The sequence below is a fragment of the Gemmatimonadaceae bacterium genome (assembly GCA_036496605.1).
Lineage (GTDB): Bacteria > Gemmatimonadota > Gemmatimonadetes > Gemmatimonadales > Gemmatimonadaceae > AG2.
This window is the reverse complement of record DASXKV010000011.1, coordinates 1-57,671: the sequence shown is the minus strand read 5'-3', so window position 1 is coordinate 57,671 and position 57,671 is coordinate 1. Positions and strand designations below refer to the sequence as shown.

Genomic DNA, 57,671 nt, shown 5'->3' with positions numbered 1-57,671 from the left:
CGCTGTCGCGCCAGAGCGCTCCGCCGGCGCGGAGGACTTCGGGCGCGTGATAGCGGCGCTCCGTCTCGTTAGTCGATCGACGCAACTCGATTGCGGCGCTTGTATCGCCGGCCAGAGATCGCGTTGCCAGCTGTTGCATCCGTTGTCCGTCCACCAGAGCACGCGGAGGCGAATACATGGGTGCAAACGCCAAACTCCAGCGCAGGCTGTCGGTAAGTACCGATGGCGCCACACCGGGCATCGTCGCGTACCGCGTCGTCGTCCGAATGGCGCGTGCCCGCCAAGGTGGAAAGAGCACGATGACGACGGCGAGGGCAAGGACACCCAAGACGCCGAGACGCTCTACTCGGCTCGCGGACCACCGCACTTCAGGAGCGTTTGACCTGCGTTGCGCCCGAGCCTTTGTCGTCAAAGCACAGAGGTCGTGTTTCGTTTTCCGGCGAGCGCGCTGTGGCGGGAAGGGACGGCGGAGGCTTACCAACCCAGACGACGCAATGACGCGCCGGCAGGCGATCGTGCGTCGCGATTCCCCACCAGCTGCGCGGATCGGGCGTGTACAGCGTCACATGGACGCCAGGCGGAAGATGAATCGTTGGCAATGCGCGGAGCGAGGCAACGTATCGCGTCGAATCGTAAAAGAATCCTTCCTGCGCCGTGACGATGTGATCGAGCGAGCTCGCAAGGAGGGACTCGTACCGCCGACGCCGACCCCCGCTCTCATAACGCGCGATCGAAATGACGACGATCACACAGACGAGCGCGGCCCCGGTGATCACGCCGTTGCGCCGCGTGAGGAGTGACTTCAGCGACACTTGCCGCTTCGGCGTCGGCGCCGGTGCGCCGCCCGCGGGACTCCCCGTCATAGCTCGTTAGGCTTTGTCCGACCGATACAGCGGCGTCTCGCGATCATCACGCGGAATGAGGTCTCCACGAGGGACGAGTCGTGTCCGTTGCTGATCGCCCACGACCGGAATGGAACTGTCGAGGACGACGCGCTCGACCGAACGATTCGGAGAGGAACGGAGCCGGTCGGTGAACCTACGGTCGGCGAATCGCATCCGCGCCTGTGAGGTGAGAAACGCGATCGCGAACACGCCGACGCCGCAGAGCAGGCTGTTCGGCGCGGAGCGGCCGGCGTCCGGGGTGAAGGCAATCGCCATCGAGTACAGCCACACGAAGACGCACATCGCGAGCAAACCATGACCCGCCGAGAGCAGCACACGTTCGCGCATTGGAAAGGCTCCTGAGAATCGATCGTCCTGCTCGGAGTTGCCGGAGAAGACCCGACCGCGCATGGTGAGTGCGATGCGCCAAATCGTTCGCGCGCAGAGGCCAATCGCGATCGCGAAGAACACGTCCGCAACATTGAAATTCGTCGTTAGGCCGCGCACGCTCGTAAATGCGATGAAGTCCACCACTCCGTGCGGCGGGAGAAGCGCGTCGGCGAGATTCGCCGCGCCCGCACCGAGGAGCAAACCGAGTGTAATCGGCGCGCTTGGGTCGACCGCTTCCAGTTGCCGGCAGACCGTCACCACGAGAGCGGCCACGGCAATCGTGAGGAACGCGGTGAGCGGCAGCTCGAAGCCGCCGCTATCGAGTCCACCGGCCAGATGCGTGTTACGGACTATTGTGAGATGCCAGCCCGCGCCGAGCACTTGGTCGCCGGTGCCAAGCCCGCGAATCGCCCATTGCTTGGTCGCGAAATCGGCGATGAAGACGAGACCCGCGGTTGCCACGAGCCGATCGATGGGATCCCTGCGCACGATCGATAATCGACTCGTTAGGACTTCGTGGTGCCTGATGCCGGCGGCGGCGCCGCGGGCTTTCCGCGAACATTCGTACGAATGACGAGCTCCGGTCGGGATCGGCCCGCGGCGCGGGCTGTCACGCTCAACGCGCCGGTATCGGCTGCTGCCTGCCAGACTACGTGGGCAACGCCAGTGCTATCCGTCGACGCCTCGACAGGCGTAACGCTTCCCTTGCCCTCGACGTCGAACCGCACCGTTACGCCGCGCTGAGGTGTTCCGCGCGAATCGGAGACCTTCACCGACAGGCTGCCAAACGATCCCGGACTGACGACTGAATCAGGAACGGCGACTGCCGCGAGCGTGGGCCTCGTGAACTGCGGAATGGCGATCAACAACAGGATCGCGATGATCACGAAAATGGCGACGGTCTCGAATATCGAGAATCCGTTGCGCACGGCACGGCTCACGAACGGCCTCCTTGGCTGCTGGCACTCGCCCGCATCAAAAGTGCACGGGTAGTGCCGAAACGCCGCCTATTATAAGCGGAAGTCGTTATGAGAGCTATGAAAATGAATCGGGCGCGCGCGACGGCGCTTCCGGGTCGTGTGCGCTACGCGGACTCGCGCCGAAGGGCCTCGGTTCGCTCGCCGTCGACGTCGCCGGAGCGTCCGGGACGGAAGCTCACCTTCACACCGCCAAATCGAAGCTCGGCAGCTCCCTGAATGATCGCTTCGCCATCGATGCGCCTGCCATCGACGAAGGTGCCGTTTGTCGAGGCAAGATCGATGAGGTGCCAGACTGAGCCCCGGCGCAGCAGTGTCGCGTGCGCCCCCGAGACGCTGTCGTCAGCGATGCGAACGTCGTTCTCGGCGCTCCGGCCGATGTGAATGACGGGCCGCTCGACGGGGAATCTCGCGCCTTTCAGAGGACCATCGCTCAGGATTTCGATCGTAGCGAGGGCTCGGCGATCGGCTTCCGTCGGCCCCGGCATCGACACAGGCGCCAGGATCTCGAATCGAAATTCGTGATCTCCAATTCGGATCACGTCACCCTGACCAAGCTGTTGTGAACCGCGGACTTTTGTCCCATTCACGAGCACGCCGTTCGTGCTCCGGTCGGTGACGATGTAACCATGCAATGAGGGAGCAATGAGGGCGTGCTGGCGTGATACTGAGGTAGAAGGAAGCACGACCTGACAGACAGGGTCGCGACCGATATGCAATCCACTCGGCGGCACGCCGTGCACAGATCCTTTGCTCAGGTCGATGATTCTCGCTCCGAAGTCATCCGTCGCGGGCTCGGGCAGGACTGGCGGGATGGCTGGCCGTGGTTCGTCTTCGACTTCGATTCCGACGACCGAGGAGGTGCTTTCGACTAGAGACAACTCGCCGTAACGAATCCGGCAATCGCGCACTTCGATGCGGGCTCCATGTGACAGTTGCCTCGGCTCCGACCCGAGAATGAACCCCTCGACGCGAACCGGCATCGAACCCGCCGCACGAATCGAGGCCGGCGTACCAGGGATGACCGTGATGATCGCGAACACGGGCAAGGCATTGAGCGCGGGTGCGTTCACCGCTCCCGCAGCCCGCCCTCCGAGCATGTTCTCGCCAATTCGAAGCGGATAGCGCTCCCGCGCGATAACCAGAAACGACATGGAGTTCCAAATGGTGGCACGGCGCTGACATACGGGCGCGCCGGGAGACACCGCCACACGGTATCCCGATGTGAGACGAACCGATACCGATTTCGTGACGGCCTCTACCAGGGGACCGTCTTTAACCGGCGAGGTTCGCGGCGCCGCGAAAGCCTCCGACGCACAACATGATCACTCCCACCGTTCCCACTCCCGCCGTCACGGGCCCGACCCGCATCGCTCCGGTTGCACCTTCGGAGCGGCGGCCTGCCGCCCGGCCAGCGCGCGCCCGTCCGCGGTTGATCGCCGGCGACACCGCTTGGGGTGCCGCAATGTCGGCGATTCTGGTACTCGTTGCCGGTGCGCTTGCACTCGCGACGTCTCAGCCGTGGCTCTTCGCCGCGCTGGGGCCGAGCATCGTTGTCATCGTGACCTTACCTGGGCAACCAACCTCACGGTTTCATAGCGTTGTCATCGGTCATCTCTCGGCGCTCCTCTGCGCCTGGCTTATTGTGGTTCTCGTTGGCGCGTCGGGCTCCAGCCTGGGAGACGGCAACATCACTGTCGCGCGCGTGTGGGCAAGCGCAATGGCGGTTGCAATGACCGCGTTGCTTCAACCAACGCTCCGGGCAAATCATCCGCCCTCCGCGGCGACCGCGCTGCTCGTCACGCTCGGCGCGTACCACCTCACGTGGAAAAATTCGATGAGCATGATGGGCGGCGTGGTCGTGATCGCGCTCATGGGTGAGTGGTTCCAGCGCATCAGGCTGAAAGACGAGCCGGTGCGGCGATGACCAATCGACATCAGGGAAAGGCGCGCCGAAAGCTGGAGGTCACCGACCTCGATCTCGTGCGCTCGGGACTCGACGACGAATACGAGATTCTCGAGGAGCTCGGCCGCGGCGGAATGGGGATCGTCTATCGCGCGCGTGAGCGACAGCTCGAGCGCGAGGTCGCGATCAAGGTGCTTCCTTTCACGCTCGCCTTTGACCGCGAACTGGTCGAGCGGTTCCTGCGCGAGGCACGCACGGCAGCGGCGCTCGAGCACACGAACATCGTGCCGATTTATCGCGTTGGCCGCCGTGGCGACGTGATCTTCTTCGTAATGAAGTTGCTGCGGGGCCAATCCGTGTCCGATCGCTTGCGCGCGCGGGGGCGGATTTCGGCGGCGGATGCGCGACAGATCATCATCGAAACGGCGGCGGCCCTTGGGTACGCGCATCGCCGCGGTGTCGTGCATCGCGACGTGAAGCCGGACAACCTGCGCCACGACGAGGATGGCCGCGTCGTCGTGACGGACTTCGGGATCGCGCGGTCCGCGGGGGCGACACGCCTGACGACGACGGGCATGTCCGTCGGTACGCCGAAGTACATGAGCCCCGAGCAGGCGCGGGCGAAGGACGTCGACGGGCGCAGCGATATTTACAGCCTTGGCATCGTGGGTTACGAGTGCATAACGGGCAATCCGCCGTTCGATGCCGGTGACGCGCTCGGCACGCTCATGAAGCACATTCAGGCGCCGCTACCGGTGCCTACTCTCGACACCGCCGACGATCGCGCGCTCTTCACCGTGATCGAGCGGATGCTCGCCAAACATCCCGAGGATCGCTACCGGGACGCCGACGAGTTGATCGCGGCGCTGGGGGGCCGCGAGATCAGTGTCGGAACGGGCGAACATCGGCGATGGGTGCCGACTCCGGCACCGCTGTCCGTTGCCGACCCGACGGCCAGGACGGCACCGATGTCCCGCATCGAGGGCTTCGACGGAGCACAGTCGCACTCGACACCGGCGCTCGACGCGGCGTTCGATGCGAGCGTTCAGATGCTCAAGCGGCACCGACCCAAACTGCGAGAACTGCTAGCGAGCATGCGAGGCGGGATTCGCGGCATGCGTCCCGTGTTCGCTGCGATGCGCCGAGCGGCGTCGGGGCTGCAACCGACAGCGCGTGCTGCCGCAAGACTCCTCGGCCGTTATGGGCGCCGCGTCTCGGAATGGGCGAGACGGATTCTGACGTCTCGCGGTTCGACCGTTTCGATTGCGAGCGCCTTCATTATTGCCGTGGCCGTTCTGACCTTCTCGGCGTTTCGCATGACCGCCGGCGCGCCACGCAGCCAGTCGCGCTGTCCGCCGGGCGTCGCGATGGATGGTAGGCGACCGTTCGGCATACTCGTCGACTCGGTTGGCAGCGCGCCCCAAGGCAAGGACGTGAAGGTGAGCTATGACGTCTGCGGTTTGGACGATGGCACAGCATTCAAGGTGCGGATGTCGGTCGTCCGCGAAGGCACTCGCCATGCCGCGGATCGCATGATGGCGAGCTTCGACGATGCGGCCGTCGGAGCAGGAACGCGGCGTCAGCATTCGCTTGCCGTCGCGCCGCTGCCTGCCGGTAATTACCGCCTAACGGTGGTCGTCACCGACGATAAAGGCCGAAAGCGCGATCGCGATCTGCCACTGCGCATCGTGAGCCAAGATTAAGGCAAGAGAATCTCCCTAAAACGGAAGCCACCAGAAGCGTTTGTGCTTGCGCGGCGTCGCTCGAACGCGAGCGCGACTCCGCGCCGCGGTGGGACGTGCGCCGGCGTAGTACACGTGGTACGTCCGCGTCGTCTTCCCCGGAATGGGCGGCAACAACAATCGCGCCGAGCCCTGGCTCGAGCGAAGGAGTGCCGCCGTCGCCATGCCCAACGGGCGCGACGAGGGGAAATCAACGCGAACGACCGCACCGCCAACGAGACGCTCGCCGCGATTGCGGACGGTGACATCGAAACCGTCGGCACGTGATGATACGCGTGCATCGAGCTGAGCGCGGACGCGCCACCAATCGGCGATCTCACCGGTGGTCGCGAGCCAGACCACCGTGTCGGCCGCGAGCGTGCGCGCAACACGCGCGAGCGCCGGGACGAGATTGGGTCCGGCGAGCAACTGGGAGTGATAGCTGAGCGCATAGAGACCGCCGAGAGCACGGTACCGCGCATACTCGTCGAGCAGCAATCTCGCGGTCGCGGTCGCATCGTTATGCGCGGCCGCCGCGGCAGCAAAGTCGTCGCTACCCACCCGGCCAATCAGCACGAGCGTATCACGTCCGACCGGAAGCAACTCCGGCGAGACCGAGCGCGAATCGTTGGCGCCGAAGAGATATCGGCCGCCGAGGGCGAGCCATGCGCTCATGGTCGCGACGTCGAACTGTTCCTGCGGTGGGCGCAAGCCGTCGACGGGCAGCCCAAGGAGCCGCGCGAGATCGTGCTCCGACGTTTCGAGGCGAGCCTGCTGGTTCGCGAGCGGCAGCCCGCCTAACAAGCGATGATTTTCGGTGTGACTTCCAACTTCGCCAGCGTTGGCAAGGTCGCGCGACAGTCTGGGATAGCTACGCGCGAGATCCGACGTGAGAAAGAACGTCGAGCGGACATGGGCCGCCTCGAGTGAATCGAGTGCGTACTGCGCATTGGGAAAGCCGGCCTCGACGTCCTGAGCGATTGCGGCGGCGGCGATTCGCCCCTTCGGCCAGGGCTCGATGCTGCCGAGCGGCAGGCCAGCCACCCACGCGACGCTGTTGCGGACGAGGAGTGCACTCAGCGCGCGGTCCCAGGGCAAATGCACGACGTCGCGCAGCTCGAAGCCCCAGTAGACGAGCCGCCCTTTACCTAACGGTGCGTGCGTGATGGCGACGTCGAGCAGCGGCAGGTTGCCTGCGGGTTGCGGCTGTAGGGCGTAGTCCGAGAAGAATGCGTCGCGCTGCGGCAGGCGCAGCGCGACCTGTCGACCCGGGTTGAGATCGATTCGGGAGCCGGGCGGAATGTCGACCGTGAGCGGGCTGCCAGCGGGGATCGTTACGTACGCCATCGGGCGCGAGTCGAGCGTGTCGGCGCGGGCGGCGCCGGTCGAGCCAACGATCAGTCCATATCCGATCGGCCGACAGCCGGCGTCGTAGACGCCGGTGAGGCCCGTGATGATGACGCCCGCGCCTCGAGCAGCAAAGCCATCGATCGCCTCATGAGCCTGCACCGTTAGGCATGGTGAGGAGGGGATGACGAGAACCCGAGCGGTGCGATCGGTACTCGCCTCGCCGGCGGTCACGATGCGTGCTTCAGCACCTGCGGCCGAGAGCGCGGCTCGCCAAGTGCCGGTAATCGAATCGAGGGCTCCAGCTGCGCTATAAAAAGACGCTGCGGACTCGTCACGCAGCACGTCAACGACTACCCGGGACGGCAGACGGGAGTCGGCGAGGAGCGATGGCATTCGCTGTACGACGCGGGAACCGGAAAAGCGCGCTGGCTCCGGGCGTGTCGCGGCGTCTCCCCGGCGCAGCGTCAGCATGACCGACACGACGACGACGAGCGCCGCCGCGAGCGAGAAGCCAAGGGACGTCGGGCGCGGGCGATTCATTTCTCGTCGGCGACGATGCGTTCGAAGTACGCTGATTCGCCGTCTGCAGCAGGAAGCTCGAGCCGTGGGCGTCGCGCTTCACGCAACTTATAGGCGACGTAACTGCCGACGGCCATCACGATCGTGACGAGAAACGACACGAGAATGATCGTGGAGAGCAAGATATTAATAGACACTCAACATCCAGTCTCGGGTGACAACCAACTCACAAGCGGCCTGCACGTTCGAGTTTCCCCCATGTCATGCGTACGCGAGCAACTTCTTCCGCCGTCGCGAGGAGCTTCGCGACGTCGATCATCGTTATGAAAAAGAATCGATAGCCAACGGCGTACGGGATCAGCCGCAAATCCTCTCCTTCCATGCCGACCGCGTAGAGTGCCGCGGCGACGTCGAGCATGGTGAGCAACGCCCACCAGTAGAGCACGCCCGACGCCGCGCCGGCAGAGAGCGCTGCCACCGTGAAGAGCAGGTTGCCGACCACGTTCATCGTCGGCCAGACGACTGCCTCGAAGAGCATAACGAGCAGTGAAAGCCAGAGCGCCACGCCTCGTTGTGGAGCACGGAGCCATGATGCGCGCTTGCGCAACGCCTGCAGGATACCGCGCGTCCAGCGGTAGCGCTGCTGCACGAGATCGAGGAAGTGCTCCGGCGCTTCCGTGTACGCGATGGCGCGCTCCTCGTAGGCGACGTGCCAGCCGGCCGTGAGCAGCTTGAGCGTAAGATCGGCGTCCTCGGCGAATGTGTCGGTGTCGTATCCGCCGGCGCGCAACAGCGCGTCGCGACGAAACACGCCGATCGGCCCGGGAATGATGTTCACGACGCGCAGGAAGCCCTGAGCGCGCCGAGCCGTATTGAGCCCTTCGACGTACTCGAGCGCCTGCAGCTTCGTCCAGAGGTTCTGGCGATTGACCACCTTCACGTTTCCCGCAACCGCGCCGACGCGCGGGTCGATGAAGTGCCGCATCGCAAAGCGCAGCGTGTCCGGATGGAGGCGAGAGTCGCCGTCCATGCACAGAACGAACTCTGTGGTCGCGAGCGTCATGCCGGTGTTCAGCGCGGCGGCCTTGCCACCGTTGTTCTTGCGAACGACTCGAATCGTCGATTCACCGTACTGGCCGGCGACTGCCGACGCGCGCTCGAAGGTGCGATCGCTCGAGCCGTCGTCGATGACGATGACGTGAAAAACCGGATACCGAAGCTCGAGAAGACTGCGCAGCGCAGGCGCAATCACCGCCTCTTCGTTGAACACGGGGACGAGGATCGTCACGGGTGGTTGGTGCGTGCACTCCGCGTCACGACCGCGATTCTCGATATGTTGCAAATAGCTCAACCACAACAGCAGCACGTAGCGGACGATGAGGACGACAAGAAACGTCAACACAAACGCGATCGCTATTTGGAGCGCGGTCGTCTGCATGTCAGCTCCCCATCCGAACAGTGATCGACGCGCCGAAGCGCTGATAATCGCCGGCGCGCCCGCGACCGTAGCTTACCGCCCCCGCTGCTTCCCAGCCGTGGACTCGGTAGCCCGCCTCGGCAGAGGCGGCGATCTGCTTGGCCGTGTGCCGGCTGAGGGGGCCGCGCGTGATCGAACCGTCCGGCGACGGTATGATGGCGGACTCGTCGCTCCAGGCGTAACTCGGCAACACGCGCGCCGAGAAGGACAACCCGCGCGCCTGCCTAACGGCGTATTCGAGCCCGGCGCCTTGAGCCGAATACTGCTCGGGATCCCAGTACAACACGCTGCGATCGGCGAAGGCAACGCCATTCCCCGAATACACCGCGAACAGATTCCCACCGAGTGGATAGCGCGCGTAGCCATCGATCGTTAGGCGACGATTACCGTCGCTGACGATGGAGCGTTCCCATCGCAGGCCGACGTCGAGCGGACCGATTGGTCCGCCCAGCGTGACCGCGGCATCGCGCTCGGTGAGTGGCGGCCCGCCGGCTGCGGGGAGGAGCGCATCGATCGAAAAGAGCGACGGGTACGCCGGCATGGTCGCGAGCTCCAGCGTCGATTGCCAGGCGAAAAGCCACGCTGAGAGCGCCGCTCTTCCCTCGCCCAACGTGCCGACACTCGGATGCTGCACCCCGCCGCCCTCGACCTCGAGGCGCCCGAGCACCGGGCCATAGCCAGCTTCCTGCCATGCGCCGATCGTTCCGCCGAAGCCGCTCGCGTCGACCCGATGCGCCGTCGTGTGCTGGGACAACTCGCGCCAGTCGCCGCCTAACGTCACCCGCGTCGCCTCGGTGAGCGGGATGGTGCGTGCGAGGCGAAGGACGGAGTAGGCGACACCGAGGTTGTCGGCGGCGGCGTCCTCGGACAGCCGCCAGCCCGGATCGTCGCCGATCGACGGTGCGAGCATCGCCGGCCGCTCTTCGCGGTCGAGCTGCGCGAGAGCCTCGGCCACGGCCGTACGCTGATCGCGCGAAGCACCCTGGCGCGCGGCGGCGTACATCGAGCGCGCACCGCGGTAGTCGCCACGCTCGCGGAGCAGGTCACCAAGCAAGCGATACGCATCGGCGGTCGGCTGCAGCTTCGCCGATGCCCAGAGATCGGAATCGGCACCGGCGCGATCGCCTAACGCGAGACGAAGACGCGCCCGCTCGAGCAGCAGCGGGCCGGTGGGTGCCTCAACGAGCAGCGTGTCGTACTGTGCGCGGGCATCCGCGTTGCGCCGCGCGTCGGCGAGCATCGATGCAATCGTGTGACGCAGCGCCGTATCCGTGGGAGCAAGCGCCAACGCGGCGCGCAGTTTGTCCACGCCACCGAGCCGATCACCTGCGACGACGTACGCGTCCGCCATCTCACGCAGGAGCGCGCCGCGGTCGGGAATGTGGTCCGTCGTTGGACGCGCGAGCAGCGTGTCGTAATGCGCGATCGCCAAGCGAGACATTCCCTCGCGCGCGAGGGCACGCGCGAGAGCGAGTCGATAGGGCGCGTACCACGGATCGCTTGCGACCCACTGCGCCGCATCGACGGCGCGCGGATCGTACGCATCGCGGACGGCGCGCAAGAGTGAGTCGAGCCCGGGAGTAGCCGGACGCTTTGCGAGGAGCTGCACGAGCTCGGGTTCGGCCTCGTGCGGATGATTTCCCCACGCGAGGGCGTGCGCGAGACCAAGCCGATATTCGAAACTCGATGGGTCGCGCGACAGCAACTGCCGGAACTCACGGGCGGCCTCGTCATAGCGCCCAGATTGGAGCAGGACCGTCGCGAGCTCGGCGCGAACCGTCGCACTACCCTGACTCGACGGCGCGCGTCGACCGCGATTCGTCCGCTGCGCGTGTACCGGCGACGCGGCGACACAGAGTCCGAGGCCGATCAACGCGGCGCGAACGGCAAGGCGCATCGGCTAGTTGACGTGCTGTTGAAGAGCGAGAATCTCGCGATAGCGGACGACCGCGTCATTGGTGCGGCCGACCTCATTCAGCAATCGCGCGAGAGACAGCAAGGACTCGCGATCCCGCGGATGGCCACGAACCCACCGCTCGAGCTCCCTGATCGCACCGTCGCGATCGCCATGTCGGGTAAGCATGAAGACGGAGTCCTGCATCGATTCGCGCGGCGTCCGCCTGCCATTACCGCGGGCGCGCAGCTCGGCAATGGAATACTGCCGCGCGTACTTCTCACGCCACGCGCGATCGCCTTCCGCATAACGAGCGTAGTCCGCAGCGGTCGGCGAGATGGGCGTCGCGATTTCTCGTGTCGGCACGGTGTCGGCGACAAGCTGCCCGCTCGGCGCGGACGCCGACGCGAGCGACACGGCGCTGATGTGGGCGAAGGTGGCGATCGCTCCGGCCGTGAGGCAAACGGCAGCGAGAAGAAACGCGAGCGCGTAGCGCATGATGTCAACGAACCTTCAACGGCTCAACGAGCTGCCGCACGGCAGCACCATCGCTTGGAAAATATGCGGAGGTAACACGGAGTGGCGGCGCACCCGGAGGGCGCCGTCCACGCAGTCGATCGACAAATGCCGGCACGTCACGGCGGCCTGCGCCGTGGAGATATACGGCGATGCTCTCGTCGACGAGGGCAGCCAGATCACCGCTGGAAACGCGCATCGATCCAAGGGCGAGAACGCCGAGTGCCCGAAGTGCGGTCGTGTCGCCACTAATCGTTAGGCGCGCGACGGCGAACGGTACAGCGTCGTCGTGTGCCGCGCGCTCGCGCAAGGCCGCCGAGAAACGCTCGGCGTCGAGTAGCTCCCCCGGCGCGGCGAAGCTCGCCTGCGTGAGCCCTTCGTCTTCGTGCACGGCAACCGGCGGACGTTCGAGGTGGCCACGACGCAGCGCTGCGGCAAGGCGCTGCAGCAGCTCCGGAGCGCCCATATCGCCGGCGAGCACCTCGTCCGCACCGTCGCGGAGAAGCCGCGCACGGTCGAGCGAGCGAAGATTGAAGCGCGTGACGACCACGATCGGCGTCCGCCTCTCGTGCAGGCTCGACCGCAGCAGTTCGCGAGCGCGATCGAGCGTAGCATGATCCGTCTCGATGATCAGCGTCGCCCCAGCCACGGCCGTGGGGCTCGACACATCTCGATACACCTCGACTTCGTGCTGGAGGCGGAGCGTCGTCAACAGCTCCTCGGTCGGCGCTTCGACGACATGGACGAGATGCAGCGGCCTCGTGGGCGACGTCACCGATTCGTTAGGCAGCGAAGTCGCCTCTAGCAGCACGCCCGTTGCCACCGCCGGCTGACGGAGCGACACGATCTCGAGTGTGCGGAGCGGCCCATGCTCGCGCGCAATGCGAAAGACGCCCGCGGCAGCGTGCAACAGCGGCTCGAGCCGACGATCGTAGCTTGCGCCGAGATCCTCTGAATAGGTCAGCAGAGCTGTCGCCTGGCTGAGCTCGAGCAATTCCGCGAGCGCTGAGGCGGGGACAGGCGAAGCAGAGCCGTCCTCGAGGAGCGGCGCGAACGGATCGATTGCAATGCGGCGTGGGCGCAGCTCACCGATGACCCGCCGCAGGTCGGCGAACGCGCCCTCGCTCGTGCCGGCGCGCGCAAGGCGCCTGGCAAAGTCCGGCCGGTAGCGCATGACGACTGCACGATTCTCACGAAGCGCGTCGTGTAGCTGAACGCCGAGATGGTCGGCTTGCGACAGAACGTCCGTGCGATCGGCATGCGTGAGCATCAGTACCTTCTCACCAGAGCGCAGCCCCTGATTGAGGAACTGGAGGGCGTACATCGTCTTGCCCGCGCCGGCACCTCCAGTGAGCAGGTACGGTCGGCGGGGCCGGAAGCCATCACACAGCTGATCTATGGCTACGATTCCGCTTCGAATCATTCAGCGAGGTTGTGCGAACGCCCTGAAAAGGCAGTCAATTCACGTGCCGACCACGACATGGCTGGCTTTGCCCTGTTCGCGATACCGCGTGCGTGGTGACGAGGAGCACACTTCGCGCCCAAGCCCATTGGCTGCCGAGCGCTTACGACCCCAAGCAGGTCCGATCGTGCCCGACGAATTCGCTGTGGAATCGAGTTTGCTTCAGCTCGGATGTATGGCAAGCAGGAACTTCGCGGACGCATCCGGAATGCACTGGCACGTGTGGAACACTGTTCCGATCAGCGGCGCCGTGATCAATCCTGGCTTCGAGAAAGGATGGCTCACCTTCGAGTCCGAATCCGGAGCGCTGAGACGGCTCGCACCCGTTCCGGCCGAGTGGGAAGATCTTCCCGCGGAACGCCTGTTTCATTTATTGGAAAAGTCCACGGTCGTCCCGCGCCACACGGGGCCGATGAGACGCGTCACGCCGCCAACCGGCGTCGATTCCGACTCCTCGGATCATACGTAAGGCGTGAAGAGAAGGTACATTCCTACTTTCCTTTCCACGGGCATGTCAGAGGCAATCGAGGGGCGAGAACTGGCTGCTCGCGTTCGCGAGCTGGTCGATCGATTTGACAGAGGCGATGTCGCGACTGCCGCGCGGCGAATCGGCACTCGCGAAGCGGACCTGCGAGTGATACTCGCCGGCCAGACCAGCCGCCCGAGTCTCGCTGCGCTATCGGCGATCGTACGCGGCTATGACGTGGATACCTGGTGGCTCATCTGCGGCGAGGACGACCATGGAGTCGGTCTTCCGGCCGATCGCCGAGTCGGAACACTGAATCTTCTCTCCGACCTCGGTACGACACTGACGCTGCAGCGCCGGTTGCACAGCGTTCTCGGAAAGAACGACGGCGCGAAGCCTAACGATCCTCGCGCGGCTTCTTACTCGCGGGACTAGTTTGCTTGTCCAGCTCGGCGGCTCGAGCCTGGATCATCTCCTGAAGCTCGCTGCCATGGGCACGCAGCTGTTCCTGCACGATCTGCATGAGCGCCACCTGAAGCTCGGCCTGATGCGCCGTGAACGCCTGTCCTGCCGGTGACTGTTGGAAGGCAATCGCGGTACGGAGCTGATCCTCGGTAAGAGCTTGCGCGTAGATGCGGGCGAGGCGGGGCTTGAGATCGCTCCAGACAAGATACTTCGCGGCGAACGCTTCCATCGTCGGGCGATATGGCGTCATCAGCGGATTCTGCTGCACCTGCGCATCGAAGTACATCCGAATTCCGTCGCGTAGACCTTTTTCGGTCTGCGCGACCTCGAGAAACTGCTCTGCAGCGGCGAAGTGACTTCCACTGATCACGGTGTCCGCCGCCGGTCTCGCGGCGGGCGATTGCGCCGCCACCGTGGAACCGGCGAGCAGGCTGATGAGTAGAGTAGCGGCCGTTTTCACGCGTACCTCGATGCGATGGACTGGTGAAAACTCTCTGACGAAGATTGAGTAGACCAGTGCGCAATAGGTCGTATCGCGGGGAGGCCATGCTCGTCAGTGTCTCTGTGAAAGCGGATCAAGCTCGAACTGTGATGTAGTGCGGGGACGCCGAGTCGAACGTCGATTATGATTTCAGCATGAGTTTCCACCCGAACGACGTCGCGCGCCGCGGCCGGCAGGCGAGCGTGCTGCTGTTGATCGTGATCGGCTTCCTGCTCAGCGCATTCTTCCGCACGCAAATCCTTCGCAATCAGCAATGGGTTCTGCAGTCGGAGGAAAATCGACTGCGTGAAGTGCCGCTGCCGGCGGCACGGGGAATCATCTACGACCGCGCTGGCCGCATCATCGCCGAAAATGCCGTGGGGTACTCGGTCTCGCTGTTGCCAAAATCGGAGGACTCACTCCGCGCGACGCTGGTGAGACTGAAGGGAACGATCGAGCTCACGCCAAACCAAATCGACGCCGCCATTCGGCGATATCGTCGCGATCGTGCGCGTCCCGCGGTGATCATACCTGACGCGTCATTCGACGTCGTGTCGGTGCTCGAGGAGCATCGCATCGATTTTCCAAGTTTGATCATTCAATCCGCACCGAAGCGGTACTATCCGGATTCTGGCGCGGTTGCGGCATTCGTCGGGTATACGGGCGAAATCAACGAGAGCGAGCTCGCATCACCGCAATATCAGGGCTACAAGGCGGGACAACAGATCGGTAAGCAGGGTCTCGAGAAGCAATACGAGACGGAGCTACGGGGCCGCGAGGGCAGCCGATTCGTCGAGGTCGATGCACGCAACTCCGTGCTGCGCGAGGTGACGGACCGACAGCTGGACCCGGTCGGCGCGCCGCCACTGTACACGAATATCGATCTGGATCTGCAGCGGTTCGTCGCGAAGCTGTTCGCTGATTCACTGCAAGGCGGCGTCGTGGCGATGGTTCCGCAGAGTGGCGAAGTGCTCGCGCTGTACAGCGCGCCAAGCTTCGATCCGAATCGCTTCATCGGTGGCGTCTCGTCGGAATACTACGACTCGCTGCGCACCGATCCGCGAAAGCCGCTCTACAACAAGGCACTGCAGGGAACGTATCCGCCCGGCTCGACTTGGAAGCTCGCAACGGCCGTAATCGCCCTTCAGAACAATGCCGTCAACTTCAACGAGCACATGCCGGAGCCGTGCAAAGGCTACTACTACTTCGGCAACCGCGCCTGGCGCTGTTGGGACAAGAATGGCCACGGCAGTTTGAATCTGAGTGGCGCGATCGCGAAGTCGTGCGATGTCTACTTCTATCAGCTCGGATTGAGACTCCAGGTGTCACGGCTCGTCGCCGGCGGCGTGAACCTCGGCTTCGGGCAGAAATCGGGAATTGACCTTCCCGAGGAGCGTCGGCCGAGCTTCCCGCCGACGGTGCAGTACTACAACGAGAAATATCCTGGCGGCTGGACGCAGGCAGTGTCGCTGAACCTCGCGATCGGTCAGGGTGAGAACTCACAGACGGTCGTGAACATGGCGCATTTCTACTCGGCCCTGGCGACTGACGGCTACGCCGCCAAGCCGCACGTGGCGCGCGAGAAGGAAGAGCGTACGAAGGTACTAAACCTGAGCGTCGACCAGATGAATCAGCTGCGTACGGCGTTGGCCAACGTCGCGCAGGCTGGTGGAACCGCGGCGGTCGCGGGTGAGGCGCTCAAGGGCCTTCTGGCGGGAAAGACAGGGACGGCGCAGAGCGGAACGCGGAAGAACGGCGTCGAACTGAATCATGCGTGGTTCGTGGGCTTCGCCCCAGCCGACAATCCAAAGATTGTCGTCGCGGTGATGTTGGAGTTCGGCGGCCACGGAACGCGCGCGGCGAACATCGCCTCGGCGATCATCGCGCACTATCTGCACTCGAATATCACGAGCACGCTGCAAACCGAGGGATGAGTGAGAGGCTAGGGGCTGGAGGTTAGGCGATGGGGCTCGGCGCAATTCATCGCGCCGAGCCTTTTTGTTTGGTAACGGGTTGCGCGGACCGGGCGTCATGAGAGCGACAGATGTCCGCGCCACGTTTGGAGAAACCGGACGCCCCTCGGCGAGATCAACTGCTTCGAGCCGCTCCGCTCGGCGGCTTCGCCGCGCTCTGCGCAGTGCTTGGCCTCGTGCCGCTCGCGAATCTGCTGACGGACGGCCGCGCAATCGGGTGGTGGGGCGGTGCGGTGCGCGAATGGATGATTCGTGGCGGCATCGTGGTCGCAATCGCGTTAGGCGCTGCGATCGTGGGTGGACGGCGTGTGGATGGTCTCCTCGGGCGCGCGCGCCAACTGTTGCTGGGACCATCCGCGCGGGCATTCGCGGTCGGTGTCTCGGCGTTTGCTTTTGTGCTCAGCGCCGTGCTGGCCCAGTACTGCTTCGCCGGCCAGCCATTCACGAGCGACGAAATGGCGCAGCTGTGGCACGCCCGAATTCTGCTCTCGGGCCGGCTGATGCTCGCCGCCGAAGCGCATCGAGAGTTCTTCAATACCGCGCCGGTCATCGATCAGGCAGGACACTGGTTCTCGCAATATCCGATCGGCGGTCCAGCGTTCGTGGCGGTGGGTCTGGCGGCGGGCGCAGCCTGGCTGGTGAATCCACTGCTGCTTGGTTTCGCTACGTGGCAGATGTACCGCTTCGCGACCGATGTCGTCGACGAGCTCTCGGCGCGTTCGACAACGCTGCTCTTCGCGTTGAGTCCAATGGTGTTGATCATGGGCGCGAGCCAGATGGACCACGTGCCAGCGCTCGCGTTCTCGATGCTGGCACTGGCGTCGCTGACGCGTTGGGATCGAGCGACCACATTGCGCAAGCGATGGATGTGCGCCGGCATGATCGGGGTCGCGTTAGGCATCGTCGCGACCGTGCGTCCACTGGACGCCGCGCTGGTCGGCCTCGTGATAGGTGGCTTTCAGCTGTGGCGCCTCACGAGTGCATCCGAGCGTTGGCGCGACATCGGCATTCAGATTGCGACGGCTGCCGTGCCGGTCGTGTTGCTCCTCTGGGCAAATGCGCGGACGACAGGTGATCCATTCCTCTTCGGCTACGACGCGCTGAACGGGGCCGCGCACCGCATTGGCTTTCACCTCGCACCGAATGGCGAGTTGCACACGCCGTTGCACGGCGTGATTCTCGCATCGGGCTATCTGATGCGCCTCGACCGGTTCCTCTTCGAGTGGCCGATTCCGGCGCTCGTCATCGTTCTCGTTGGGGTGCTCGGGCTTGTCGCGACGAAAATTTCATCCCGATGGGACGTGCTACTCGCGGCACTCGCGACGTCATTTCTCGCGGGATACGGCGCGTACTGGTTCGATGGCTTCTTCGCCGGGCCGCGCTTTCTCTTCACCGCGTTGCCCGCATTCGTCTATTTCGCGGCGCAGGCGCCAGCCATTGCGTCGTACGCGTGGCGTGAGATACCGGTGGCTCGACGCGTGACTCTCCTCGTGCTTCCACTCTGCGTTGTCGTGTCGTGGCTTGGACCGTTAGGCATCTCGAGCGCGGGCGCTCGCGTCCTGCTCTATCGCGAACAGCGCACGAAGCTCAAAACGGACGTCGACGAGCAGATTCGTCAGGCGGGACTGCATCACGCCCTGGTGTTCGTCAACGAATCCTGGCGCGGCCGGCTGCTGGCGCGACTGCGCGTGCTCGGGGTGCAGCAGTTCGAGGCGGATCACGTCGCCAGTACGCTCGATGCCTGCGCGTTACAGACCGCTCTGGATGCTGAAGACAGTCTGCCCGCTCGCACTGCCGGCGAGCGCCAGAGCCGTGTGCTGACGCGTGCGCGCCGTTTCGGCAAGGCTCAACTGGTACCGGGGCTCGCAGCTGATCAGACGATCGCGCTCGTGCGAGGCTCGTCGCCGACACCCGCGTGTCTTCGCGAAGTCGAGCAAGACGCATTCGGGAGCATGCCGTACGCGCTCTTTCTCGCCAATCAGCGTATCGGTCCTGACGGACGCATTGGAGGAGACGTCGTGTTCGCGCGCGACCTTGGCCCGAGAGACGAGCTGCTGCGCGAGCGTTTCGGCGACCGGGCGTGGTATCGCTATCGTCCTCCCGCGTCGCTCACGGACACGTCGATCGCGTTCGTGCCCTATTCGACGTCGCTCGCAACCTCCGCAGCCATCTCGACACGCTGACGGCGGAGCTCGTTATGCATCATTGACCTGATGGCAGACGGAAGATACTGAGCTGCGGATGCACCGCGGCGGGCAAGGCGGCGCCGCCGGGGCCGGCGAACTGAATCGTCACGGTTGCGGCGCTCGTCGGCGTATCGAGCCGGAAGTAGGATCCAGTGCCTGGATCCATGATTGCGGTCGACGTATCGCCGGTGATCGCGAACAGCTGAACTGGATAGGGGAGCGGGACGTCCGAACTTCCTCCCGACGTGACATACAAACGATTCCAGAGCTGCCGAACGTTGCGCGTCACGAACCGATCCGCCGCCGGTGCGAGTGTGCGTGGCTGTCCAGGAAGGCTGTCCGTCACGAGCGACAAGCCGAAGTTAGCGAAGAGTGACGGAAAGGATTGGCCACTCACATTCACGATGTTGGCGACACCCGTGAGCGTATTCTCGTCGAGCCGCTTGAAGATACCCGGACCCATCTGGTCGCCCAGCCAGCGCATGAGCAGCCAGTCACCACCGCGCCAGGAAAATCCATCATCCGCGTCGCTGTGCAGCGTAACGCTCGCGGTGTCAGGGAGCAGTGCATACTGATACGAGTCGTACAGGAAGTCGGAGATGAAGCCCTGAGACGAATCGGGGAAGAGCTGACTCGGATCGGTGCGACAGGCCGTGCCCGGACACTTGTTCTCGTAGTACAGCGAACCCAATTCCTCGGCGACGATGCTCAGTCCTTCATCGAGCCAGCCGTATTCGGGGTCACCACCGTGGATGAGGACGTGCTGCGAGAAGGAGATGAGATGTTGCAGCTCGTGCATGAACACCGCCGGCACACTGGAGCCCACGTCATCGACGGAATGCGTACAGCTCTTCGTGTGGTTTGGGTCGGGCACGATCGAGTAGAATATCTCGCCGTTGTTCGAGGTGGGGTCGTTCGGTCCGCCGCCAAGATCTTCCTCGTCGAAGAAACCCGCGACGTAGCCCGACGCGCAGTCGGCCGTTGACGTGAGCCCATTGACAACCGGAGTCATCAACATGATCACGTGCCCGTTCTGATCGATGTCGGATGGCGGACCGAAGGCCGCGATGTCGATCGGATAGAGCGTTTGGTCGAACAGTTGACCGAACGCCTGGAGCTGAGCGGAGGTGAACCCATTGGCGGGAGCGAGCGTGTCGACGTAGATCAACACGTCGGTGCCCGAGTAGGCGAGACGCGCCGATACCGTCGACGTCGCTGTGCCCGTAGCGTTCGAGAGGACCTGAAAATTACGGACGCTCCCGAGCGCCGGGACGCTCGTCGCGCTGATCGATGCTTGCGCTTTGCTGGCCGTGACCGCGCGCGACAGGGAAAGCGAGGGCTTCCAACGGCCACTCTCGAGCTGCTGTCGCGCGCGGCCGCGGAGCATTCGATCGAAGGCGAGCTGTTTCGCGCGCGGTCGCATTATCGCGAGTTGCGCGGCGGCCGAGCTCAGGGAGTTGTTCGCACGGGCGGCGAATGGGCTCGTCTTGGGGAGACCAAGGGACGCGGAGATCGCCGTTCCCGAGCTCACGTGATACTGGACGAAGTTGTCCGGTACGAGATCGACAGGAAACTGAGCGACCACAAGGTAGCTCGCCCCATTGCCGGCGACGGTGAGGGTCGTGCCGCCATTGGTACAATCGGCGACGGCCGTCTGCGCGACGCTCAGCTGCAGCGTCCCACTAATCGAGCAGGGATTGTTCGCAAATGACGTGGTATTGGGCCCCGTCGTGGAGTCGTGACTCGAGCAACCGGCGGCTGCAATAATGGCAATCGCCAGCGAATAGAGCGGATTTCTGTGCATGGAATTGAGAACTGATGGATCGAGAACGGATATCAGGATGGTTTGACGTTCCAGATTCAGACACGTGAAGGTGCGTCTACCCCTCATCGACGGGCGCGATTCGTTTGCGATTCGTCAACTTCCAGGCCCTGACTGGCGTTGAAGCGCACTCGGCCGGCATATTGGGCCGCGATTCCCTCCGCCCTCGCAACGCCACCCTTTACCCGTATCATCATGCGGTCACTCCGTCGTATCCTCGGGATCGGCGCGGCGTTCCTGCTCGCCAGCATCCCCGCTGCCGCACGCGGCCAACAGCCTGACGCCATCAAAGGAAAGAAGCCCGATTTACCGTTGAGCGTCGCGCGACACGTGAACTTCACGACAACGAAGGGGTCCTGGATCTCGCTGGACGTGAGTTCGGATGGCCGTACGATCGTGTTCGACCTGCTCGGCGACCTCTATACGCTGCCCATCACGGGCGGGACGGCGACGCGCCTAACGAGCGGCCTCGCGATGGACGTCCAGCCCCGTTTCAGTCCCGATGGCAAGAAGATTGTTTTTGTATCGGACCGCAGCGGCGGCGATAACATCTGGACGCTGTCGCTCGACAAACGGGATACCGTCCAGCTCACGAAGGGAAACGACAACCTGTACACGTCGCCGGAGTTCACGCCGGACGGGAAGTACATCGTCGCGGCGAAGTCGGGCGGCCTTGGCGGCGCGGCGAAGCTCTGGATCTATCACGTCGACGGCGGATCGGGTGCGGCGTTGGTGCGCGAGCCGGCGGCGCTCAAGGTCACGGGCCCGACGGTGAGCCACAACGGACGTTACGTCTGGTACGCGCGGCGGCAGGGCGATTGGCAATACAACGCCATCTTCCCGCAGTACCAGCTCGCAGTCTATGACCGTGAAACGGGAACGAACACGGTCATGTCATCCCGTTACGGCTCGGCCTTCCGGCCGCAACTGTCGCACGACGGCAAGTGGCTGGTGTACGGCACGCGTTTCGAGACGAACACGGGTTTGCGCATCCGCAACGTTGAAAGTGGTGTCGAGGATTGGCTGATCTATCCCATCCAGCGCGACGATCAGGAGTCGCGCGCTCCGCTCGACGTGCTGCCGGGTTATGCGTTCACACCGGACGACAAGGCCGTGGTCATTTCCTACGGCGGTGAGATCTGGCGCGTGCCCGTCGACAAGTCGAAGCCGGAGAAGATCTCGTTCACGGCGGACGTGTCGGTCGACGTGGGTCCGGAAGTGCGCTTCGCCTACAAGGTCGACGATGCGGGGAGCTTCACGGCGCATCAGATTCGCGATATCGCGCCCTCGCCGGATGGCAAGCGACTCGCGTTCGTGACATTGAATCGGCTCTATCTTGCGGATTTGCCTAACGGTGCGCCGCGACGCGTCACGACCGAGGATGTCGGCGAGTTCGATCCAACCTGGTCTCCCGATGGCAAGTCGATCGCGTTCGTAACCTGGAACGACAAGGCCGGCGGCCAGATCTACAGGGTCGCCGCGGACGGCAAGAGTGCGCCGCAGCAGTTGACGAGGGCGCCTGCCCTCTACTCCCAGATCGCCTGGTCGCCAGACGCGAAGCGGATCGTCGCGGTGAAAGCAGCCGCGCGCGATATGCAGGAAGCGTTAGGCTTCTTCGGCGGTGGATTGGGGACGGAGTTCGTATGGGTGCCGGCGAGTGGCGGCGACATGGTCGTCATCGGGCCGAGTGGGAACCGCACGCATCCCCACTTCACGAGCGATTCGACGCGGATCTTCGCGTACAGTCAGGAGGAAGGCCTCGTCTCCATGCGGTGGGACGGCACCGATGTAAAGTCGCTCATCAAGGTCACGGGTCCGCTGCCGCCAGCGGGCACGCTCGACGACGATCATACGACGAGCGTCGACATGCCGATGCCGACGCACTATGAGCTGGAGCAGAACCCAACACCCCCGCCCGCGGCGGCCGTTGTCATGGCTCCTCACGGCGACCGAGCGCTGGCGCAGGTCGGCAACGACATCTACGTCGTGACCGTTCCGTACCTCGGCGGCCCAACGCCCACGGTCTCCGTCGCGAATCCGGCTGCGGCTTCATTCCCCGTGCGCCGCCTGACCGACATCGGCGGCGAGTTTCCGGCGTGGAGCGCGGATAGTAAGAGCGTGCACTGGGCGATCGGGAACGCTTTCGTATCCTTCGACCTGGATCGTGCAAAGGTCGTCGACGACAGTCTCAAGGTCGTTGCACGTGCGAAAGGTGACAGCGCATCCGTCACGCCCGCGGCAAAGCCGGACAGCACGAAGCCAGATTCGACGAAGAAGGCTCCGGCGCCGACGGGATACAAGCCCGTGGAGCGCCGCATAACGATTGGCGTGAGTCGCGACATTCCGCAAAGCAACGCGGTGCTGCGCGGCGCCCGCGTGATTACGATGAAGGGAAGCGAAGTCATCGATGATGCGGACATCGTCGTCCACGAGAATCGCATCGTCGCCGTCGGTAAGCGGGGCAGCGTCACCGTGCCGGCAGGGGCGCAGGTGATCGACGTCGCCGGAAAGACGATCGTGCCGGGCTTCGTCGACATTCACTATCACCCACAGTGGCTCATTCCGCGCATTCACACGGCGCAGGTGTGGCAGTACCTCGCGCAGCTGGCATACGGCGTCACGACGACGCGCGATCCGCAGACTGCGACGACGGATGTGCTCACGTACGAGGACGAGGTCGAGGCCGGCCACATGATCGGCCCTCGCATCTACTCGACGGGCCCGGGCGTGTTCAGTGGCGAGAACCTCAAGGACTTCGAGCAGACGCGCAACGTGCTGAAGCGGTACGCGACGTACTATGATACGAAAACGCTCAAGATGTACATGACAGGCAACCGCCAACAGCGCGAGTGGGTGATCATGGCGGCGAAAGACCTCGGCCTGATGCCGACAACCGAGGGCGGCCTCGACTTCAAGCTCAACCTCACGCACGCCATAGACGGATATTCTGGCATCGAGCACGCGCTACCGATCGCGCCGCTGTACGACGACGTCGTCCAGCTGTTCAAGCAGACGGGCGTGACGAACACGCCGACGCTCATCGTGTCGTACGGCGGGCCATTTGGTGAGAATTACTGGTACACTCACACCGACGTGCACGGCGACGCGAAGCTCCGTCGCTTCACACCGGAAGCAGAGCTCGACGCGAAGACACGTCGTCGAGGACTCGGCTCAGGCGGCAGCCCGGGACCAGGCGGCTGGTTCATGGACGAAGAGTACGCGTTCCCGTTACACGCGCAGTTCGCGAAGAAGGTCGTCGAGGCTGGGGGCCGAATCGGTATCGGTAGCCACGGGCAACTCCAGGGTCTCGGCTACCAGTGGGAGATGTGGATGATGGCCTCTGGCGGTATGTCGAACCACGACGTACTGCGCACCGCCACGATCCTCGGCGCCGAGGGCATCGGTATGGGCGCCGACCTCGGCTCGATCGAGAATGGCAAGCTCGCCGATCTCGTCGTGCTCGACAAGAATCCGCTCGATGACATCAGGAACACGAATGCGATTCGATTCGTGATGAAGAACGGGCGGATGTACGACGGCAACACGCTCGACGAGGTGTACCCGACGAAGAAGGCGCTGCAGCACTTCGTGTGGCAGGACGGCGCGCCGGGCGCGGTGAGTACGGGGACGCCCTGAAGAGGGTTGAGCGTTGAGGGCAGAGGGTTGCGGGCAGAGGGTTGAGAGTGAAACCCTCTGCCGCAGCTCTCAACCCTCAGCCCTCTTCACCCTCTACTCTAGAACGTCACCCCAACCGTAATCGGAAAGAAACTCTGACTCGGGTTGCTACCGATGTACGTGTAGCGGCCTTCGAAGATCACGCTGAACCCGGTGAGCGGGAGATAGTAGCCGAGCCCCGCGTTGAAGCCGAAATTCCAGTCACGATTCGTGTCACCGAAAAAGGTGTTCACGTCGTTTGTGCCGTACGTCCCGACACCGCCCGTGAGATAGAGTCCCCCATTCGTCGACGGCGTGCCGACGTTAAAGAGACCGTCGAGCGCGAGTCCGAAGATGCGATGTTTTGCGCCGGACTCGCCTGTGTTGTCGCTCCATGGCATCTCGGTGAAGCTGCCCTCGACGCGCAGGCTAAAGGGCGTGAGCGCCTGATGCATTCCCAGTGCGACCGAGACGTTGTAGCCCGAGTTCACTGTGTTCGAGAGGTCACCTGTTGGCACCGCGAGGCCGGCGGCGGCGGTGAACGAATAGCTCGTGGAGCCCGGAAGCTGGGCTTGCACGTTCTTGGGACACGTGATGTCGGCCGCGAGAATACAGCCACTGATGGAAAGCAATGTTCGTAACGTGAGGTGACGGGGACGTGCGGTCATTGCCAGATCTCCGAGGGTCGAATTGAAGAACGGGGCGCGATCAGGTGCGCCGACGTTGTCGGCGCATCGTTCTCGCACTCCCCGTTCCAGTTCGGTCCTGTTGTGCTCGCCTTCGTGAACTTATTCGCGACCGTTTAGCGTGACGGTCATCTGCCGGCGACGACGAAGCAAATCGAGGCGCGCGGGCTGACGCGATTCCAACGCGGCCCGCAGACGATCGGCGCTCACCGGCGCGCCATCGATGCTGAGGAGCACGTCGCCGTTCCGAATTGGCGACCACGAGGCATCCGCCTGTAGCACGAGCAAGCCACGCTCGCTGCCATCGCCGAAGTAATCGGCGAGGTCGTCGCTCACCGGGCTTAGCGTGAGCCCGGGAACGTCGACGTTGCCAGCACGGCGCGTCGATGAGCGATCACCGACGTCGTCGTTGCGACGACGCATCTCCTGCGCGGCACGAAGCCGCCGCTGAATCGCGGCGAGATCGCGCGCCGACTGTGCGAGCGAGTCGCCGAGCGGCGACATGCCTTCGTCGTCGGACATGCGCCGGAGCTGCGCCTGCAGATCGGCGAGCGTCTGGAGCGCGGTGGCCACCGTGTTCGCGCGAGTCGATGCATCGGTGGCGACGGCGACGGCGGTGGGAGCCGATGGTGGAGTCGCCATCGGCGTTGCCGCCGTGATCCCACCGTTAGGCGTTGGTAGGCTCACCTGGACCGTGACGGTTTTGAAGCGACCGGCGCCGAAGAGACGAATTGTCGCCTGTTCGCCATCACGCAAGCCTTTGAGCGTGCGGTTCAGCCGGCGCATCACGGCGTCGGCCGCGCCGGTACGGCCGATGTCTGACGGATCGAGCCGCAAGCTGACGCCATCGATGTCGGCGAGGCGATTCCCCTCATCGATGCCGGCGCGATCCGCGGGCCCGTCGCGCATCACTTGGGTGACGAGCAGACCCAAGGTGTCGCGATCGGTGCCCGATGATCCGAGGGTGAGGCCGAGCAACGTGCGCGTATCAGGCGCATCGTTGTCGCTGGGCGTGTTCGTGCTCGTGCGCCGCGGCGATCCTTGATCAGTCGGAAAGCGGCGAAATTGCGCGTGCGCGGAGCACGGGGCGGTGCTCAGAGCGAGCACCGCCGCGGCGAACAATGTTGTGTATCCTCTCATGTCTGCTTCCTGTTGAACAATCGATTGTCGGTTCCAGCGACTATTCTTCACTCGAGCGATTGGAGCGCGGCGCCTGATCCGGTGGATCGAGCTCGCCCTCGCCGCGCGAGTCGTCTTGCCGCACGCGCGGCCGTGCTTTGCCTTCGGCGACGATTCGACGCGCGATGATCAGATGGTTCGAGAACCACTCGCCACGCCGACCTTCATCGAGTACGTCGTAGCGGACGCCACCTCCACTCGCCGTCGAGTGAATGATTCGGTCGTGACCGGCGAAGATCGCGACGTGATCGATGTTGGTTCCATCGTTGCCGAAGAAGAGCAAATCACCAGGACGCAGCGAACCAGCTTGCGTCGAGATTTCATCGCCCAGTTCTGCCATCGCGTGCGCCGTGCGCGGCAAAGACACGCCTTCCTGTGCAAAGACGTACTGCACGAACCCCGCCGCGTCAAATCCCGTATTTGGATCCGTCCCGCCCAGGAGGTACGGCGTTTCCACCAAACCCTCTGCACGATCGAGAACTCGGGCAGTAATTCGTGCCGCCGACTCCGCCGTCTCGAAATGATCCAGTTCCGCAGACTCGATAGGCATGATGACTCCGGTCGCGGTGGTTGCGACCGATTCTTCATGATGTCCACCGAAGCTGATCGACAATCCCGCGCGGAATTCCCAATTGCGTGTCGAGCCAATTGCGATGACGCTGTCGCTATGTAACGACCTGCGGCTGCGCGCCTCCGCACTCAGACCGAGCCAGCCAAGCACATCGTGATGAACGCCGACTCCGTAGCTCCACGTCGCCTGGCTCGTGTCGGGCGCATTGTTGGGACTCACACCCACGCCGCCAATGCCGACGAAGGCATACGGCGAAAAGCCGAGCAGAATTGATTTACCGACTGGCAAATTGCGAAATGGAGCGAGAATCAGATCCGCGTCGACGGACCAGCCGCTGACGCCAATCGGCAAACCATAGCCGTAGTCGTAGCTCTGACCGCCGTAGTACCGACATTGAGATCGATCGCAGCGGTAATTGTACGGGTCGTTCTGACTGGAACCGTTGTCGCCGTTGTTGAAGTTGAGTGCGCCGCCCACTCGGAATCCCCAGACACCACTGTAGCCAGTGAGGCTCAGGCCGGCGAAGAGAGGATCGGTCGGTGAGTCCTTCCGCGCGAAAAAGAAGTCGAACAGACCTGGTCCTTGCGCGGTGAGTGGTCGTTGGGGAAAGAACAACATCAGAGCGCTAGCAACGAGCAGGGCACGGTGGCTTGAAATCTTTAGCTGCTTCATAATTCTGCCTCAGCTGTCTCGTGGTCGCTCTTGCTCTAGACACACAGACGTTGCCAAACCCCTACGAATTCACGGTTCTAACGCGATGGCTTTCAACCAATACCGAGGGACCCTCCCCAGTGCGGCATCTTTGGGATTGTTGTCCTTCGATGGACTGATTCGCCGGGCGGCCAGTCTCCGCCTAACGGCGGGAGTTATCTCACGACCTCCACATTGTTCCTTTGACGAATACGCCTGCGCCGTCCTACCTTGCCGGTATGACGCTCGATCAAGCAGTCGAACAGGTTCAGCTCACCTACCCGCAGGTGTACCACGCGTGTCACACGCGGCACCAGCGGAAGCGGTCAACGGATCACCGACTCTCGCAACGAGACGCGGCGATCCTTGCCCACTGCAGCCCCGATGCAGCGCGTGTGCCGGCGCAACTTGCGCGGCATCTCGCCATTGCGAGGTCGACGCTTTCGGAAGCACTCAAGAAGCTCGAGCTCCTTGGTTATGTCCGTCGCGTCGCCGGCGCGAAGGGGGACGGACGCCAAGTGGGCATTCTCCTGACGCTGGAAGGACTTCGGGCCGTACGCGATACGTCGGTCCTCGAAGCGGTCAGGCTCGAGGCGGTGCTTCGCTGTGCGACACACGCGGATCGCGCCGCAATCGCCGCCGGATTCACGGCGCTGGCCGATGCGTGCCGGCGTTTTCGCGAGGGCATCGCGTCCTCGAAAGGAGGCAGGACCTGATGCGTTTTGTGTACATCGGCATCGGGACGCTCGTCGTGGTAATCGCGATTATCGCCGTGGGGGGTTGGATGCTGCCGGCTCGTCACAGTGCGAGCGTCGCGAGGACCTACAAGGCGTCGCCTCGCGCGTTATTCGGACTGATCACGGACGTCGGCTCGTTCCCCGTCTGGCGGCGCGAGGTAGCGGGAGTCGAAGTCCTTCCCGACGACAATGGGCGCGCACGCTGGCGGGAGAAAACGAAGAACGGACCGCCGATTACCTATGTCGTGGAGCGATCGGTCCCGGATGAATTGCTCGTCGGACGGATTGCAGACACGAATCTTCCCTTTGGCGGTGCGTGGACCTACGAGCTGACACCGGCAGGGGACGGCGCGACGACACTTCGGATTACCGAGGATGGCGAGGTGTACAATCCGATCTTTCGATTCGTGTCGCGTTTCGTGATGGGACACGACGCGACGATCAAGCAATACCTGAGTGCGGTGGGGACGCGATTTCCCGAGGTCGCCGAAAACGCTGCCGGTCGATGAATCAGTGTCCCATCTTCTGAATCGTCTTGCCAGTGAAGTTCTCGGTCGAGACGTCCTTGCCAACGCCTAACGATTGAACATAGGCGACGAGTCGCCAGATCTGGTCGTCGGCGATGCGACCTCCCCACGCGGGCATGCCCTCGGGCCGCCCTTCGTAAATGGACTGGAAGATTTCGCCAGGGGTTCCACCGAAATGCCAGCGCCCGTCGGCGAGGCTCGGTCCCATCGCACCGGAGCCGTCGGCGCCGTGGCAATCCATGCAATTGTAGGAGACGAAGAGCGCGGCGCCCTCCTTGATTTTTCCGCGATCGCCGTCGAAGGGATTGGTGAGCTGGGCGAATCCGCCGTGGAGGGTGAGCCCGGGCTGGATGTTGTCAGGGTGTTGAACGAAGGTGGGCGGCGCGGCGGTCGCCTGCTGTTGGCGCCTAACAATCCCGGGCTCGCGCGCCTCGGCGGCGTCACCGGTTCGGGCGCATGCGGCCAAGGCGCCCAAGAATGCCATTGCCGTCCAGCCAAGCCATCGCCGCATAACGAGCCCCCGCGCGTAATTCGTGATCGAGTCGTCGGACCCACGAGATGCCAGCTTACAGCGCGAACACGAACAGCATTCCCCCCCATGACGTGTATCGCGCCAGATCTGGCAGCGTCGTCCCGCGTTCGCGAACATCGAATGGCAAGTTTGCCGCCACGTCGCCGGCGATGAGCAAACCCATATCGCCACCGATGCCCGAGTACACCGCGACGTACTGCTTGCCATCCGGGCCCAGGTACGTGATCGGATTCCCAACGACTCCCGATCCGACGCGGAATTGCCAGAGCAGCTCGCCCGTGCGCGCGTTCACGGCCTTGAACCAACCATCCAGCGTGCCGTAGAAAACGACGTTACCCGCCGTGACGAGAGCGCCGCCCCAGACCGGAAACGGCTCAGGAACGCCCCAGACTTTCCGTCCGTTCGCCGCGTCCCACGCGATGAACTCGCCTTTGTAGTTGCCGGGACCGCCCGTCTCCGGGGCGTTTGCACCGATGTACGGCGTTCCCGCGATGTAGCTCACGGGCCGACTTTCGAAATCCATACAGAGATTGTTCGTCGGCACGTAGAAGAGTCCCGTCTGCGGCGAGAACGCTGCCGGCTGCTGGTTCTTTCCGCCCTCGAGCGACGGGCAGATGTTCTTCACGAGCTTGCCTTGCTTCGTGGCCTTACTCGTATCGATTTCCGGACGGCCAGTTTGCAGATTGATGTACTTCGCCCAGTTCATCGGGACGAAGGGCTGCGCGAGCAAAACCTCGCCAGTGGCTCGATCCAACGTGTACGCAAAGCCGTTGCGATCGAAGTGGACAAGGGCTTTGCGCGCCTGTCCCTTCACCGGCATGTCGACGAGGATGTTCTCGTTGACCGCGTCGTAATCCCAGAGATCGTGCGGCGTGACCTGGAACGCCCAGACAAGTTCCCCAGTGTCGGCATCGCGCGCGAGAATCGCGCACGTCCATTTGTTGTCGCCGGGGCGGACATCCTGGTTCCACGGTCCCGGGTTCGACGTTCCGTGATACACGAGGTTGAGCGCCGGGTCGTACGAGAGCCAGCCCCACACCGCGCCGCCGCCGATCTTCCACGCGTCACCGGGCCAACTCGTTAGGCCGAGGTCCTTGCCACGCTCGGTTGCGTAAAACGGCTTGAAGCGGGGACCGATCTTGACGTCGGCGTCGGAGCCGGTGTTGTAGGCGCGCCAGAGCTCACGACCCGTAGCGAGGTCGAGCGCGGCGATCCAGCCACGGACGCCCATCTCGCCACCGCTCGAGCCAACGATGACACGGTTCTTCACGATGATCGGAGCCATCGTGATCGTCTCGCCGCGATTGAGATCCGCCATCTGCACGCGCCAGAGCTGCTTGCCGTTCTCGGCGTCGACGGCGACCGTGTGGCCGTCGAGCAAGTTATAAACGAGCTTACCCTCGGCGTACGCCGCGCCGCGGTTGACCACGTCGCAACACGCCGTGCCAACGGCAGCCTGTGAATTCTCCGGCCGATACTTCCACTTCAGCGGATATCCGGGCTGAGTGAGATCGATGGCGTAGGCGACGTTAGGGTAGGGTGTCACCAGATACATCGTCTTGTTCACGACCAGCGGCTGTCCTTCGTGGCCGCGCAGTACACCGGTCGAGAATGTCCACGATGCCTTGAGATTCTTGGCGTTCGCGGACGTGACTTGCGTGAGGGAGCTGTATCGGCTGCTCGCGTAATCGCGCGCCGGCATCGCCCAGTCGCCTTCGGCGACGCCCGTTGGCGGATTTGGCGTGCCGATGCGCGCGTCCGCCACGATCGGCGTGCCGCTCTGTGCATTCCGCGCCGCGGTCGTGTCGGCGTTCGTTCCTACCTGCTTACAGGCCGCAACACCTAGCGAGACGACGAAGACGTGCCATTTTCGCATTAGGACCCTGAGCATTGATGAAGAGGTGCTAGGTCATGGGTGCTAGAAGGATAACGGCGCAAGGCCAACACCTATCACCCTCGCACCAAGCACCTCACTCTCCGTCCGTCTCGTCAGCCCGTCTCACACGCTGCTTGTATTGTAGCTTGAATTCCTCGAACACTTCGTCCGCGAACAGCTCGTCCGAGATGTGCGCGATCTCTTCTGCTTCTTTCCACGCTTCGGCGAGCGATGCGAGCTCGCCCTCGAGGGCGCGGCGCTCGATGTCTTCGTTCGATGCCATTTCCAGCGCGAGACGATCCACCGAGGGCAGCCGGAAAAGTGGTGTCGTCTCGTCGCTGCCGGTACCACCGCGCCCCCAGAATGATCGGTTGGCGAGCTGCAGTGCGATGCGCTCGGCGAAGCTGGACCCCGCCGGCTCGATGAGTCCCTCGTCCGGCGCGTCCGGGACGCGTCCCCAATGCGTGCGCATCGCGAGCGAGGCCACACGCGAGAAGTAGCCTTCGCGATCGCCCGCTTCGTCGAGCTTCGCGATCGCGTGGTGCACTTCCGCGTTGCTCGCGACGCCAAAATTGAGCGAGGCGAGCATCTTGCCCGCGGTGCGCAGCCCAGTGCCTTCGGAAAGTCGCGAGACGCCGCTATCGTGGCGAACGACGAGCCGCCACGGCGCATCACGGTCCGGGCGAATCAGCTCGGCGGCGCCGAGGTGTGCATAACGAATGACGATGGGCAAGCCGGATTCGTCGAGGGCACGCGCCAGGACGGCGTCGCCGCGGCGAAAGGTGCGAAGCCTGAGCATCGCCTCATCGCTCAAGCCGACGGTCGTCGCGTACCCGGCAAGAGCAGCGGCGGCGCGACGCGCAATCCAGACGGGAAGCCGAGCGCCGCCGCGGACGAGTGCTTTCCTCTGCCGACTGCCATTGGTCTCGGCAGCGTGGCGCTCGATCCTGGCGCCGTAGCGCCACGACGCGATCTCGGGCAGCAAGGCAGGCCCGATGCGCACGAGCTCGAGATGCTCGGCGATGCGGGCGAGACCGATGTTGTCAGTCGAGTAGCGCAAACGTGTTCCGCGGAACAAGCGCTCGCACTCGTCGATCGCCTCCCAGCGCTCCTCGAGAGGCGAGAGGTTCCATCGTCCGCAACGGATGCAAATGACCCAGAACCGTCCGCGCGCGGGGTCGTACGCGAGGCGATGGCCGACGGGAAACGCCGCTATCTGGTCGTTGGTCCCGAGTGATGTGTTGCAGAAGAGGCAAGTCGAGTACATCGCCCGCAATACTGCAAAACCGCTCTGGTGGCGCAACTCGCGCCGTCCCATTTGCGGACACCGGCTCGGCCGGGACCAACCGTTATCGCGGAGAGCGGTCAGGGCACGATCAGCGCCTTGATCGCAGCTCGCGATTCGACGGCTGCGAGAGCGTCACCGGCATGATCGAGCTCATACCGTCCGCTGACCATTTCGGCCCAGGGCACGCGATCGGCAAATCGAGACGCGAGCTGCACCGCGCGGTGAAAGTGATGGTACTGCGATCCCCAGCAGCCGTGGATCTCGACGTGCTTGCGGTTGATCTGCCAGTGGGGATGAATCTGGACGGGACCGTTGTCGGTGTAGTGGCCGCAGATGACGACGCGTCCGCCGTCACGCACCATGTCGAGCGCCTGGGACACTGCGTCAGCGCTGCCGCTCGCCTCGATCACGATGTCGGCGCCGCGGCTCCTCGTTGCATCACGCACTGCGGCAACGCGGTCGCCACTCGTTAGGTCGAGGCCGAGTGTTTGCGTTGCTCCCATGCGGCGCGCAAAGGCGAGACGATCGTCCGGCGCGCCGACGGCGATCACATCGCTCGCGCCCGAGAGCGCCGAGAGAGCCACGATCGATTGCCCAACCGGTCCGACGCCCAGGACGGCGACAGACTCGCCCAGCCTAACGTGAGCGAGATCGATGGCATGAAGCGCGGTAACAAGACCACAGCCGCCGCCGATGAATGTCTCCGGCGTGAGATTCTTCGGCAGACGGATCATCTTCACACCGGGCTTCATCCAGATACCCTGTGCCCAGCCGCCTAACAAGCCATCGTTCGCGCTGTAGGTGATGCCGTAGACGCGACGCTTCGTGCAGCGCGTCGGCTGTTGGGCCACGAGACAGTGATAGCAGGCGTTGCACGTCTCGTGGACATCGAGGAAGGTGACGACGTCGCCTTCTTTCAATAGCTCCCCTTCCACATCGCGGACTTTGACGTTGCCGTTTCGTAATGTGGCGATGGTCCCGACCGATACGTGGCCGGGGACGATTGGAAAGGGAACGTCCAGACGGCCATGATGCAGGTGCACGTCGGTGCCGCACACCTCGGAGTACATCGTATGGAGCAGCGCCGCACCGGGCTCGAGATCGGGAGCAGGGAGCTCACGAATCTCGAGCGGTTGGTGCGCACCGGGCATGACGCAGGCCCGGTACGTTTGCTTCACTGCTCAGCGGGAGGAAACACTCTTCGGAGCACCTAACGTGTAGCGGTTGATCCAGTCGAACTCGCGGCGAACCTTGTCCATCTGGTGATAGTATTCGCTAAAGCCGTGGCCCTCGCGCGGGAAGAACACGAGCTGCACCGTCTTGCCGCGATCCTTGAGCTGACGGAAGTACTCCATCGGTTGGCCGATCGGGACGCGCTGGTCGTTGCCGCCGTGGAGGATGAGCAAGGGCGTCGTCACGTTGTCGACAAAAGTGATTGCCGAACGCTGCCGGTAGAACTCCATCGTCTGCTTGTTAGGCACGCCGTTGAAGAACGACGCGATGTAGCCCGGAATGTCCGTCGTTCCATACATGCTCACGAGATCCGTGAGCCCCGCGCCTTCCATCGCCGCCTTGAAGCGATTCGTCTGTGTCACCACCCACGACGTCATGTAGCCGCCGTAGCTCCACCCGCTCACCGCGAGTTTGTCGTTATCCGCGACGCCCCTCGCGACCATCGCGTCGACGCCCGCCATGATGTCGCGGTAGTCGCCGCCGCCCCAATCCGGGACGTTGCCGCGCATGAACTTCTCGCCATAGCCCGTCGAGCCGCGCGGGTTCGGATACAGCACCGCCCATCCCTGGCCCGCCCAGAACTGGCCGGGCGAGCCCCAGTTCGCCTTGAATCCGATGTTGTGCGCGCCCGTCGGGCCACCGTGGATGTCGACCAGCAGCGGGTAGCGCTGGCCAGCGCGATATCCCACAGGCTTGAGCAGTACGCCTTCGACCTGCTGACCATCGGAGCTCTTCCACGTGACGACTTCGCTCTCGCCTAACGCGAAGTTCACGAGCTGCGGGTTGGCGTCAGTCAGCTTGCGCGCCGAGGCGAATGTCGCGTCGGACGCATAGACGTTGCCGGGCGATATCGGGGAGTCCATCACGAAAGCGACGTGCGCGCCGCTCTTGTCGAACGACACGCCGCGCACGATCTCCCGTTGCGTGAGTTGGCTGTACTTGCTGCTGGCGACGTCGAAGCGGAAAACGCTCGAGTAAACGTGGTCGCCCGCCGTGAAATAGAGCGACTTGCTATCGGCGCTCCAGGTCATCGCGCCCGGCGAATTATCGAAGCCGGCGCTCATGTCGCGGCTGCGCTTCGTTGCGACGTCGTAGAGCTCGAGATGGGAGTCCAGAATCTCCCGGAACTGCATGCTGTCCGGCACCATCGGGTGCGTTTGCCGCAGTGTCTCCAGTGCGAGCGTGCGTCCATCCGGCGACCACGCCGGCGTCCCCTGTACAGCTGCGCCAGCGTCGATGCGCTCGGCCTGACCGGTCGTCGCGTCGACGATGAACGCATTACGGCGCTCGTCACGCAGCAGCGTGGACGGCGTCGTCACGTAGGCGATGCGCCGCGAATCAGGCGACCAGGTCGGCGCGCCGCGCACCGTGAACTCCGTCGTGTGCAGCAGCTCGTTCTCCTTCTTCGTGGCGACGTCGACGACCCAGACGTGGGAGAGTCGGAAGTCTCCCTCGTACACCTGCGCGTCGTCCTTTCGCTTGCGCGCGGCGTCGGTCGTCTTTGTCAGCGAGTCGACGCTCAGGAAGGCGATACGCTTGCCGTCGGGCGACCAGCTGAAGCCCGTGACACCGTCCTTGGCGTTCGTGATTTTCTCGGCCTCGCCGCCATCGAGGCGCAAGAGATGGATTTCCGGGCGTGGCTGCTCGTCTCCAGCTGCGGCACCGCGCGCCGAGAGAAAGGCGATGGCCGAGCCATCGGGCGACCATTGGGGCTGGGACTCGCCGCGCTCGCTGAATGTGATCTGTCGTGGTGGTCGGGACCCGTCGGCAGGGACGAGCCAGAGGTGCGATCTCACCTCGTGCTTATCTCCGAGCGCGGTATCGCCTTTCGCCGGGTTGGCGGCGGGGTGTTCCCAGCCACTGACGGTGTGAACGACAAGAGAGCCATTCGGCGAGATCGCGACCCCGCCGACGTTCTTTAAAGCCATCATGTCGTCGATCGTCATCGGGCGCTTGGCCGATTGGGCGGCGGCGCCTTGCGCCATCGCCAGTCCGGCCAGCGAAATGAGCGCCAGTGCAGCGGTGGTGGTGACCTTATGAACACGTAACATCGTGCTGTCCTCCTCGATCCTGTTGTTCATGAGTGTTGAGCAGGCGTGTTATGGCGACCACCGGATGACGCCGAGGGCACGCACAATGACGCCGTTCTTGACACTGATCTTCGGCGGTGCGTCGCCGAAGCCGAAATCGACTGTGAAATCAAAAATCTGCGGTACGGGCACACCATCGCGCTCGGCGGGAGCAAACCGCGATTGTGTGACGCAGGTAAGGACCGCCTGCGAGAACATCTGATCGTCGGATTCTATCACTTGGAACGTGGGGATGACCGGGCGTCCTTCCGAGTCAACGACGAATCTTACGTGCGCAACTCCTGCGCGTCTCCGGGCGCGCAACCGATCGGGATAGCGCGGTCGTGGCATGTCCCGCAGAAGCGCGACGGGCTTGGCGACATCGTCAGGCAGATAGGCCTCGAGTATCTCCTTCGGCCAATCAGGCGCGACAAAAGTCTTCTCGACGACTTGATTCGAGTCGAGTGAGAAGCGGGGGCTGAACGACAGGCCGCCGCGCCCCACAAGGATGCGCACTTCGTATCGGCCGGGAACTTCTGCCGTGAGATAGAAAGCGCCCGCTAGCCCGGTGTCGGTAACAGCTTCGGACGCGACGCGACCGAGGCTGTCGACGAGCAACACCCGAGCATTCCCGATCGGCTGGCGCGTCTTCTCGCTGACGAGAATTCCCTGGACTGTCTGCGCCTTGCAGGGAGCAGGAAGTACCGTGAAGGCGACAGCGAACGGGAGCGCTATTCGAGCGGTAGTCATTGAGGTCATCGAGTGCCGGACAATACGGGGTTGGTCGGCGCGCCCGCCAGACCCTTGCGCGAAAATCCGACCCCGCTAAACCGGGCTTCAACACTCCCCGGGGACGCTCCGTAACTGTATCGTTTCCACTCCACCCGTCCCACCCATTGGGAGTGCGTATGCATCGTTCCCGAATCCTTCCACTCCTCGCCGGCGTCGCCCTTACGAGCGTTGCGATGACGGCCGAGGCACAGACTCTCGATTCCCTCACACTCGCCGGTTTCCGTTGGCGAACCGTCGGACCAGCCAACTTCGAGGGGCGCGTCGCTGATGTCGCCGGCATCCCCAGCCCATCGAGGACCTTCTTCGTCGCCACGGCTGGTGGCGGCATCTGGAAGACCACGAACGCCGGCGTGACTTTCCGCCCCGTCTTCGACAACTACCCCGTCGTCGCCATGGGCGCGCTCGCGATTGCGCCCTCGGACACGATGCAGGTCTGGGCCGGTACTGGCGAACAGAATTCTCGAAACACCATCGAGCCCGGCGCCGGTATTTACAAGTCCACGGACGGCGGCGTGACGTGGAAGCTCGCTGGGTTGGAGAAGACCCAGCATATCGGCCGCATCGCCGTCAACCCGACGAATCCGAACATCGTTTACGTTGCCGCGTTGGGCGCTGCGTGGAAGTCCAATCCCGAGCGCGGGCTTTATAGGACCGAGGACGGCGGCGCGACGTGGAAGCTCGTGAAGTTCATCAACGACAAGACGGGCTTCATCGACGTCGGCATCGACCCCAAGAACCCGAACGTGATCTGGGCGTCGAGCTGGCAGCGCGTGCGCGGTCCGTACTTCCTCACCTCGGGTGGTCCTGGCTCCGGCCTGTGGAAGTCCCCCGACGCCGGCAACACCTGGACGGAGATCAAAGGCGGCGGCTTCCCCGAAACTCAGAAGGGACGCATCAGCTTCTCGATCTTCGCTGGTAACCCGGACATCGTCTACGCGATGGTCGAGGCCGACTCGATCCGCGGCCAGAAGGCCGTGGCGGGCGCGAAGCGGCAGAAGCTCGGCAATGGTCTCTACCGCACCACGGATGGCGGCAAGACATGGGAGAAGAGGAGCGACGCCGACACTCGGCCGTTCTACTACTCGCAGGTTCGCGTCGACCCGCGCAATTCGGAGCACGTGTGGTTCTCGTCGACGCCTGTGCTCGTCTCGAGCGACGGCGGCAAGACGGCCCGCACGGCGACGCAGGGCATTCACGTCGACCATCACGCGATGTGGGTGGATCCCGGCGATCCGGATCACTTCATTGTCGGTGACGACGGCGGCATCTCGATCACGTGGGACGGCGGCGGAAACTTCGACTTCCCCGCGAACCTTCCCATCGGGCAGTTCTACGACGTCAGCTACGATTTCGAGGTTCCGTACAACATCTGCGGCGGCGCGCAGGATAACGGCGCCTGGTGCGGGCCGAGCCGTCGCAAGAATGGTCCCGTCACCAACGCGTATTGGTTCACGATCTCCGGCGGCGACGGTTTCTACACCGCTCAACATCCGACCGAGCCGTGGATCGTGTGGGGGGAGTCGCAAGGCGGAAACGTCTCGCGATTGAATCTCAAGACGGGTGAGCGCACGTCGCTCGTGAAGCCGTCGTGGCGTCCACTGTATCAGACGCTCGAGGATTCGATTCTCATCACGCGTGGCGACTCGAACTCGCCGGCGACGAAGGAGCAGAGCCAGCGCATCGCAGCGTACCGCGACCGTCAGAAGGCTGACTCGGCCGAGCTCGACCTGCGCTTCAACTGGGAGACGCCGTACTTCCTGTCGCCGCACAACGCGGACGTCTTCTATATCGGAGGCAACCGCGTGCTCAAGTCGACGCAGCGCGGAGACAATCTGTATCCGATCTCGCCTGATCTCTCGAAGAAGAATCTCGGTCGGATCGACACGAGCATGAACAAGACGGGAGGAATCAGTCTCGATGCGACAGGTGCAGAGACATACGGCACCGTCGTCGCGTTAGCAGAATCGTACGTCCGGCCGGGATTCCTCTATGCCGGCACGGACGACGGCAATGTGTGGACGACGCAGAACGACGGCTCGACGTGGCAGCAGATTCCGACGACGCGCTTCGCGGGCCTGCCGACGGGCGATGTGTACGTGAGCCGCATCGAGCCTTCGCACTTCGATACCACGACGTTCTATATCACCTTCGACAATCACCGGTGGAATGACTTCACGCCGTATGTCTATGTCACGAACGACGCCGGTAAGACGTTCAGATCAATAGCAGGCGGGCTACCTCACGACAGTCCCGCTGACTTCGTGCACGTCGTGCGTGAGGATCCTTATAACCGCGATCTGCTTTACATCGGCACGTCACGCTCGGCGTACGTCTCACTCGATCGCGGAGCGGGCTGGCACAAGTTCAACGGCGGTATGCCGACGGTGCCGGTGTACGATCTCAAGATTCATCCACGCGATCGCGAGCTGATCGCGGCGACGCACGGCCGTGGGTTCTGGATCGTCGACGTCGCTCCGCTCGAGCAGATGGCCGGTGACTCAGGCAAGAGGGTCATAGCGGAGAACACGCATCTGTTCGCGCCGACGACGGCGTTCGAGTACGGACAGGGTCCGGCAATCGGTGCCTCGTCGAACGGAGAGGGTCAGAAGTTCTTCAACGCACCGAGCCCGCCATACGGCGCGGAGATCGTGTATCGCATCGCTCCGGGGGCGGGCATGGCGGCCGCGCAGGCGGGCAACGCGAGCGACGCGAATGGCTCGACGCCGAGCGGCGGTCGCGGCGGTCGCGCACCGCGCGAACAGGCGCGGATCGTCGTCACTGACGCGCGTGGCGACACGGTGAGAACGCTCAACGGTCCGATGACGGCTGGTCTGCATCGAGTCACGTGGGATTTCCGCGGCAAGGCGCCGGTGCGCGTGCTGTCGATCTCGCAGAAGCGCGACAGCATCGTCCAGGCGAACCGGATGAACTTCGTATTCGACTCGCTCGAGAAGGCGGGAACGATGCCGAAGGCGCAGCTCGATCGCATTCGTCAGATGATCGCGAGCGGCAACCCCGGCTTCGGCCGCGGCGGTGGCGGCGGTGGTCGCGGTGGCGCAGGCGGTGCCTGGGTCGCGCGACCAGGCGAAGGCGCATTCGTCGGCGCCGGCGCCCGGGGTGCAGCGGCGCAGGGCGAACGTGCGCAGGCCGGTGGCGAGGAGAACATACAGGATATGCTCGCGTCATTTCCTGGCGGCGCGCAGGAATTTGGTGACCTTTTGCGTCCGGCGGGCCAGCGTGGCGGCCGCGGTGGTGGATTCGGGGCGCTGTTCGGCTTCGGCGGCGGCGGTCGCGGCGCGGGCCAGGCGCCTGTGGTCAACACGGGCGACTATCTCGTAACGCTTACAGTCGGCGGTCGCACGTACAAACAGGTGCTACGCGTCGAGCGGATGAGTGGCGGCGATGATACGGGGTTCAATTTTGGATCGGATGATGATCACGATCCGAAGAAGTGATTGGTAGTTCGTCATTGGTTGTTGGTGAAATCGGAGAAGGCCGGTGCTTTGCGCCGGCCTTTTCTTATTCACGAATCACCAACTACCAATCACCAACCACCAACATCACCACTTGATCCCGCCCACATCCCGTAGCGCATCTTCACACTCTGCTAAACATCCGCGCAACGTGTCAAGCGTGTGATCGCCCATATGTCCGATGCGGATGGTCGTGTCCTTGAGTTTCCCATAGCCCCCACCAATGACGAAGCCGCGCCGGGCGACGCCATTCACGACGTCGGCGCTTTTCAGTCCTTCCGGCAGAGTGATCGTTGTGACCGTCGGCGACCGTGAATCCTCCGGAGCGAGGATCGCAATATCGAGGTCGACGCGCGTCACCGCGCGCTTGAGCCACGCAACCGTCGCGTCGCGCATCGAGTCGTGGCGTTCCCAGCGCCGTTCGATCCCCTCACGCAGCACGTCCGCGAGCTGCGCGTCGAGCGCGTAGAGGAGCGAAAGGGCGGGCGTCGCCGGCGTCTGGTTTTTCGCGGCAAACTCCTCGAACTCGACGACGTCGAAGTAGAGACCGCGGTCCGTCACTCCACGTGCGCGCCTAACGAATTCGGCAGAAGCGACGCCGAACGCCAAGCCGGGCGGCAGCGCGAGCGCTTTCTGCGACCCGGTGAGTGCGAAATCGAGTCCCCATGCATCGAAGCGCAGCTCGGCGCCGCCGGCGCCGCTCACGCTGTCGACGATGCAGAGCGCGCCATGGTGATGCGCGAGCTCGCTCACGGAGCGCACATCCGTGAGCGCGCCCGTCGAGGTCTCGGAGTGCACGACCGTTACCGCTGCATAACGACGCGCACCGAGTCGTCGGTCCACGTCGTCGAGGTCGCAGGTCTCGCCCCAGGGCGCCTCGATCACGTCCACCTCGCGCGCGCATGCTTGGGCGATCTTGGCGAAGCGGCCTGAGAACGCGCCATTCACCAGAGAGAGAATCGGCCCGGTCGGCGCGTTGCGAATCGCGCCCTCCATCAATCCGCTCGCCGACGACGTGCTGATGTACACCGGCCGCGCTGTGAGCAACACGTCACGCAGGCCGGCCTCGAGCCGAGCGAACAGTTCCTCGAACGCGCGTCCACGATGCGCGATCATCGGCCGCGTCATCGTGGCGAGGATTTCCGGGCGTACTTCAGTGGGCCCGGGAAGGAAGAAAGTTCCGAATGAAATGGGAGAAATGGCTGGGGACCAGGTGCCGGGTGCCAGGTGGTAGCATCAAGCTACTCTAGCCCTCCGCAGCGAGCACGAACCGCGCGAGCTCGGCGAAACTCGCGATCTCGAGATCGGCGTTCGCAACAACACTCGGCCGCCGTGCAAAACCGGTGTACGCGGCAAAGGTGTCAGCGATGCTTCGGAGCGGGACATCCGTCGCGCCGTCACCGACGGCGAGTATCGGTCGCTTCAGCTTGCCTTCGGCCGTGAGACGACCGACGACCTCAGATTTTCCACGTTGTGTCGTGAGCGGCGAGCTCTTGTCGTACGTCACGTAACTGCCTGTCGAGTCGAAGGCGAGCGACACGGCATAGAGATCTCTGTCCTCGAAGCCGAGCGCGCGCGCGACGGGAGCGATCGCCTGGCGAATGCCACCGCTGAGGAGATTCAGTCTCAGGCCGGCATTCCGCATCGACGTGATCGCAGCCGCCGCTCCGGGCGCGAGCGATTCTCGATATTCATCTGCGAGGGCGGCGACATCGGCCTCCGAAGGCTGGACGATCGCCAGGCGCTCGCCATAGACCGATTCGAGCGCGACGTCGCCGCGCATCGCCCGATCGGTGAGGGCGGCGATTCGCGCTCCGATGTCACCGCCGCGGCGCTCGGCGAGGAAGTCGATTCCCTCGATACCACAGAGCGTCGAGTCGACGTCGATCACGACTGAAGAGAACGTTGGCGTCACGTCAAGGTCGTGCTCAGAACAGATTGCCCGGCGCGAGCATACTCCGTGGATCGAGCTCGCATTTGATCGCGCGCATGACACCGAGCTGCAGCGGAGTGAGCTGCAAGGGCAGCCAGCGACGCTTGAGCTTCCCGATGCCGTGCTCCGCCGCGACGGTTCCACCTAACGATAACGCGTGACGCAGTGTCGACTCGACGACCCGCTCGATGCGCGCGAGCTCCGTTGCGTCGCGGGCAATGAAGTTCTGATGCGGGTGACCGTTGCCGGCGTGGCCGTAAATCACGGGTGGCTCGAGGCCCGCGTCGCCGGCGAAGCGCCGCGCGGCGGCGATCGCATCCTTCAACCGTCGAAAGGGAACGGCCCAGTCGGTAGAGACTTTGCGTCCACCCGCCGCGCGCGATCTCGCGCCGCGCTCGTTCATGGTCGCGGGAACGCTGTGCCGGATCCGGCGAGCGTCTCGTAAGGCAGACTCCCCTTCATAGACGAGCATGTCTTCCTCCACCGCGCCGAATTGCTGGCCCAAAGCGAGCCAGCGTTCGAGCGGCACATCGGAGCCGGCAGCGACCGCCTGTTCGACGTACACGAGCGCGCCGGCACCCGCGACCCATTGATCGTTCCGCTCCGCGCCGCGCGCCACGCCAAGTGCCGCGTTGTCGAAGAACTCGAGACAGCGCGCCGACACCTCCGTCGACGTGCGCGCCGAAACGACGAAGTCGAGCGCCTCTGCCTCACGAGCGAATGGAATCGCGACGCCGGTGACACTTGCCGGAAGCGGAAGCAACGAGAGCTCGGCCTCGAGTACGACGCCGAGCGTTCCTTCGCTGCCGATGAACCAATCGACCGGCTCGTGAATCGGTGCATAGCCAACGGTGTTCTTCTCGAGACGGATGCGCTGCAGCTCGTGGACGCTTCCGTCGGCGAGTGCGACGCGGAGCGAAGCGACATGCTGGCGCGTCGCGCCATAAAGCAGACTGCGCGCTCCGGATGCATTGCACGCGATCGCGCCGCCGACGGTGACGTCCTCTTCGCTCGTGGGATCGGGCGCGAACAGCAGACCTTCGGTCGCGAGCCGGCGTTTGAGATCGCCGACGTTGACGCCGGCCTGAACACGAACCGTTAGGTGGTCACGATCGATCTCGCCGATCTCGGTGAGCCCTCGCAGGGACAGGAGAACGCCGCGGTCGGCAATCGACGCGCCAGTGGTGCTGGTTTGCCCGCCGGCAGCTGTTACGAACCCTCCTTCGGCGTGCGCGGACCGCAGGACCTCGAGCACCTCGCCGTTGTTCGCCGGTCGCGCGACGGCCTCCGGTATCATCTCGAGCCCGGACGCATCCCGCGCAAACGATTGCCTAACGCCGACATCGGTAGAGAGCATCCGTGGCCCCTACGCCCCTAGCCCCTCGAACCGAACGATCGTCGCCGTCATCACATCGTGCAGCTCGAGCAGCTTGCGACGGATATCTGCACCCGCGGTGCCGTCGACGGAGATCGCTGCGAGCGCTTCACCACCCTGAGCGAGACGTGCCTGGTGATATTCGGCGATATTCACGCCCGCGTCGCCGAGGAGCGTGCCGACACGCCCGATGACGCCCGGGACGTCGTTGTTCGTGAGCACGATGAGCGTCTGCCGCGGCGTCACGTCCACGTGAAAGCTGCCGATACGCGTTAGGCGCGGCCCGCTATCGGGTCCGGCGCTTCCCGCCACTCCAAGCTCCTGCATGCCGCCGGAAAGCGAGACGTCGACCGAATACGGATGAGCAGTCGCTGCCTCGGCGACGGAGAGCTCGAGGCCACGAGCTTCCGCCAACGTACGCGCGTTGATGAGGTTCAAGCGATCGGTCTCGACGACACCCGCGAGCACGCCGACCGCCGCCGCCGATAACAAGAGATCGCCCGCATCTATTAGGGAACTACCGCAGCGGACGGAGAGCCGGCGCACTGCCCGAAGCCCCTGATCGGCGAGGATGGCACGCGTCACCATTGCCGCACGCTGCGCGACGAGCATCGCGGGCTGAACTTCTCGCCAGCGGCCGTCGCCCAACGAAACCGAGGCGACGTTGATCGACCGCGAGAGCTCGCCGTGCAGCAGCGCGTCGCGCACCGCACGACACACATCGACCGCGACGTTGCGTTGCGCTTCGGCGGTCGACGCCCCGATGTGCGGGGTGAGCACGACGTTAGGCGCACGGCGAATCGGGTGATCGGCAGCGAGCGGTTCGCCCTGATAGACGTCGAGTGCCGCACCCTGCACATGGCCGCTGTCGAGCGCCGCCAGGAGCGCCTGATCGTCGACGATGCCGCCACGGGCGAGATTCGCGACGATACTGCCGGGGCGCAGTATCGACAGCTCGCGGCGGCCGATGAGTCCCCTCGTCTCGTCGTTCAGCGGTGTGTGGACCGTGACGATGTCGGCTTCCTCCAGCAGCGCGTCGAGCGTCGGTGCACGACGCACCCGCAGCGCCCGAAATCGTTCGTCGGCGATATATGGATCGAAGCCGACCGCTTCCATGCAGAACGCTTGTGCCCGCGTTGCGATCTCACTGCCGATGCGCCCGACACCAACGATGCCGAGCGTGCGACCCTTGAGCTCACTGCCGAGTAGTTGAGAGCGATCCCATTTGCCCTCTCGCATCGTCTGCGTTGCCTGCGGCAAATGACGAAGGAGCCCAATCATCACGCCGAAGAACAGCTCGGCGACGGCGACAGTGTTGCCAGCCGGCGCATTGATGACGGCGATGCCGAGCGCGGTCGCGGCGTCGAGCGCGATGTTGTCGACGCCGACGCCGGCACGTCCCACGACTTTCAGTCTTTTTGCCGCGCGCAGGAGCTCTTCGGAAATTCGAGTCGCGCTTCGTCCAACGATTGCGTCGTACTCGCCGATGCGCGCGAGCAATTCTTGCTTGGCTAATGTGGGCACCTCGTCGACGTGCAGTTCAGGCTGCGCGGCGAGGAGTTGCACACCTTCGGGATCGATTTCGTCCGTGACGAGAACGCGCAAAGACATGAAGAGGCGCCGGGTACCGGGGAAAGGCACTGGGGGTCGAGACTCACCTAAGTGTCACAGGATCAGAGGCGTTTCGCTAATCCCTCGTGCCCAAAGTGAGTTGACAGCGTGCATGATCAATTCCGGAGTGCCCGAAGGCCGGGGCCGACACCTCGGCGCTTCGCGGCCGTAGGGCAAGAGGTGCCGTCGAAACGTGACGTGAGCCGCCGCTGGCTCGTGTTGGTTCTGCCGAGCACGAGGCTTCACTCGCATTTCGTATTATTCGGTGGGTTCAGTGACACAACGTTCATTTACGACAGCTCGCCGCCACGTTCGCTCCGGAGTGATCTCACGCTCCGGATTCGGGCGCCTGCTGGTCACGCACATTCGTCAGAGTGAGAAGACACGCATCGCGACGCCGACGAAAATCGCCATCGCCCTGATCTTGTGTCTTGGATCTGCTTTTCTCCTTCCCAGTACGGGCAACACACGCACGGCGGCGGCGAGTAAACCCGCGCGCATACTGGTGCCGATGTCGCTCGACCACATGGCGCGCGAAGTCGTGTATCTCGTGAATCTCCAGCGCGCGCAGCACTCACTGCCGCCGCTCCGCGTCAATAGGAAGCTCGTTACCGACGCGAAGCTTCAGGCGACGCAGATCGCGGAGACGGGTGTGCTGGATCACGTGATCCTGAGCGGCCAGTATCCAACGCCGCGCGTGCGCGCCGAAGCGGCGGGATACGCCTGGAACGCGCTCGGTGAGAACCTCGCACTGGGCTATACCGACGCGGCAAGCGCTGTCGCAGCGTGGATGCACTCGCCGGGGCATCGAGCGAACATCCTCGCCGGTGGCTATAGTGAGACGGGCGTCGTGCTCGAGCCTGACGCGCGCGGACGCTTGATCTTCGTTCAGACGTTCGGGGCTCCACAGTAAGATCTTGTCGTACTGCTAACTGTCATACTGTGTATCGAGTAGCCCTGATTAGAAGATTTAAAACCTAACCCTCCTCCAACATGCGTTACCGCCTCGTCGCGCTGACGCTCGTCCTCGCTGTTGCCCGTCTGGGCGCTCAGGGCGAGCGCTTGTTCTATTACACCGACCGCGAGGATGCGTACCGCAGTCTGGTCGCACACATCGACCAGATCAGCGTGCTCGGCCCCCAGAGCTACACGGTCGACTCGCTAGGCACCTTCTTCGGCGGCGTCGATGCGCGCGTGCTGAAGCTTGCCAGGGAACATCGCGTGAAGGTGATGCCGCTCTTTGTGAACGAGGGGTTCAATCAGCCTGCCTTACGACGACTACTCGGTGACACGGCCGCGCAGAGGCGGAGCATCGAGTCCATGGTCGCTGCGTGCCGTCGCAACGGCTATTGGGGAATTCAATTCGACGTCGAGAATCTCAACGAGCTCGATCGCGACCGTTTTACGAAGTGGTACGTCGACGCCGCGTCGGCACTTCATGCCGCGGGCTTCGCCATCTCGATCGCTGTGGTTCATCGTACGGACGAAGCAGTTGGTCCCACCGCCTATCACCGATTCCTCCAGGAGAGTTGGCGCGGTGGTTACGACCTGGGCGCCATCGGACGGGTGAGTGATTTCGTGTCGATGATGTCGTACGATCAGCACACGCGCCGCACGCCACCGGGCCCTGTCGCTGGCCTCACGTGGGTGCGAGACAACGTCGATTACTTCCTCCGCTACGTGCCGGCGGAAAAACTCTCGCTCGGCATTCCGCTCTATGGACAGCACTGGTTCGCGCGCGCGGACCCGTCGATTCCCGAGCAGGTGCGCTCATGGAGCGAGACGGTTACCTGGCGGTGGGGCTCGCACCTCGCGGAGCGCGCGAACGCGCCGATGCGATGGGAGGAGACGGATCAAGTGCCTTTCGCGTATTACCCGAACGGCGGGACGTACGAATGGCTTTTCCTCGAGAACGCGCGAAGCTTTCAGAAGAAGATCGCGCTGATGCAGGAGAAGAAGTTGCGCGGATTCTCGGCCTGGGTGCTCGGGACGGAGGATGAGGATATTTGGAGCGCGCTGCCGAGAGCGACCGCGACCAAGTAGTGGTTAGTGGCGGGTTACGACTCGCGCGCGAAAGGTTTCGCTCCAGCCACTCGCCGCCCTAGCGATGCTCGGCCTGGTGCTCGACGAATCCGCCCGCCTCCACCATATCGCACATAACTCGCAGCGCCTTGTGCGGCCCGCACGAGATCCCGACCACCTTTACATCGGGATCGAGGATGTTCTTGCGATGACCCCGATCGGTGATGCCGTCGTCGATCACGAGCGCTGCCACGACGTCGTGCGCCGTCGACGGCCCGAAGGTCATGTTCTCGGAGATCTTCGTCTTCCAGTCGCCGTAGCGGCTCACGCGGTCCCAGGCCATGCTGCCGTCGGTGCCCTTGTGGTTCATGAGCCCACGCGACGCCTGATCCTTCACGTGATCACGGGCGCCAAGCGTCATTCCAGAAGACGGACGCAGCGTACCCATCGACTTCGTCTGGCGCAGAACCCGAATCGCCTCGCGCACCGCCGCGGTGCCCTCTCGCGTCTCGAGCGCGCTCTCGTCTCCAGGTCGGCGAAACAGATTTCCGTGGTAGTACTGAAGGTCGCGCTCGAGACCGGCCGCGTAATCCTGTGGATCGGAGCGCAGGCGATTGACTTCGTCGAGCACGCCGCGCTCGAGCACCGCGAAGCTCTCGGTAGTACGCGGAGCGGGCAAACGGGTCAATCCCTGCTGCATGACAGGCGTTGATCCGGAGCTCGCGCATCCCTGTGCCAGCGCGACAGATAAGCCCAGAGCGAGGGCAGCGAATACCGAATCAAGGCTGCGAGATACGCGCATAGAAATCTTCAGCTGAGTGGAAGCGGATTGGTCCCGTTCGTTCACCTGACTCGACGGGAAAGACCGCTCCGACGTCACGTATCCCCGACTTTGGGGTGGCCTCCCACTTTCGACGCTTCCCTCCACTCGTATACTCTCGTTAGTACCCGTTAGCTCCGCGGTCGACCCATGGCGCAACCGATCACTACGCAGCAGTCGTTCTCAGAGGCGCTGCCACCCGAGAAAGACGGGAGGGCTCTGGCCGCGGCGAGGGTCGTGCTGGAGGACGCCTTCGGACCAGTCGCCGCGCGCCGATTTGGCGTCCGGTTCTGGGACGGTACCCTCGACGAGCCGGCGGAAGCGCCACGTTTCACAATCGTGCTCGAGTCGCCCGGTGCCCTGCGGCGCATGCTGTTGCCGCCTTCGGAACTCTCGATAGCGGAGAGCTACATCTTTGGCGACGTCGACGTCGAAGGCGATCTGGAAGCGGCTGCCGACCTCGGCGATCTGGCCGCGTCGCGTTTGCGATCGCCACGCGCGCTCCTCCGGCTCGCACGACATGTTCTCGCGCTGCCACGCGATGAGCGACCCGAGCGGGCCGGCGACGCCGTGATGCCGGCGTCTTCGCATCTCGCCGGCCGTCGGCACTCGACGGCGCGTGATCGCGACGCGGTGCGCTTTCATTACAACGTCGGTAACGCGTTTTATTCGCTCTGGCTCGATGCGCGAATGGTCTACTCGTGCGGTTACTTCGCGCGGGGCGACGACGATCTCGACAGCGCTCAGGAATCGAAGCTCGAGCTGATCTGCCGGAAGCTGCGGCTCGGTGCTGGTGAGCGACTGCTCGATATCGGCTGTGGCTGGGGCGGTCTCATCATGCATGCCGCAAAGCGATATGGCGTTTTCGCCCTCGGGATCACGCTCAGCGAAGCACAGGCGGAACTCGCCCGCGAGCGCATCGCCGCAGCGGGATTGAGCGACCGCTGTCGCGTCGAGCTGCGCGACTATCGCCGGCTGGCCGACCTGCCCGAGTTCGACAAGATCTCGAGCGTCGGCATGGTGGAACACGTCGGGCAGAAGCGACTCGACGAGTACTTCGCGTGTTCCTACGCGGCGTTGCGACCGGGTGGGTTGTTCCTGAATCATGGCATCGTCGGCATCGAAGCATCACGTCCGCAATCACGCGCGTCACGCGCGGCGGCAAAGGTCTGGCGGCGCGGCGAGTTCATCGATCGCTATGTCTTCCCGGATGGCGAGCTCCCGCCGTCCGCCACCGTGATCGCGAGCGCCGAGCGAAGTGGCTTCGAGCTGCGGGACGTCGAGAGTCTTCGCGAGCATTACGTGCTCACGCTACAAAACTGGATTCGGCGGCTCGAGGCGCGTCGTCGTGAGGCAATCGCGCTCGTCGGCAAGCCGACGTACCGTGTGTGGCGACTGTACATGTCCGCGTCTGCGTTCGGCTTCCGCAGCGGCCGCATCGGAATCGTTCAGTCGCTGTTCGCGAAGCCGCGTGCGGGGGGACAGGTGGAGCTGCCACGCACGCGAGCTGACTTGTACGAATGATCGGCTATCGCGATCACGTCCACCGCGTCTCGTCGAGACGCAACAGAGTTGCCAACAGGACGTTCGCGCCGTTCACGATGTCGCCGGGCTTCGAGAATTCCTTCGGCGCGTGGCTGATCCCGCCGATGCTCGGAATGAAGATCATTCCCATCGCACCGATCGTCGCCATCGCCTGGGCGTCGTGACCAGCGCCGCTCGGCATCACTCGGCTCGTTAGGCCAAGCTCGCGCGCGGACTCGGCGATCAGCGTTCGCACCCGCGGATCGCTTGGCGCCGGCGCGTTCTCGTGGAGCATGTGGAAGGCGAAACTCGTTCCGTTCTGCGCGCCGATGCGGGTCGCCTCCGACGAGATGCTCGAGTACAGCGAGTCGACTTTGGCGGCGTCGAGATCGCGCAGCTCGAGCGTGCAGACGACTTGCCCCGGAATGACGTTAGGCGCGCCGGGCAGTGCCTGGATCCTGCCGACTGTGCCGACCTGGCGTCCGGGAACACTCGTCACGATGCGATTCACCGCTTCGACGAAGCGCGCCGCCGCGAGGAGGGCGTCATGGCGCTGGTCCATTGGCGTCGTGCCAGCATGGTTCGCGAAGCCGGTGACGGTGACTTCCCACTGCTTGATTCCAACGATTCCTTCGACGATGCCGATGTCGATGTGATCGCGCTCGAGCGTCCCGCCCTGCTCGATATGCAGTTCCAGATAGCCTGCGATGGCGCCCTTGGCGCGACGCGCGGTCGCGAGCTTCTGCACATTGCCGCCAAGGAAAGCGATCCCTTCGGCGATGGTCTTACCGCTGCGACTCACGTTCTGAAGCTCGTCCGTCGTGAGCTGTCCACTCACGGCGCGACTGCCGTAGAGTCCCCCTTCCTCGTTTTGCCACACGACGACCTGCAGTGGATGCTTCGTGGTGATCCCCTGTTCGCCTAACGTCTGGGCGACTTCGATCGCCGATAGCGAGCCGACATCGCCGTCATAATTCCCGCCTTCCGGCACCGAGTCGATGTGAGAGCCGAAGAGGATCGGCTCTAGCGAAGCATCGCGTCCGGGCCGCGATGCGATGATGTTCCCAGCGGCGTCGATGGTCGGCGTCAGCTTCGCGTCGCGCATCAGACCGAGGACGTACTCCCGCCCGTGCCGGTCCGCGTCACTGTACGCGAGCCGCGTCACTCCTCCCTGCGGATTCGCGCCGAAGCGCGAGAGCTCGGCGAGGTGACGGTTCAGCCGATCGCCGTTCACGCGGGGAGCCATGCCCTTGACGATCCGAGTGAGGCTGGCTAACGAGTCACTATTCAAGCGCCCGGCGAGAAGTCCACCGGCGAGCGTTGCGGTGAACTGGCGGCGGTTCATCACTGGATCGGAGGCTTGACGTCGGCAGGTGATTCTCGCAGGGACATCCGGTGGAGGAACGCTCGCTCGTCAGGCGTGAGGCTTCGCACGCCGTCCCGCTTTGCCTTCGCGATCACGCGGTCGAGCTCCTCCACGTTCATGGGATGGAGTCCCGCGCGCGGGATCGTCTCCCAGCGCGCGATTTCCTCATCGACGCCGCTCAACCCCCAGCCGCGCTTGCCGAACGTTGCCGTGTCGAGCTTGCGCTGATAGGTGCGGAGAGGCGAGCGGAAGTCGATGAATTTCAGGTACAAGAACGCGCCAACGTAGCCGCCAAGGTGCGCGAAGTGAGCGACGCCGCCCCCGAGGGAACCGAGCCCACCGAAGCCACCGAAGATGGAGTACACGGTCTGTCCGATCACAAGCCAACGCGCCTGAACGGGGAGCGCGCCCCAGATGTAGATGCGATCGTGCGGCCAAAGCGTGGCGTAAACCAGCTCGACGCCGAAGATCGCTCCCGATGCGCCGACGATCGGATACGGCGCCACGCTCTTCAATGCCAGTGACAGAAGGGCGCCGCCCAAGCCCGCGATGAAGTACATCGTGATGAAGCGGCGCTCTCCCATCTGCGCTTCGACCCTCGGCCCGAAAAAGCCCAAGGTGATCATGTTGAAGATGATGTGGCTCCAGCTCGCGTGCGCGAACATGTACGTGACGAACGTCCACGGCATCGCGCGGATGTACGCCCAATGCGGATAGAACGCGAGATAGTTATTGAGACCGGGGAGGAAGTATTCGCTCACGACGAACACGATCAGGTTCGCCGCGATGAGTCGCTTTACCCAGGGTGTCAGGAAGGAGAGCATTCTGATCGGTTTTTCCTTGTCATCCTGAGGAGCGCCGCGACGAAGGATCTAGCGTCCTTCGATAGTGGCTGGCCTCAAAGAAAGGACAGTAGATCCTTCGCTTCGCTCAGGATGACAGAATACGTAAATAAGGCTAACGACCCGAGCTTCTTCGGAGTGACCTGCCGCTCAGTGCTCCAGTGTAATTCCCCTGATCGACCGCTAATGTGCCATTGACGAAGACATAGCGCATCCCCGTGGCGAGCAGGGTCGGCTCGCGGTAGGTCGCTCGATCGGTGACCGTCGCCGTATCGAACGCGATGACATCAGCGAAGTTACCGACGGCGAGGACGCCGCGCTCGGGGAGCCGCAGTGTACGTGCGGTCAGCGCACTCGACCGATGAATCGCTTGCGGCAGCGTCAGAACGTGTTTCGTAAACACGTACTCACGCAACAGGCGTGGGAACGTGCCGTATTTGCGCGGGTGACCCGCCGAGCCGTCCGAGCAGGTCATGATGAAGTCCTGAACCATGAACTTCTCGATGTCCTTCTCGTTCATGTTGAACGAGGCGACCGACGCGTCGCCCTGCTGGATGATCTGCAGGGCGGCGTCGATCGGCGATTCGTGCCTGACCGCTGCGATCTGCTCCAGGGTGCGGCCGAGGATGCTCGTGTCGCGCGTCGAGGAGATCAGCAGCGTTGACGCGCCACCGCGCCGCCGAAGGTTTACCTCCATCTCCTTCGTTAGGCGTGCGTGCGTCGGCACGTCGGCGATGCGTGTTCGCAGCGAGTCGCGTCCGCCGACCTCCGCCCAGCGCGGGAGCAGCGACGCACCGACGCTTGTTCCCGATGCATCGTAGGGGTACTGGCTGGCAGTGACGCCGATCCCCTGAGCGCGCGCCGAGCGCATGAGTGCGATGACGGCGTCGCTCTGCCCCCAGACATCGGCGCCGAGTGCCTTGATGTGCGAGATGTGGATGGGGATTTTCGCCTCGCGGCCGATGCGAATTGCCTCGTTGACAGCGCCGATGAGGCCAATCGTGTAGGAGCTTTCGTCGCGAAGGTGCGTGTCGTAGATGCCGCCGAACTGCGATGCCACCTTGGCGAGCTCGATGACTTCTTCGGTGCGCGCGTAGCTCCCCGGCGCGTAGTAGAGGCCGGTCGACATCCCGATGGCCCCTTCTTCCATCCCGCGCCTAACGAGCCAGCGCATCGAGTCGAGTTGTGCGGCAGTCGGCGCGGCGTCCGACATACCGAGGACGGCGCGGCGGACCGAGCCCTGAGGCACGTAGAGCGCCGCGTTGGTACCGATACCGTTCTTCGTCCAGACGTCGAGCGTCTTTCCAATCTCCGTCGTGCCACCGCCGTCGTTGTTCGTGATGACGGTCGTGACGCCCTGCATGAGATACGCAAGGTTCGCTCGGCGATCGCTGTTGCTCAGGTCTTCTGCCGTGTGGGTGTGCGGATCGATGAATCCCGGCGCCACGACGAGCCCGCGAACGTCGACTGTGCGCTTCGGCGTGAGATTCGCCTTGGCGGCGTCGCCGATGAAGACGATCCGATCGCCGCGAATGGCGAGATCGGCGACGCGCGGTGCGCTGCCCGTCCCGTCGAAGATTGTGCCGCCTCGGAGGAGGACGTCGACGTCTTCGGTGTTGCCGGGAGTGACCATTGCGCCCGTGAGCGCGAGGACTGCGAAGGGCAAAAGACGGCGGAAGTGCATCTGGGATCGTGGGTTCGGGATGTTGCGGATAATGACGGCCGGTCCGCGACGCGTCTACTGCTTCCTGAGGAAATAGACTCGTTATATCGGCACAACACCCTTGACGCTCACCGCGCGCGGACACACAATGGCCGCCCGCGGTGCCTGACGACCTGCACCTAACGAGTAATTACGTAGCAAGCTCGTGTGGGCTGCCGTCCGCCACGTTTTGTCCCCGATAGCGTACCTCTCATCACTTTACCCATCTCCGCCATGAGTCTCTTCCGCAGGTCCGGCCGCATGTTCGGTATGCTGGCCGCACTCGCCGCCCTCGCGATGCCGCTTGCCGCGCAGCAGGGGACCGTCCGCGGCAGCGTCGTGGATTCCGCCTCACAACGCGGGATCCCTGGCGTCTCAGTCAGCGTCTCCGGCTCCACGCGGGGAACTCTGACCGACGATGCCGGCCGATTTACCCTGCGCAATGTGCCAGCCGGCAGCACGGCAGTCCGTGCACAGCGCATCGGGTACGCGCCGTTGGAGCGAACCGTTGCCGTCAATGCCGGCGACACCGCGTCCGTGTCGTTCGAGCTGCGCGCCGTCGCCGTGCAGCTCTCCGAAGTCGTTTCCATCGGCTACGGAACCAGCAGCCGTCGCGATGTGACGAGCGCGGTCGCCTCGGTGACCGCGAGCGACATCGAGAATAAGCCACTCGCCGGCATCGAGTCGGCGATTCAGGGGAAGATGGCTGGCGTCCAGGTCACCCAGAACGCTGGGAATCCCGGTAATGGCATCTCGATTCGGGTGCGCGGCCCGGCGTCCGTGAACGCGGGCAACCAACCACTCTACGTCGTCGACGGCGTACCGATCATTCAAGAGGATTATGGCCAGCTAGGCATGGGCGGCCAGGACGTGACTTCGATCTCCAGTCTGAACCCTGACGAGATCGAATCGATCGACGTCCTCAAGGACGCGGCCGCGGCCGCGATCTACGGATCGCGCGGGTCGAATGGCGTCGTGCTCATCACGACGAAGCGCGGCCGGCCCGGCCAGTCGAAGGTGAATCTGAGCACTTACTACGGCAATCAGACGAACCCGAAAAAGCTCGCGCTGCTCGACGCCAAGCAGTACGTCGAGATCTTCAACGAGAGCGCCGTGAACGACGACGAAGACCTTCCCTTCACTGCCGGTACCGACGATGCGCACAGCTTCGACTGGCAGAAGGCTGTTTTCCGGAGCGCGCCGGTGGGAGACATGCAGCTCAGCATGAGTGGCGGCACCGATCGAGTGAAATACTATCTCAGCGGCGGGACCTTCGATCAGCGGGGCATCGTCATCGGCTCCGATTACAAGCGGCAGACGGGCCGAGTGAACATCGATTTTGACGCGACCAATCGCTTACTGCTGCGCACTTCAGTGGGCTTGTCGCGCGAAGACAACAACCGCGTCGAGGGCGACGGAAGCCTCGACGGCATCGTGACGAACGCGATCGGCATGCAGCCTATGCGGCCGATCTTCGGCAATTTCTACGGCTACGCGGGCGCTGACAGCGGATTGAAGTACTCGAATCCCGTCGCACTCGCCGCGTACAACAGCACGACGTACGGGACGCTCCGTGGGCTCGGCAACGTCGAGGCTCGGTACTCACTGAACAGCAAGCTCGCGCTCACCGGCCGCTTCGGCGCCGATATGTTGTCGGTCGACGAGCTCCAGTGGGATTCGCCCAAGGTCGATCAGACGTACGCGCAGAGCGCAGACGGCGTCGGTAAGAGCGACCACACGACGGCGACGCGCTACGTCTCCGAGGTCTTCGGAACGTACGAGGCGTACGCGAGCGACCGACAGAAGCTGTCCGTCGTTGGCGGCGCGAGCACGGAGCTCAATCACTCCGACCTGAATTTCATCCGCGGCGAAGGGTTCACGAGCGGCTTCACCAAGTACATCCGGAACGCGACTGTCATAACGAGCTACGACGGCTCGAGCACGGACAACACGCTCGGGTCGTACTTTGGACGTGCCAACTATTCGTTGCTCGACCGCTATCTCCTCTCGGCGAGTCTTCGCGCAGACCGGTCGTCGCGTTTCGGCGCCGATCACCGCTGGGGAACGTTCCCGGCGGCTTCGGTCGGCTGGAACATGACCGAAGAGCCGTTCGCCGCGGCGTTGGCGCGTCACGCGACGGTGAAGCTGCGCGCGAGCTACGGCGTCACCGGCAATCAGGGCATCGGCGACTTTGCGTCGCTCTCGCTCGCGTCGGCAGCACCCTATACGACGCTACCTGGTATCGCGCAGACGACGATCGGCAATCCCGATCTCCGCTGGGAGTCGACACGCGCGTTCGACGGAGGCGCCGACATCGGCCTCTTCGACAATCGTGTCAGCGTGATCGCGGACTACTACAACCGGCGCACGAACGATTTGCTGGTACGGCGTCCGATTCCGGCGTTCACCGGCTTCACGACGACATGGGGCAACGTCGGCGACATCAAGAACGCCGGCGTCGATCTCTCGATCAACACCGAGAACCTGCGCCCACGCAACGCCCGCGGCCTGGGCTGGACGAGCGGCTTGAATCTGACCTTCAACCGTAACCGCGTCATCAGCACGTACGGCAACCAGCCGATCATTACCGGCATCAACGGTCGTCAGGCGACCATCGTCGCTGCGGGACAGCCGTTAGGCGAATTCTACATGCTCAACTTCAAGGGCGTGGATCCGCAAACCGGCGACGCGATCTTCCAAGACGTGAACGGCGACGGCTCGATCGATAGCAACGACAAGACATACGTCGGCAGCCCGCACCCGAACTACTACGGCGGTTTCAGCAACGAATTCACGTACGGCAACTTCGCCCTGCGCGGCTTCTTCACGTTCAGCCAGGGCAACAAGATCTTCAACATGATGCGAATCTTCACCGACGACGGCGCATGTACGTGGGACAACAAGACCACGAACGTGCTCGCGCGGTGGCAGAAGCCTGGCGACATCACCGACATGCCTCGCATGAGCTACGACTGCACGTCGGGCGCGGACGAGATCTCGAGCCGTTTCCTCGAAGACGGCTCCTATGTGCGACTGAGCGAGCTGACGCTCTCGTACAACGTGCCGGCGCGCTGGGCGAATCGTGCCTATCTCTCCTCCGCCCGTGTGTACGTCTCGGGACACAACCTGAAGCTCTGGACCAAGTACAGCGGCTACGATCCGGACGTGAACAGCGCCGGATCCGATGAGAATATCATCATCGGCACCGACTACTACGCGTATCCGCAGCCACGCACGATCACTATAGGCATCAACGCGGGCTGGTGAGGCTCGCCATGGAGCATAACGTGAAACTTCGCCATTTCATTCCGGCGCTCATCATCGCATTCGCGGCCAGCGCTTGCAGCAAGGAGCTGGCGACGGAGCCGAGCGATCAGGTGCTCGCCAGCCAGTCGATCGTCGACGCGCCGACGGCGCGCGCGGCGCTCGCCGGCGCATATTCAGGTTTGCAGGCACTCGGCTACTACGGCCGCAATCTCGAGATCATCGGCGATCTACCGGCCGACAACGCCATCCACAGCGGCACCTTTCAGTACCTCGACGACATCGGCCGCGACGAGATCAAAGCCGACAACACGACGACGACGAGTGTCTGGACCGCCGTGTACGCGGTCGTCGCGCGCGCGAACATGATCCTGACGAAGGTCCCGAGCCTGACGGACCTCTCGACCGAGGAGAAGAACGAGATCCTCGGCGAGGCGTATTTCCTGCGCGCGCTCAGCTTTCACAATCTCGTGAAGTACTGGGGCGCGATTCCGTTGCCACTGCAGCCGATTCTCGTCCCGAGCGATGCGTCGAAATATCCACGCGCCGCCGTGCCGCAGGTGTACACGCAGATCCTCGCCGACCTGAGCCAGGCGGGGCAGCTCATCACGAACACGGACAACACTCGTCAGGCAACCGTGATGGCCGTGCACGCGATCCGTGCGCGCGTGCTGTTCTATCAAGGCGACTATCAGGGCGCGCTCGACGAGGCGAACATCGTGCTCGCTGGACGCGACACGTTGACCGTCAAGTACTCCGATCTTTTTACTCCGACGGGTACGGACACGGACGAAGACATCTTCCGCGTCGCGTTCACGCCAGTGCAGTACAACGAGATGGGGTATTACTATCTCGGCGCCGGGCGCCGCGAGCTGCAGCCCTCGAAGAATCTCAACACATCGTATGAAACGGGCGACGCGCGAAAGACGTGGACGATCCAACCGCGCGGGAGCAGCAATCTGCAGGGCACGAAGTTCCCGACGACGATCGGCGCCGAGCATCTGCACGTGATCCGTCTGGCGGAGGTGGTGCTGATCAAGGCGGAAGCGCTTGCGCGTCTCGGCCAGCTTGCTCAGGCGGTGCAGGAGTACAACAAGGTACGCGTGCGCGCCGGGCTTGCGCCGCATATACTCGGCGTGGACGTAACGACGCAGGCCGATGTGCTGGCGGCGATCGAGAAGGAACGGCGTCTCGAGCTCGCTCTCGAGGGCGATCGCTGGCCGGATCTCGTTAGGCTCGGCCAGGTGACGACGTTGCTCGGCATTCCCGCCTTTCGCGCTCTGTTCCCGATTCCGGCGAGTGACGTGAGTACCGCGGCCTTGGTACAGAACCCCGGATATTGAGTGGCTGATCGTTGGTGATTCGTGGGTTGGTGATGCTGGTTCGTGAAGACCGAAGGCCGGCGAGCAACGCTCG

At 63.8% G+C, this 57,671-nt stretch carries 45 protein-coding genes (1 of these 45 running past the window's edge); 15 read left to right on the top strand and 30 right to left on the bottom strand.

Annotation, left to right across the window (positions count from 1 at the left end):
• The 5 genes from VGH98_04970 to VGH98_04950 form a co-directional block, all read right to left on the bottom strand.
• Positions 1-367, bottom strand: the 5' portion of a protein-coding gene (locus tag VGH98_04970; protein HEY2375306.1) for a hypothetical protein. It extends 131 nt beyond the left edge of the window; only the first 367 of its 498 coding nucleotides appear in the window; it begins with the start codon at positions 365-367; its stop codon lies off the left edge, out of view.
• A 1-nt stretch (position 368) separates the two neighbouring features.
• Positions 369-863, bottom strand: coding sequence for a hypothetical protein (locus VGH98_04965; GenBank protein HEY2375305.1), 495 nt, complete (start codon positions 861-863; stop codon positions 369-371).
• A gap of 6 nt (positions 864-869) precedes the next feature.
• Positions 870-1,763, bottom strand: a complete 894-nt coding sequence (locus VGH98_04960; GenBank protein HEY2375304.1) for a signal peptidase II — start codon at positions 1,761-1,763, stop codon at positions 870-872.
• Between the two features lie 17 nt (positions 1,764-1,780).
• Positions 1,781-2,215, bottom strand: coding sequence for a hypothetical protein (locus tag VGH98_04955; protein ID HEY2375303.1), 435 nt, complete (start codon positions 2,213-2,215; stop codon positions 1,781-1,783).
• 143 nt (positions 2,216-2,358) lie between these two features.
• Positions 2,359-3,405, bottom strand: a complete 1,047-nt coding sequence (locus tag VGH98_04950) for an FHA domain-containing protein (protein ID HEY2375302.1) — start codon at positions 3,403-3,405, stop codon at positions 2,359-2,361.
• A gap of 167 nt (positions 3,406-3,572) precedes the next feature.
• On the opposite strand from VGH98_04950, the gene VGH98_04945 reads away from it, so the two are divergent.
• Both VGH98_04945 and VGH98_04940 read left to right on the top strand, forming a co-directional pair.
• Complete coding sequence (locus tag VGH98_04945; GenBank protein HEY2375301.1) at positions 3,573-4,178, top strand: HPP family protein; 606 nt, start codon at positions 3,573-3,575, stop codon at positions 4,176-4,178.
• Entirely contained in the window at positions 4,175-5,860 is a 1,686-nt protein-coding gene (locus VGH98_04940; protein HEY2375300.1) for a serine/threonine-protein kinase, read from the top strand. The genes VGH98_04945 and VGH98_04940 overlap by 4 nt, the downstream gene beginning before the upstream one ends.
• Before the next feature lie 15 nt (positions 5,861-5,875).
• Here VGH98_04940 and VGH98_04935 read toward each other — a convergent pair whose 3' ends face one another.
• The 6 genes from VGH98_04935 to VGH98_04910 are packed head-to-tail and all read right to left on the bottom strand — an operon-like array spanning position 5,876 to position 13,057.
• Positions 5,876-7,768: a polysaccharide deacetylase family protein gene (locus VGH98_04935; GenBank protein ID HEY2375299.1), complete on the bottom strand. Its 1,893-nt coding sequence runs from the start codon at positions 7,766-7,768 to the stop codon at positions 5,876-5,878.
• Positions 7,765-7,944, bottom strand: coding sequence for a hypothetical protein (locus tag VGH98_04930; protein ID HEY2375298.1), 180 nt, complete (start codon positions 7,942-7,944; stop codon positions 7,765-7,767). The genes VGH98_04935 and VGH98_04930 overlap by 4 nt, the downstream gene beginning before the upstream one ends.
• 29 nt (positions 7,945-7,973) lie before the next feature.
• Positions 7,974-9,185, bottom strand: a complete 1,212-nt coding sequence (locus VGH98_04925; protein ID HEY2375297.1) for a glycosyltransferase — start codon at positions 9,183-9,185, stop codon at positions 7,974-7,976.
• Position 9,186: 1 nt separating this feature from the next.
• A complete protein-coding gene (locus VGH98_04920) occupies positions 9,187-11,121 on the bottom strand; it encodes a tetratricopeptide repeat protein (protein HEY2375296.1) in 1,935 nt (644 codons plus the stop codon).
• Between the two features lie 3 nt (positions 11,122-11,124).
• Positions 11,125-11,616, bottom strand: a complete 492-nt coding sequence (locus tag VGH98_04915) for a BTAD domain-containing putative transcriptional regulator (protein ID HEY2375295.1) — start codon at positions 11,614-11,616, stop codon at positions 11,125-11,127.
• Between the two features lie 4 nt (positions 11,617-11,620).
• Positions 11,621-13,057, bottom strand: a complete 1,437-nt coding sequence (locus tag VGH98_04910; protein HEY2375294.1) for an ATPase domain-containing protein — start codon at positions 13,055-13,057, stop codon at positions 11,621-11,623.
• Between the two features lie 166 nt (positions 13,058-13,223).
• On the opposite strand from VGH98_04910, the gene VGH98_04905 reads away from it, so the two are divergent.
• Both VGH98_04905 and VGH98_04900 read left to right on the top strand, forming a co-directional pair.
• Positions 13,224-13,565 (top strand): hypothetical protein, encoded by a 342-nt coding sequence (locus tag VGH98_04905; GenBank protein ID HEY2375293.1) that lies wholly within the window; start codon positions 13,224-13,226, stop codon positions 13,563-13,565.
• 42 nt (positions 13,566-13,607) lie between these two features.
• Positions 13,608-13,997 carry a hypothetical protein gene (locus VGH98_04900; GenBank protein ID HEY2375292.1) on the top strand — a complete coding sequence of 130 codons (390 nt, stop codon included), beginning with the start codon at positions 13,608-13,610 and terminating at the stop codon, positions 13,995-13,997.
• On the opposite strand, the gene VGH98_04895 is transcribed toward VGH98_04900, so the two are convergent.
• On the bottom strand, positions 13,960-14,487 hold the full coding sequence (locus VGH98_04895) for a DUF2059 domain-containing protein (GenBank protein HEY2375291.1): 528 nt from the start codon (positions 14,485-14,487) through the stop codon (positions 13,960-13,962). The genes VGH98_04900 and VGH98_04895 overlap by 38 nt on opposite strands.
• A gap of 176 nt (positions 14,488-14,663) precedes the next feature.
• Here VGH98_04895 and mrdA point away from each other — a divergent pair, with 176 nt between their 5' ends.
• The gene (mrdA, locus tag VGH98_04890; GenBank protein HEY2375290.1) at positions 14,664-16,442 is read left to right on the top strand and encodes a penicillin-binding protein 2; all 1,779 of its coding nucleotides are present in this window, start codon (positions 14,664-14,666) and stop codon (positions 16,440-16,442) included.
• 110 nt (positions 16,443-16,552) lie between these two features.
• On the top strand, positions 16,553-18,664 hold the full coding sequence (locus VGH98_04885) for a hypothetical protein (GenBank protein HEY2375289.1): 2,112 nt from the start codon (positions 16,553-16,555) through the stop codon (positions 18,662-18,664).
• A 19-nt stretch (positions 18,665-18,683) separates the two neighbouring features.
• On the opposite strand, the gene VGH98_04880 is transcribed toward VGH98_04885, so the two are convergent.
• Positions 18,684-20,471 (bottom strand): hypothetical protein, encoded by a 1,788-nt coding sequence (locus VGH98_04880; GenBank protein HEY2375288.1) that lies wholly within the window; start codon positions 20,469-20,471, stop codon positions 18,684-18,686.
• A 213-nt stretch (positions 20,472-20,684) separates the two neighbouring features.
• Here VGH98_04880 and VGH98_04875 point away from each other — a divergent pair, with 213 nt between their 5' ends.
• Positions 20,685-24,125 carry an amidohydrolase family protein gene (locus tag VGH98_04875; GenBank protein HEY2375287.1) on the top strand — a complete coding sequence of 1,147 codons (3,441 nt, stop codon included), beginning with the start codon at positions 20,685-20,687 and terminating at the stop codon, positions 24,123-24,125.
• A gap of 98 nt (positions 24,126-24,223) precedes the next feature.
• On the opposite strand, the gene VGH98_04870 is transcribed toward VGH98_04875, so the two are convergent.
• The 3 genes from VGH98_04870 to VGH98_04860 form a co-directional block, all read right to left on the bottom strand.
• Positions 24,224-24,811, bottom strand: coding sequence for an outer membrane beta-barrel protein (locus VGH98_04870; protein ID HEY2375286.1), 588 nt, complete (start codon positions 24,809-24,811; stop codon positions 24,224-24,226).
• Between the two features lie 120 nt (positions 24,812-24,931).
• Positions 24,932-25,969, bottom strand: a complete 1,038-nt coding sequence (locus VGH98_04865; GenBank protein ID HEY2375285.1) for a PDZ domain-containing protein — start codon at positions 25,967-25,969, stop codon at positions 24,932-24,934.
• 40 nt (positions 25,970-26,009) lie between these two features.
• Positions 26,010-27,251 carry a C40 family peptidase gene (locus VGH98_04860; GenBank protein HEY2375284.1) on the bottom strand — a complete coding sequence of 414 codons (1,242 nt, stop codon included), beginning with the start codon at positions 27,249-27,251 and terminating at the stop codon, positions 26,010-26,012.
• A gap of 257 nt (positions 27,252-27,508) precedes the next feature.
• Between VGH98_04860 and VGH98_04855 the strand changes: the two genes are divergently transcribed.
• On the top strand, positions 27,509-27,985 hold the full coding sequence (locus VGH98_04855; GenBank protein ID HEY2375283.1) for a MarR family winged helix-turn-helix transcriptional regulator: 477 nt from the start codon (positions 27,509-27,511) through the stop codon (positions 27,983-27,985).
• Positions 27,985-28,515: an SRPBCC family protein gene (locus tag VGH98_04850; protein HEY2375282.1), complete on the top strand. Its 531-nt coding sequence runs from the start codon at positions 27,985-27,987 to the stop codon at positions 28,513-28,515. The genes VGH98_04855 and VGH98_04850 overlap by 1 nt, the downstream gene beginning before the upstream one ends.
• Position 28,516: 1 nt before the next feature.
• Here the strand turns inward: VGH98_04850 and VGH98_04845 are convergent, their stop codons facing one another.
• The 6 genes from VGH98_04845 to VGH98_04820 form a co-directional block, all read right to left on the bottom strand.
• Positions 28,517-29,044, bottom strand: a complete 528-nt coding sequence (locus VGH98_04845) for a c-type cytochrome (protein HEY2375281.1) — start codon at positions 29,042-29,044, stop codon at positions 28,517-28,519.
• 55 nt (positions 29,045-29,099) lie between these two features.
• Positions 29,100-30,956: a methanol/ethanol family PQQ-dependent dehydrogenase gene (locus tag VGH98_04840; protein HEY2375280.1), complete on the bottom strand. Its 1,857-nt coding sequence runs from the start codon at positions 30,954-30,956 to the stop codon at positions 29,100-29,102.
• Positions 30,957-31,035: 79 nt separating this feature from the next.
• Positions 31,036-32,208, bottom strand: coding sequence for a hypothetical protein (locus tag VGH98_04835; GenBank protein HEY2375279.1), 1,173 nt, complete (start codon positions 32,206-32,208; stop codon positions 31,036-31,038).
• A 98-nt stretch (positions 32,209-32,306) separates the two neighbouring features.
• The gene (locus VGH98_04830) at positions 32,307-33,407 is read right to left on the bottom strand and encodes a zinc-binding dehydrogenase (GenBank protein HEY2375278.1); all 1,101 of its coding nucleotides are present in this window, start codon (positions 33,405-33,407) and stop codon (positions 32,307-32,309) included.
• 3 nt (positions 33,408-33,410) lie between these two features.
• Entirely contained in the window at positions 33,411-35,543 is a 2,133-nt protein-coding gene (locus VGH98_04825; protein ID HEY2375277.1) for a S9 family peptidase, read from the bottom strand.
• 18 nt (positions 35,544-35,561) lie between these two features.
• Positions 35,562-36,281 carry a TonB family protein gene (locus VGH98_04820; GenBank protein ID HEY2375276.1) on the bottom strand — a complete coding sequence of 240 codons (720 nt, stop codon included), beginning with the start codon at positions 36,279-36,281 and terminating at the stop codon, positions 35,562-35,564.
• A gap of 158 nt (positions 36,282-36,439) precedes the next feature.
• Here VGH98_04820 and VGH98_04815 point away from each other — a divergent pair, with 158 nt between their 5' ends.
• Entirely contained in the window at positions 36,440-39,778 is a 3,339-nt protein-coding gene (locus tag VGH98_04815) for a hypothetical protein (protein ID HEY2375275.1), read from the top strand.
• 105 nt (positions 39,779-39,883) lie between these two features.
• Here the strand turns inward: VGH98_04815 and VGH98_04810 are convergent, their stop codons facing one another.
• The 4 genes from VGH98_04810 to serA form a co-directional block, all read right to left on the bottom strand.
• Positions 39,884-40,912, bottom strand: coding sequence for an alanine--glyoxylate aminotransferase family protein (locus VGH98_04810; GenBank protein HEY2375274.1), 1,029 nt, complete (start codon positions 40,910-40,912; stop codon positions 39,884-39,886).
• A 130-nt stretch (positions 40,913-41,042) separates the two neighbouring features.
• Positions 41,043-41,687, bottom strand: a complete 645-nt coding sequence (locus VGH98_04805) for an HAD-IB family phosphatase (protein HEY2375273.1) — start codon at positions 41,685-41,687, stop codon at positions 41,043-41,045.
• 37 nt (positions 41,688-41,724) lie between these two features.
• Positions 41,725-43,086 (bottom strand): FAD-binding oxidoreductase, encoded by a 1,362-nt coding sequence (locus tag VGH98_04800; protein HEY2375272.1) that lies wholly within the window; start codon positions 43,084-43,086, stop codon positions 41,725-41,727.
• A gap of 9 nt (positions 43,087-43,095) precedes the next feature.
• Positions 43,096-44,715, bottom strand: coding sequence for a phosphoglycerate dehydrogenase (serA, locus tag VGH98_04795; protein HEY2375271.1), 1,620 nt, complete (start codon positions 44,713-44,715; stop codon positions 43,096-43,098).
• Positions 44,716-45,037: 322 nt separating this feature from the next.
• On the opposite strand from serA, the gene VGH98_04790 reads away from it, so the two are divergent.
• Positions 45,038-45,628 (top strand): CAP domain-containing protein, encoded by a 591-nt coding sequence (locus VGH98_04790; GenBank protein HEY2375270.1) that lies wholly within the window; start codon positions 45,038-45,040, stop codon positions 45,626-45,628.
• Between the two features lie 80 nt (positions 45,629-45,708).
• Positions 45,709-46,758, top strand: coding sequence for a glycosyl hydrolase family 18 protein (locus VGH98_04785; protein ID HEY2375269.1), 1,050 nt, complete (start codon positions 45,709-45,711; stop codon positions 46,756-46,758).
• A gap of 58 nt (positions 46,759-46,816) precedes the next feature.
• On the opposite strand, the gene VGH98_04780 is transcribed toward VGH98_04785, so the two are convergent.
• Positions 46,817-47,437, bottom strand: a complete 621-nt coding sequence (locus VGH98_04780) for a CAP domain-containing protein (GenBank protein HEY2375268.1) — start codon at positions 47,435-47,437, stop codon at positions 46,817-46,819.
• 270 nt (positions 47,438-47,707) lie between these two features.
• Between VGH98_04780 and VGH98_04775 the strand changes: the two genes are divergently transcribed.
• A complete protein-coding gene (locus tag VGH98_04775) occupies positions 47,708-49,081 on the top strand; it encodes a cyclopropane-fatty-acyl-phospholipid synthase family protein (GenBank protein HEY2375267.1) in 1,374 nt (457 codons plus the stop codon).
• 13 nt (positions 49,082-49,094) lie between these two features.
• On the opposite strand, the gene VGH98_04770 is transcribed toward VGH98_04775, so the two are convergent.
• From VGH98_04770 to VGH98_04760, 3 genes are all read right to left on the bottom strand, one after another.
• The gene (locus VGH98_04770) at positions 49,095-50,426 is read right to left on the bottom strand and encodes a Zn-dependent hydrolase (protein HEY2375266.1); all 1,332 of its coding nucleotides are present in this window, start codon (positions 50,424-50,426) and stop codon (positions 49,095-49,097) included.
• Positions 50,426-51,271, bottom strand: a complete 846-nt coding sequence (locus VGH98_04765; GenBank protein HEY2375265.1) for a rhomboid family intramembrane serine protease — start codon at positions 51,269-51,271, stop codon at positions 50,426-50,428. Before VGH98_04765 ends, VGH98_04770 begins: the two co-directional genes overlap by 1 nt.
• A gap of 133 nt (positions 51,272-51,404) precedes the next feature.
• Positions 51,405-52,973 (bottom strand): amidohydrolase family protein, encoded by a 1,569-nt coding sequence (locus VGH98_04760; protein ID HEY2375264.1) that lies wholly within the window; start codon positions 52,971-52,973, stop codon positions 51,405-51,407.
• Positions 52,974-53,225: 252 nt separating this feature from the next.
• On the opposite strand from VGH98_04760, the gene VGH98_04755 reads away from it, so the two are divergent.
• Both VGH98_04755 and VGH98_04750 read left to right on the top strand, forming a co-directional pair.
• Entirely contained in the window at positions 53,226-56,258 is a 3,033-nt protein-coding gene (locus VGH98_04755; protein HEY2375263.1) for a TonB-dependent receptor, read from the top strand.
• Positions 56,259-56,278: 20 nt separating this feature from the next.
• Positions 56,279-57,598, top strand: coding sequence for a RagB/SusD family nutrient uptake outer membrane protein (locus VGH98_04750; protein HEY2375262.1), 1,320 nt, complete (start codon positions 56,279-56,281; stop codon positions 57,596-57,598).
• The last annotated feature ends 73 nt before the right edge of the window (positions 57,599-57,671 follow it).

Excerpts from the sequence above, each read along its gene's own strand:
- VGH98_04965 (HEY2375305.1), bottom strand. The coding sequence starts at position 863 with ATGACGGGGAGTCCCGCGGGCGGCGCACCGGCGCCGACGCCGAAGCGG.
- VGH98_04950 (HEY2375302.1), bottom strand. The coding sequence starts at position 3,405 with ATGTCGTTTCTGGTTATCGCGCGGGAGCGCTATCCGCTTCGAATTGGC.
- VGH98_04945 (HEY2375301.1), top strand. The coding sequence starts at position 3,573 with ATGATCACTCCCACCGTTCCCACTCCCGCCGTCACGGGCCCGACCCGC.
- VGH98_04940 (HEY2375300.1), top strand. The coding sequence starts at position 4,175 with ATGACCAATCGACATCAGGGAAAGGCGCGCCGAAAGCTGGAGGTCACC.
- VGH98_04935 (HEY2375299.1), bottom strand. The coding sequence starts at position 7,768 with ATGAATCGCCCGCGCCCGACGTCCCTTGGCTTCTCGCTCGCGGCGGCG.
- VGH98_04925 (HEY2375297.1), bottom strand. The coding sequence starts at position 9,185 with ATGCAGACGACCGCGCTCCAAATAGCGATCGCGTTTGTGTTGACGTTT.
- VGH98_04920 (HEY2375296.1), bottom strand. The coding sequence starts at position 11,121 with ATGCGCCTTGCCGTTCGCGCCGCGTTGATCGGCCTCGGACTCTGTGTC.
- VGH98_04915 (HEY2375295.1), bottom strand. The coding sequence starts at position 11,616 with ATGCGCTACGCGCTCGCGTTTCTTCTCGCTGCCGTTTGCCTCACGGCC.
- VGH98_04910 (HEY2375294.1), bottom strand. The coding sequence starts at position 13,057 with ATGATTCGAAGCGGAATCGTAGCCATAGATCAGCTGTGTGATGGCTTC.
- VGH98_04900 (HEY2375292.1), top strand. The coding sequence starts at position 13,608 with ATGTCAGAGGCAATCGAGGGGCGAGAACTGGCTGCTCGCGTTCGCGAG.
- mrdA (HEY2375290.1), top strand. The coding sequence starts at position 14,664 with ATGAGTTTCCACCCGAACGACGTCGCGCGCCGCGGCCGGCAGGCGAGC.
- VGH98_04885 (HEY2375289.1), top strand. The coding sequence starts at position 16,553 with ATGTCCGCGCCACGTTTGGAGAAACCGGACGCCCCTCGGCGAGATCAA.
- VGH98_04880 (HEY2375288.1), bottom strand. The coding sequence starts at position 20,471 with ATGCACAGAAATCCGCTCTATTCGCTGGCGATTGCCATTATTGCAGCC.
- VGH98_04875 (HEY2375287.1), top strand. The coding sequence starts at position 20,685 with ATGCGGTCACTCCGTCGTATCCTCGGGATCGGCGCGGCGTTCCTGCTC.
- VGH98_04870 (HEY2375286.1), bottom strand. The coding sequence starts at position 24,811 with ATGACCGCACGTCCCCGTCACCTCACGTTACGAACATTGCTTTCCATC.
- VGH98_04865 (HEY2375285.1), bottom strand. The coding sequence starts at position 25,969 with ATGAGAGGATACACAACATTGTTCGCCGCGGCGGTGCTCGCTCTGAGC.
- VGH98_04860 (HEY2375284.1), bottom strand. The coding sequence starts at position 27,251 with ATGAAGCAGCTAAAGATTTCAAGCCACCGTGCCCTGCTCGTTGCTAGC.
- VGH98_04855 (HEY2375283.1), top strand. The coding sequence starts at position 27,509 with ATGACGCTCGATCAAGCAGTCGAACAGGTTCAGCTCACCTACCCGCAG.
- VGH98_04850 (HEY2375282.1), top strand. The coding sequence starts at position 27,985 with ATGCGTTTTGTGTACATCGGCATCGGGACGCTCGTCGTGGTAATCGCG.
- VGH98_04845 (HEY2375281.1), bottom strand. The coding sequence starts at position 29,044 with ATGCGGCGATGGCTTGGCTGGACGGCAATGGCATTCTTGGGCGCCTTG.
- VGH98_04840 (HEY2375280.1), bottom strand. The coding sequence starts at position 30,956 with ATGCTCAGGGTCCTAATGCGAAAATGGCACGTCTTCGTCGTCTCGCTA.
- VGH98_04835 (HEY2375279.1), bottom strand. The coding sequence starts at position 32,208 with ATGTACTCGACTTGCCTCTTCTGCAACACATCACTCGGGACCAACGAC.
- VGH98_04825 (HEY2375277.1), bottom strand. The coding sequence starts at position 35,543 with ATGAACAACAGGATCGAGGAGGACAGCACGATGTTACGTGTTCATAAG.
- VGH98_04820 (HEY2375276.1), bottom strand. The coding sequence starts at position 36,281 with ATGACTACCGCTCGAATAGCGCTCCCGTTCGCTGTCGCCTTCACGGTA.
- VGH98_04815 (HEY2375275.1), top strand. The coding sequence starts at position 36,440 with ATGCATCGTTCCCGAATCCTTCCACTCCTCGCCGGCGTCGCCCTTACG.
- VGH98_04810 (HEY2375274.1), bottom strand. The coding sequence starts at position 40,912 with ATGATCGCGCATCGTGGACGCGCGTTCGAGGAACTGTTCGCTCGGCTC.
- VGH98_04800 (HEY2375272.1), bottom strand. The coding sequence starts at position 43,086 with ATGCTCTCTACCGATGTCGGCGTTAGGCAATCGTTTGCGCGGGATGCG.
- serA (HEY2375271.1), bottom strand. The coding sequence starts at position 44,715 with ATGTCTTTGCGCGTTCTCGTCACGGACGAAATCGATCCCGAAGGTGTG.
- VGH98_04785 (HEY2375269.1), top strand. The coding sequence starts at position 45,709 with ATGCGTTACCGCCTCGTCGCGCTGACGCTCGTCCTCGCTGTTGCCCGT.
- VGH98_04780 (HEY2375268.1), bottom strand. The coding sequence starts at position 47,437 with ATGCAGCAGGGATTGACCCGTTTGCCCGCTCCGCGTACTACCGAGAGC.
- VGH98_04775 (HEY2375267.1), top strand. The coding sequence starts at position 47,708 with ATGGCGCAACCGATCACTACGCAGCAGTCGTTCTCAGAGGCGCTGCCA.
- VGH98_04770 (HEY2375266.1), bottom strand. The coding sequence starts at position 50,426 with ATGAACCGCCGCCAGTTCACCGCAACGCTCGCCGGTGGACTTCTCGCC.
- VGH98_04765 (HEY2375265.1), bottom strand. The coding sequence starts at position 51,271 with ATGCTCTCCTTCCTGACACCCTGGGTAAAGCGACTCATCGCGGCGAAC.
- VGH98_04760 (HEY2375264.1), bottom strand. The coding sequence starts at position 52,973 with ATGCACTTCCGCCGTCTTTTGCCCTTCGCAGTCCTCGCGCTCACGGGC.
- VGH98_04755 (HEY2375263.1), top strand. The coding sequence starts at position 53,226 with ATGAGTCTCTTCCGCAGGTCCGGCCGCATGTTCGGTATGCTGGCCGCA.